Annotated in this window: 53 protein-coding genes (1 of these 53 running past the window's edge); 32 read left to right on the top strand and 21 right to left on the bottom strand. The window is 33.8% G+C overall.

Annotation, left to right across the window (positions count from 1 at the left end; all coding sequences use genetic code 11):
- From CCAND38_RS10095 to fbaA, 7 genes are all read left to right on the top strand, one after another.
- Nucleotides 1–254 (top strand): DUF933 domain-containing protein (locus CCAND38_RS10095; RefSeq protein WP_042345198.1); only part of this gene is annotated, 254 nt, incomplete at its 5' end.
- 265 nt (nucleotides 255–519) lie between these two features.
- Complete coding sequence (locus CCAND38_RS10100; RefSeq protein WP_042345200.1) at nucleotides 520–1614, top strand: Nif3-like dinuclear metal center hexameric protein; 1095 nt, start codon at nucleotides 520–522, stop codon at nucleotides 1612–1614.
- A gap of 6 nt (nucleotides 1615–1620) precedes the next feature.
- Nucleotides 1621–2406, top strand: a complete 786-nt coding sequence (locus CCAND38_RS10105; protein WP_042009469.1) for a zinc ribbon domain-containing protein — start codon at nucleotides 1621–1623, stop codon at nucleotides 2404–2406.
- Between the two features lie 468 nt (nucleotides 2407–2874).
- Nucleotides 2875–4428 carry a flotillin family protein gene (locus CCAND38_RS10110; RefSeq protein ID WP_042345202.1) on the top strand — a complete coding sequence of 518 codons (1554 nt, stop codon included), beginning with the start codon at nucleotides 2875–2877 and terminating at the stop codon, nucleotides 4426–4428.
- 291 nt (nucleotides 4429–4719) lie between these two features.
- Complete coding sequence (locus tag CCAND38_RS10115; RefSeq protein WP_231550029.1) at nucleotides 4720–5820, top strand: tetratricopeptide repeat protein; 1101 nt, start codon at nucleotides 4720–4722, stop codon at nucleotides 5818–5820.
- A gap of 136 nt (nucleotides 5821–5956) precedes the next feature.
- Nucleotides 5957–6952: a C40 family peptidase gene (locus CCAND38_RS10120; RefSeq protein WP_052458236.1), complete on the top strand. Its 996-nt coding sequence runs from the start codon at nucleotides 5957–5959 to the stop codon at nucleotides 6950–6952.
- A gap of 128 nt (nucleotides 6953–7080) precedes the next feature.
- Nucleotides 7081–8148, top strand: coding sequence for a class II fructose-bisphosphate aldolase (fbaA, locus tag CCAND38_RS10125; RefSeq protein WP_042009466.1), 1068 nt, complete (start codon nucleotides 7081–7083; stop codon nucleotides 8146–8148).
- 84 nt (nucleotides 8149–8232) lie between these two features.
- Here fbaA and CCAND38_RS10130 read toward each other — a convergent pair whose 3' ends face one another.
- Nucleotides 8233–9078: a hypothetical protein gene (locus CCAND38_RS10130; RefSeq protein ID WP_042009465.1), complete on the bottom strand. Its 846-nt coding sequence runs from the start codon at nucleotides 9076–9078 to the stop codon at nucleotides 8233–8235.
- Between the two features lie 378 nt (nucleotides 9079–9456).
- Between CCAND38_RS10130 and bshA the strand changes: the two genes are divergently transcribed.
- The 5 genes from bshA (at nucleotide 9457) to CCAND38_RS10160 (ending at nucleotide 13118) form a co-directional block, all read left to right on the top strand.
- Nucleotides 9457–10590, top strand: coding sequence for an N-acetyl-alpha-D-glucosaminyl L-malate synthase BshA (gene bshA, locus CCAND38_RS10135; protein WP_042009464.1), 1134 nt, complete (start codon nucleotides 9457–9459; stop codon nucleotides 10588–10590).
- A gap of 66 nt (nucleotides 10591–10656) precedes the next feature.
- Nucleotides 10657–10917 carry a YkoF family thiamine-binding protein gene (locus tag CCAND38_RS10140; protein ID WP_042345204.1) on the top strand — a complete coding sequence of 87 codons (261 nt, stop codon included), beginning with the start codon at nucleotides 10657–10659 and terminating at the stop codon, nucleotides 10915–10917.
- Nucleotides 10901–11593: a nicotinamide riboside transporter PnuC gene (gene pnuC / locus CCAND38_RS10145; RefSeq protein WP_042345205.1), complete on the top strand. Its 693-nt coding sequence runs from the start codon at nucleotides 10901–10903 to the stop codon at nucleotides 11591–11593. Before CCAND38_RS10140 ends, pnuC begins: the two co-directional genes overlap by 17 nt.
- The gene (locus CCAND38_RS10150) at nucleotides 11539–12099 is read left to right on the top strand and encodes an AAA family ATPase (protein ID WP_042009460.1); all 561 of its coding nucleotides are present in this window, start codon (nucleotides 11539–11541) and stop codon (nucleotides 12097–12099) included. Before pnuC ends, CCAND38_RS10150 begins: the two co-directional genes overlap by 55 nt.
- Nucleotides 12100–12248: 149 nt before the next feature.
- Nucleotides 12249–13118: a DUF6929 family protein gene (locus tag CCAND38_RS10160; protein ID WP_042345209.1), complete on the top strand. Its 870-nt coding sequence runs from the start codon at nucleotides 12249–12251 to the stop codon at nucleotides 13116–13118.
- 42 nt (nucleotides 13119–13160) lie between these two features.
- Here the strand turns inward: CCAND38_RS10160 and CCAND38_RS10165 are convergent, their stop codons facing one another.
- Complete coding sequence (locus tag CCAND38_RS10165; RefSeq protein WP_042345337.1) at nucleotides 13161–14189, bottom strand: glycosyltransferase family 9 protein; 1029 nt, start codon at nucleotides 14187–14189, stop codon at nucleotides 13161–13163.
- 187 nt (nucleotides 14190–14376) lie between these two features.
- On the opposite strand from CCAND38_RS10165, the gene CCAND38_RS10170 reads away from it, so the two are divergent.
- The 6 genes from CCAND38_RS10170 (at nucleotide 14377) to CCAND38_RS10195 (ending at nucleotide 19407) form a co-directional block, all read left to right on the top strand.
- Nucleotides 14377–15642 (top strand): M64 family metallopeptidase, encoded by a 1266-nt coding sequence (locus tag CCAND38_RS10170; protein ID WP_042345211.1) that lies wholly within the window; start codon nucleotides 14377–14379, stop codon nucleotides 15640–15642.
- A gap of 176 nt (nucleotides 15643–15818) precedes the next feature.
- Nucleotides 15819–16079 (top strand): TRL-like family protein, encoded by a 261-nt coding sequence (locus tag CCAND38_RS11560; RefSeq protein WP_231550033.1) that lies wholly within the window; start codon nucleotides 15819–15821, stop codon nucleotides 16077–16079.
- A gap of 79 nt (nucleotides 16080–16158) precedes the next feature.
- On the top strand, nucleotides 16159–16644 hold the full coding sequence (locus CCAND38_RS10180; RefSeq protein ID WP_042345215.1) for a hypothetical protein: 486 nt from the start codon (nucleotides 16159–16161) through the stop codon (nucleotides 16642–16644).
- Between the two features lie 4 nt (nucleotides 16645–16648).
- The gene (locus CCAND38_RS10185) at nucleotides 16649–17173 is read left to right on the top strand and encodes a hypothetical protein (RefSeq protein ID WP_042345216.1); all 525 of its coding nucleotides are present in this window, start codon (nucleotides 16649–16651) and stop codon (nucleotides 17171–17173) included.
- A gap of 241 nt (nucleotides 17174–17414) precedes the next feature.
- Nucleotides 17415–19037: an ABC-F family ATP-binding cassette domain-containing protein gene (locus CCAND38_RS10190; protein ID WP_013997117.1), complete on the top strand. Its 1623-nt coding sequence runs from the start codon at nucleotides 17415–17417 to the stop codon at nucleotides 19035–19037.
- A 130-nt stretch (nucleotides 19038–19167) separates the two neighbouring features.
- Nucleotides 19168–19407 carry a hypothetical protein gene (locus CCAND38_RS10195; RefSeq protein ID WP_042345219.1) on the top strand — a complete coding sequence of 80 codons (240 nt, stop codon included), beginning with the start codon at nucleotides 19168–19170 and terminating at the stop codon, nucleotides 19405–19407.
- 18 nt (nucleotides 19408–19425) lie between these two features.
- Here CCAND38_RS10195 and CCAND38_RS10200 read toward each other — a convergent pair whose 3' ends face one another.
- From CCAND38_RS10200 to CCAND38_RS10210, 3 genes are all read right to left on the bottom strand, one after another.
- Nucleotides 19426–20508: an anhydro-N-acetylmuramic acid kinase gene (locus CCAND38_RS10200; RefSeq protein ID WP_042345221.1), complete on the bottom strand. Its 1083-nt coding sequence runs from the start codon at nucleotides 20506–20508 to the stop codon at nucleotides 19426–19428.
- An 83-nt stretch (nucleotides 20509–20591) separates the two neighbouring features.
- Nucleotides 20592–21575 carry a DUF8428 domain-containing protein gene (locus CCAND38_RS10205; protein ID WP_042006618.1) on the bottom strand — a complete coding sequence of 328 codons (984 nt, stop codon included), beginning with the start codon at nucleotides 21573–21575 and terminating at the stop codon, nucleotides 20592–20594.
- Nucleotides 21576–21670: 95 nt separating this feature from the next.
- Nucleotides 21671–22399 carry a TrmH family RNA methyltransferase gene (locus tag CCAND38_RS10210; RefSeq protein ID WP_042345223.1) on the bottom strand — a complete coding sequence of 243 codons (729 nt, stop codon included), beginning with the start codon at nucleotides 22397–22399 and terminating at the stop codon, nucleotides 21671–21673.
- Between the two features lie 37 nt (nucleotides 22400–22436).
- On the opposite strand from CCAND38_RS10210, the gene tamL reads away from it, so the two are divergent.
- The gene (gene tamL / locus CCAND38_RS10215; RefSeq protein WP_042345225.1) at nucleotides 22437–25004 is read left to right on the top strand and encodes a translocation and assembly module lipoprotein TamL; all 2568 of its coding nucleotides are present in this window, start codon (nucleotides 22437–22439) and stop codon (nucleotides 25002–25004) included.
- Nucleotides 25005–25018: 14 nt separating this feature from the next.
- Here the strand turns inward: tamL and CCAND38_RS10220 are convergent, their stop codons facing one another.
- The 3 genes from CCAND38_RS10220 to mscL all read right to left on the bottom strand — a co-directional run bounded on the left by CCAND38_RS10220 (nucleotide 25019) and on the right by mscL (nucleotide 27605).
- Nucleotides 25019–25753, bottom strand: a complete 735-nt coding sequence (locus CCAND38_RS10220; protein ID WP_042345228.1) for a hypothetical protein — start codon at nucleotides 25751–25753, stop codon at nucleotides 25019–25021.
- Nucleotides 25717–27027, bottom strand: a complete 1311-nt coding sequence (locus CCAND38_RS10225) for a methylmalonyl-CoA mutase family protein (RefSeq protein WP_042345230.1) — start codon at nucleotides 27025–27027, stop codon at nucleotides 25717–25719. The genes CCAND38_RS10220 and CCAND38_RS10225 overlap by 37 nt, the downstream gene beginning before the upstream one ends.
- 194 nt (nucleotides 27028–27221) lie before the next feature.
- Nucleotides 27222–27605 carry a large conductance mechanosensitive channel protein MscL gene (gene mscL / locus CCAND38_RS10230; protein ID WP_042345339.1) on the bottom strand — a complete coding sequence of 128 codons (384 nt, stop codon included), beginning with the start codon at nucleotides 27603–27605 and terminating at the stop codon, nucleotides 27222–27224.
- A 278-nt stretch (nucleotides 27606–27883) separates the two neighbouring features.
- Between mscL and alr the strand changes: the two genes are divergently transcribed.
- Nucleotides 27884–29005, top strand: a complete 1122-nt coding sequence (gene alr / locus CCAND38_RS10235) for an alanine racemase (protein ID WP_042345232.1) — start codon at nucleotides 27884–27886, stop codon at nucleotides 29003–29005.
- Nucleotides 29006–29108: 103 nt separating this feature from the next.
- On the opposite strand, the gene gmk is transcribed toward alr, so the two are convergent.
- Together gmk and CCAND38_RS10245 are read right to left on the bottom strand one after the other, a co-directional pair.
- On the bottom strand, nucleotides 29109–29678 hold the full coding sequence (gmk, locus tag CCAND38_RS10240; protein ID WP_042345234.1) for a guanylate kinase: 570 nt from the start codon (nucleotides 29676–29678) through the stop codon (nucleotides 29109–29111).
- Nucleotides 29679–29686: 8 nt separating this feature from the next.
- Nucleotides 29687–30541 (bottom strand): YicC/YloC family endoribonuclease, encoded by an 855-nt coding sequence (locus CCAND38_RS10245; RefSeq protein WP_042006605.1) that lies wholly within the window; start codon nucleotides 30539–30541, stop codon nucleotides 29687–29689.
- A gap of 371 nt (nucleotides 30542–30912) precedes the next feature.
- On the opposite strand from CCAND38_RS10245, the gene glyA reads away from it, so the two are divergent.
- From glyA to CCAND38_RS10260, 3 genes are all read left to right on the top strand, one after another.
- On the top strand, nucleotides 30913–32187 hold the full coding sequence (gene glyA, locus CCAND38_RS10250; RefSeq protein WP_042345236.1) for a serine hydroxymethyltransferase: 1275 nt from the start codon (nucleotides 30913–30915) through the stop codon (nucleotides 32185–32187).
- A 158-nt stretch (nucleotides 32188–32345) separates the two neighbouring features.
- Complete coding sequence (locus CCAND38_RS10255) at nucleotides 32346–35744, top strand: T9SS type B sorting domain-containing protein (RefSeq protein ID WP_156129801.1); 3399 nt, start codon at nucleotides 32346–32348, stop codon at nucleotides 35742–35744.
- Nucleotides 35745–35999: 255 nt separating this feature from the next.
- Nucleotides 36000–37550, top strand: coding sequence for a DUF4301 family protein (locus tag CCAND38_RS10260; protein WP_042006601.1), 1551 nt, complete (start codon nucleotides 36000–36002; stop codon nucleotides 37548–37550).
- A 69-nt stretch (nucleotides 37551–37619) separates the two neighbouring features.
- Here CCAND38_RS10260 and CCAND38_RS10265 read toward each other — a convergent pair whose 3' ends face one another.
- From CCAND38_RS10265 to CCAND38_RS10280, 4 genes are all read right to left on the bottom strand, one after another.
- Complete coding sequence (locus CCAND38_RS10265; RefSeq protein WP_231550030.1) at nucleotides 37620–38627, bottom strand: PTS sugar transporter subunit IIC; 1008 nt, start codon at nucleotides 38625–38627, stop codon at nucleotides 37620–37622.
- A 140-nt stretch (nucleotides 38628–38767) separates the two neighbouring features.
- Nucleotides 38768–39673 (bottom strand): tRNA (adenosine(37)-N6)-dimethylallyltransferase MiaA, encoded by a 906-nt coding sequence (miaA, locus tag CCAND38_RS10270; RefSeq protein WP_042345240.1) that lies wholly within the window; start codon nucleotides 39671–39673, stop codon nucleotides 38768–38770.
- Nucleotides 39666–40535 carry an ion transporter gene (locus CCAND38_RS10275; protein WP_042006594.1) on the bottom strand — a complete coding sequence of 290 codons (870 nt, stop codon included), beginning with the start codon at nucleotides 40533–40535 and terminating at the stop codon, nucleotides 39666–39668. The genes miaA and CCAND38_RS10275 overlap by 8 nt, the downstream gene beginning before the upstream one ends.
- Before the next feature lie 36 nt (nucleotides 40536–40571).
- Nucleotides 40572–41246: an alpha/beta hydrolase gene (locus CCAND38_RS10280; protein WP_042006644.1), complete on the bottom strand. Its 675-nt coding sequence runs from the start codon at nucleotides 41244–41246 to the stop codon at nucleotides 40572–40574.
- Nucleotides 41247–41653: 407 nt separating this feature from the next.
- On the opposite strand from CCAND38_RS10280, the gene lpxD reads away from it, so the two are divergent.
- The 9 genes from lpxD to CCAND38_RS10325 all read left to right on the top strand — a co-directional run bounded on the left by lpxD (nucleotide 41654) and on the right by CCAND38_RS10325 (nucleotide 50981).
- Complete coding sequence (gene lpxD / locus CCAND38_RS10285) at nucleotides 41654–42673, top strand: UDP-3-O-(3-hydroxymyristoyl)glucosamine N-acyltransferase (protein ID WP_042006592.1); 1020 nt, start codon at nucleotides 41654–41656, stop codon at nucleotides 42671–42673.
- A gap of 14 nt (nucleotides 42674–42687) precedes the next feature.
- Entirely contained in the window at nucleotides 42688–44082 is a 1395-nt protein-coding gene (locus CCAND38_RS10290) for a bifunctional UDP-3-O-[3-hydroxymyristoyl] N-acetylglucosamine deacetylase/3-hydroxyacyl-ACP dehydratase (protein ID WP_042006591.1), read from the top strand.
- 10 nt (nucleotides 44083–44092) lie between these two features.
- Nucleotides 44093–44884 (top strand): acyl-ACP--UDP-N-acetylglucosamine O-acyltransferase, encoded by a 792-nt coding sequence (gene lpxA, locus CCAND38_RS10295; RefSeq protein WP_042006642.1) that lies wholly within the window; start codon nucleotides 44093–44095, stop codon nucleotides 44882–44884.
- A gap of 38 nt (nucleotides 44885–44922) precedes the next feature.
- Nucleotides 44923–45489: an elongation factor P gene (gene efp / locus CCAND38_RS10300; protein WP_042006589.1), complete on the top strand. Its 567-nt coding sequence runs from the start codon at nucleotides 44923–44925 to the stop codon at nucleotides 45487–45489.
- Nucleotides 45490–45668: 179 nt separating this feature from the next.
- Nucleotides 45669–46418 carry a triose-phosphate isomerase gene (gene tpiA / locus CCAND38_RS10305; RefSeq protein ID WP_042345242.1) on the top strand — a complete coding sequence of 250 codons (750 nt, stop codon included), beginning with the start codon at nucleotides 45669–45671 and terminating at the stop codon, nucleotides 46416–46418.
- 198 nt (nucleotides 46419–46616) lie between these two features.
- Entirely contained in the window at nucleotides 46617–47645 is a 1029-nt protein-coding gene (gene hemE / locus CCAND38_RS10310; protein WP_042345244.1) for a uroporphyrinogen decarboxylase, read from the top strand.
- Between the two features lie 157 nt (nucleotides 47646–47802).
- Nucleotides 47803–48195: a hypothetical protein gene (locus tag CCAND38_RS10315; RefSeq protein WP_042345246.1), complete on the top strand. Its 393-nt coding sequence runs from the start codon at nucleotides 47803–47805 to the stop codon at nucleotides 48193–48195.
- 86 nt (nucleotides 48196–48281) lie between these two features.
- Nucleotides 48282–49445 carry a class I SAM-dependent methyltransferase gene (locus CCAND38_RS10320; RefSeq protein WP_042345248.1) on the top strand — a complete coding sequence of 388 codons (1164 nt, stop codon included), beginning with the start codon at nucleotides 48282–48284 and terminating at the stop codon, nucleotides 49443–49445.
- Nucleotides 49446–49637: 192 nt separating this feature from the next.
- A complete protein-coding gene (locus tag CCAND38_RS10325; protein WP_042345250.1) occupies nucleotides 49638–50981 on the top strand; it encodes a TlpA family protein disulfide reductase in 1344 nt (447 codons plus the stop codon).
- A 119-nt stretch (nucleotides 50982–51100) separates the two neighbouring features.
- On the opposite strand, the gene CCAND38_RS10330 is transcribed toward CCAND38_RS10325, so the two are convergent.
- From CCAND38_RS10330 to CCAND38_RS10360, 7 genes are all read right to left on the bottom strand, one after another.
- A complete protein-coding gene (locus CCAND38_RS10330; RefSeq protein ID WP_042345251.1) occupies nucleotides 51101–51760 on the bottom strand; it encodes a YggS family pyridoxal phosphate-dependent enzyme in 660 nt (219 codons plus the stop codon).
- 2 nt (nucleotides 51761–51762) lie between these two features.
- On the bottom strand, nucleotides 51763–52725 hold the full coding sequence (locus CCAND38_RS10335; RefSeq protein ID WP_042006576.1) for a Gfo/Idh/MocA family protein: 963 nt from the start codon (nucleotides 52723–52725) through the stop codon (nucleotides 51763–51765).
- Nucleotides 52726–52817: 92 nt separating this feature from the next.
- Nucleotides 52818–54089 carry a DUF2851 family protein gene (locus tag CCAND38_RS10340; protein WP_042345253.1) on the bottom strand — a complete coding sequence of 424 codons (1272 nt, stop codon included), beginning with the start codon at nucleotides 54087–54089 and terminating at the stop codon, nucleotides 52818–52820.
- Between the two features lie 184 nt (nucleotides 54090–54273).
- On the bottom strand, nucleotides 54274–55059 hold the full coding sequence (locus CCAND38_RS10345) for a diadenylate cyclase (protein WP_042006574.1): 786 nt from the start codon (nucleotides 55057–55059) through the stop codon (nucleotides 54274–54276).
- Nucleotides 55060–55110: 51 nt separating this feature from the next.
- Nucleotides 55111–55704 (bottom strand): hypothetical protein, encoded by a 594-nt coding sequence (locus CCAND38_RS11415; RefSeq protein WP_052458238.1) that lies wholly within the window; start codon nucleotides 55702–55704, stop codon nucleotides 55111–55113.
- On the bottom strand, nucleotides 55697–56524 hold the full coding sequence (gene folP, locus CCAND38_RS10355; RefSeq protein ID WP_042345256.1) for a dihydropteroate synthase: 828 nt from the start codon (nucleotides 56522–56524) through the stop codon (nucleotides 55697–55699). Before folP ends, CCAND38_RS11415 begins: the two co-directional genes overlap by 8 nt.
- Nucleotides 56525–57186: 662 nt before the next feature.
- Nucleotides 57187–57671, bottom strand: partial view of an alpha-ketoacid dehydrogenase subunit alpha/beta gene (locus tag CCAND38_RS10360; RefSeq protein WP_042345258.1) — the 3' portion only. Its footprint extends 1924 nt past the window's final position; only the last 485 of its 2409 coding nucleotides appear in the window; the start codon falls outside the window, past its right edge — the gene reads right to left on this strand; the stop codon is at nucleotides 57187–57189.

Below are 57671 nucleotides of genomic sequence, written 5' to 3' on the forward strand. Positions count from 1 at the left end.
AAACCTATTTCACGGCAGGAGTGAAAGAAGTAAGAGCCTGGACTATCCATAAAGGGGATACTGCTCCACAGGCAGCGGGTGTGATTCACTCTGATTTTGAACGCGGATTTATTCGTGCTGAAGTAATTGCCTACGATGATTTTATACATTATGGAAGCGAAAGTAAGGTCAAAGAAGCAGGAAAAATGCGTGTAGAAGGGAAGGAATACATCGTTAAAGATGGAGACATAATGCATTTCCGTTTCAACGTATAGTTACTCATACTAAGGTGTTTGACTTCTGATAGTACAGAACTTCTCCTAAGTTTCTATGTGACAATTTGTAAATTTATGAAAGACATTGTTTCTCACCTTTAAAACTTCACCTTTATACATTGTGTGAAATTTTTAAACATGTCTAAAAACTGTCCGAAAAGTCAGATTTTATCAGTCTTTTATAACATAATAAAAATAAGTTGGTAAAATCTGATTTATATTCAGTATTAATTTTTTGGACAGTCCTATTATCTATATAAAAATTATGAAAGTAAAGCATATCATCCAACGGTTGGAACAGTTAGCCCCTCTTGACTATGCCGAAAATTTTGACAATGTCGGATTATTGGTAGGGGATGCTGAAATGAATGTTACAGGGGTTTTGATAACATTAGATACTACCGAAGAGGTTGTTGATGAAGCTATTAGCAGAGAATGTAACTTTATAGTTAGCTTTCATCCAATCATTTTTAATGGGCTAAAAAGTTTGACAGGAAAAACGTATGTTGAACGTGTGGTCATCAAAGCTATTCAACATAATATTGCTATTTATAGTATGCATACAGCTTTGGATAATACTCTTTTTGGAGTAAATGAAGCTATTTGTGAAGCTTTAGGACTACGAAACACTCGTATATTGATTCCACAGAAGCATACAATACGTAAATTAATAACATATGTTCCTAAAAATCAATCCGATATCGTGCGAGAAGCTTTATTTGACGCAGGTGCTGGAAATATTGGAAATTATAGCAATTGTAGTTTCAATTTAGAAGGAAAAGGTACGTTTCAAGGCAATGATTTCTCAAACCCGACTGTTGGAGAGCGAAATATACTACACAAAGAAGATGAAACCCAAATTGGGGTTATCTTCCCAAAACATCTACAAAGCAAGGTGCTAAATGCTTTGCGTGAAAGCCATCCGTACGAGGAAATTGCCTATGAAGTATATGTATTGGAAAATGCTCATCAACATATTGGATTGGGAGTTGTTGGCGAGTTTTCAAAACCGATGACCGAAAACGATTTTCTTTACCACTTAAAAGATAAAATGCAAACAAGTTGTGTACGCTATAGCGAACTAACGGGCAAAATGATTCAAAAAGTAGCCGTTTTAGGAGGTAGCGGAGCGTTTGCCATCGATGCTGCAAAAGCTGCAAAAGTTGATGCTTTTGTAAGTGCCGATTTCAAATATCACGATTTCTTCAAAGCAGAAAAACAACTATTACTGGCCGATATAGGACATTTTGAAAGTGAACAATACACAAAATTACTTTTATTTGATTATCTTACAAAAAAAATTCCTAACTTTGCCATTATTTTATCCAAGATAAACACAAATCCCATCAAGTATTACTAAATAGATATGACAAAAAAAGCCGAGATTACAGTAGAAGAAAAACTAAGAATGTTGTATGATTTACAACTAATCGACTCACAAATTGATGAGTTACAGAACGTTCGTGGACAACTTCCGTTAGAAGTTTCTGATTTAGAAGACGAAGTGGAGGGTCTCAAAAGTCGCTTAGTAAAATTCAAAGAAGAGTTAGAGCAATTACAATCGGGCATTACCCAAAAGAAAAATGTAATTGAAGAGGCTAAAATTTTGATAAAAAAATATGTTGCTCAACAGAAAAACGTACGCAACAACCGTGAATACAACTCAATCACAAAAGAAATTGAATATCAAGAATTAGAAATTCAATTAGCCGAAAAACGCATCAAAGAGTTCAAGGCTCAAGTGGATTTGAAAAAAGAAAGTATCAAACAAATCGAGAACAAAAAATCAGAACGAGAAACTCACCTAAAACATAAAAAAGAAGAATTAAATTCCATTTTAGCTGAAACAGAGAAAGAAGAGGCTATTCTACGTGAAAAAGCAGTTGAATTTGCGGAACAAATTGAAGAACGTCTACTAAAAGCGTACCAACGCATTAGAGGTAGCGTTGTAAACCGCTTGGCTGTAGTTCCTGTGGAGCGTGGAGCCTCGGGAGGTTCATTTTTTACGATTCCTCCACAGGTACAGGTTGAGATAGCTACTCGTAAAAAAATCATCACCGATGAACACAGCGGACGAATTTTAGTAGATGCAGCTCTCGCTGAAGAGGAAAAAGAAAAAATGAATGCTCTATTCGAAAGTATTAAACAATAAATAATTGATTTTCCAAAAGTTATCTCACATTCAAAACATTTTTCGCTATAGAATAACTGATAATAAATAGTTTATGAGGTAAGGGCTTGAAAATAGCCCTTACTAACCAAATTAAAAGAAGGCTTAGAAGAATCGGACCCATGAAGATTTTTCAATTTAAAATATCAAAAGTATTTGATTTTCGGCTTTCAACTTTTCGTTTTCGCAATAAAATATGAGATTATGTAAGGATGTGATATTTTTTGATGTCACTCAAAATTTGATAATCTCTTTTTTAGAGATTTTTATTTATGGCGAATTTCTTAAAGCTAAAAGGAGATACTGAAAAATAATATTTTAAAATTTATAGTAAAGAATTCTCCCACAGCTGAAATCGATAATAAATATTGAATTTGCTATAATAAAGTAATGATAATACAAAAATGGAAGTCATAAAATCGTAATAATGAACAATAAAACTATACCATTATGGAAACATTAACTCCCATTACGCTGATTGTAATTTTTGCAATCGTCATTTTCGTGACAATTTCGTCATTAGTGGCACGTTACAAACGTTGTCCGTCTGATAAAATTCTCGTGATTTATGGAAAAACAGGAGGTAGTTCAGCCAAGTGTATCCACGGAGGAGGAGCTTTCGTTTGGCCTGTAATTCAAGACTTTGCGTATTTAGACTTACGTCCACTTTCCATCGAAGCGAATTTAACGAACGCTCTTTCACGTCAGAATATTCGCGTGGATGTACCTTGTCGTTTTACGATTGCAATCTCAACTGAAACCGAAAATATGAATGCTGCTGCGGAACGTTTGTTAGGATTGTTGCCTGAGCAAATTCAAGAGTTAGCAAAAGATATTTTATTTGGTCAGTTGCGTTTGGTAATTGCTACCATGACTATCGAAGAAATCAATTCAGACCGTGATAAATTCTTAGATAATATTTCTAAAAATATTGATAGTGAGCTTAAAAAGATAGGTTTGAAGCTCATAAACGTAAACGTTACGGACATCAAAGATGAGTCGGGATATATTGAAGCATTAGGGAAAGAAGCTGCTGCAAAAGCCATCAACGAGGCAAAAATTAGTGTTGCTGAACAAGAAAAAATAGGGGAAACAGGAAAAGCAATCGCTGATCGAGAAAAAGACACTCAAATTGCTGAAACCCACAGAGATAGAGACGTAAGAATCGCTATCACCCAAAAAGATAAAGAAATCAGCATTGCAGAGGCCAAAAAAGATGAATCAATTGGTATTGCCGAGGCTGAAAAGTTTGAATCAATAGGTAGAGCTGAAGCTCAAAGAGATAGTCGTATTAAAATTTCAGAAGCAAATGCAGTAGCCATAAAAGGGGAAAATGAAGCTAAAATAGCCATTGCAAACTCAGAAGCGTTGCGACGTGAAAAAGAAGCTGAATCGTTACGTATTGCAATTACTGCAGAGAAAGTGCAACAAGCAAAAGCCTTAGAGGAAGCATATGTAGCAGAACAAAAAGCAGAGTTAGCCCGTTCGGAAAGAGAACGCTCAACGCAAATTGCAAATATCATCGTTCCAACGGAAATTGCTAAACAACAAGCTATTATAGAAGCTCAAGCTGAAGCTGAACGCATTCGTGAGAAAGCCAAAGGGGAAGCCGATGCGATTTATGCTAAAATGGAAGCCGAAGCTAAAGGTTTGTTCGAAATTTTAACCAAACAAGCTGAAGGATATAGAGATGTGGTTGGAGCTGCTGGTGGTGATCCTACAAAAGCTTTCCAATTGCTATTAATTGAAAAACTTCCTGAATTGGTTAAAACACAAGTGGAAGCGGTTAAAAATATCAAAATTGATAAAATTACCGTTTGGGATTCAGGTAATAACGAAAATGGAACTAATTCAACCGCTAATTTCGTATCAGGGATGATGAAAACTGTTCCTCCTTTAAATGACTTGTTTAATATGGCAGGGTTGAATCTACCTACTTATTTGAAAGGTGAAAATCCTGAAGATGCAAAACAAATCGGAGGTAACGAAACGAAAGAAAAATAATAATCCGGAATTTTAAATTCTTAGTAAACACGAGGTGCTTAGAAAGTTAGAGCAAAAATCCAACTTTTTAAGCACCTCTTTTTGAATTTAATGTTAGTAAATCACAAGATGTATTATTATTAACTCTTGGTTGTATATTCTCGTTGTAAACTTCTGTTAATAAATAATTCTCTAAAAAATTGACTATTCAGACTAACTTTCTTACCTTTACCCATAAAATTTAAAATAAAGCAGTATTTTATGCATCATTTCTCAGAAGAAGAAAACTATTCTGTATCAAAATTCGAGTCAATGTTGAAAAAAAATCATATTTCTTTCTTTGATGTTGATGAATTTGAAGAAATTGTAGAATATTATTTAGAATTAGGTAAGATGACTAAGGCAAAACATGCTTTGCAAATTGGTCGAAATCAACACCCGTCAGCAAGTTCGTTAAAACTCTTTGAGATTGAAGTAATGATTTTTGAAGATAATTTGCAACAAGCATCGCATTTACTTGCCGAACTCGAAGCAGTAGAACCTTATAATTCAGAGGTTTATGTGCAGAAAGCGAATCTTTATTCCAAACTTAATGACCATGAAAAAGCTATTGAACTCTTGAAATTCGCCTTGCCTCTGACAGATGATTTGGTGGATATTTATGCTTTAATAGCTATGGAATACTTATTCATTGAAAATTATGAAAAGGCCAAAAAATACTTTAGAAAATGTTTAATGGAGGATATTGAAGATTATATGTCATTGCAGCAACTGCTATTCTGCTATGATATCTTGGAAGAAAATGATGAAGCAATTTCTTTTTTAAATGCCTACTTAGACAGAAATCCATATTGTGAAGTAGCTTGGCATTATCTTGGAAAGCAACATCTTATCAAAGAAAATTTTACGGAAGCCTTAAATTGCTTCAATTTTGCTATCGCAAGTGATGACACTTTTACAGGAGCATATTTCGAAAAAGCTAAGGTATTGGAAAAAATACAAAACTATACCCAAGCTATTGAAAATTACAAAATTACACTTACCTTGGATGATGCTTCGCCTTTGACATATTTGCACATAGGTCGTTGCTATGAAAAGATGAATGATTGTTCAATGGCAGAACGCTATTATCTGAAAGCTGTTCACGAAGATCCTCAATTGAGTAAGGCATGGGTTACGTTATCAGATTTTTACTATAAACAGAAAAATTATGAAAAGGCTCTAAAATATATCAACAAAGCGCTACTGATTGAGGATGATAATTTTCATTATTGGAGGCGTATGGGTGAAATATGCGTAATTTTAAATGACTCAAAATCATCGGAATATGCTTTTAAACAAGCAATTCATTACGGAGATAATTCAATGAGTACGTTTGCTCATCTGACGAATTTATTACAGTCAAAAAAGTAAAAAATAACTACGAAGAGACTATATAAAACATTAAATTTTCTATACTATGTCCTTTTTAGGGAATACGATGCCTATCTATATTTTGAAAATGTAGGTTTTAACCAGTAATTTTGACAATTATCCGAAACAACTGAAAATGAATAAACAAATAATACTATTCTGCATGATATGTGCTATAAAATTTAGTTTTCTTACGGCACAAAATTCTTCAAAAAACTGCGAACCTATTGAAGGGAAAACATGGGGTGTAGTCTATAATTCTGTAGGGAAAATACATGCTGAAAGTAATCATCGTAGCGAAATAGTTACTGAAGTGCTATTAGGAATGCCAGTAATGGTGTTGAATAGAGATAAAGGTTGGCGAAAAATCAAAACCTCTGAGGGGTATGTAGGTTGGATTTCAGAATCTATTGTTGAAATGACGCACACGGAACTAAAAGAATATAATCAAAAGAGGAAAGTTATCGTTACCAGTCTCTACACCCATTCTTATAAAGAAAATTCATTGAAATCGGCTATTATTTCAGATTTAGTGATGGGAAATATATTAGAAGTGAAAGGTCGTAAAGGAAATTTTTTCAAAGTAATATATCCTGATGGAAGAGAAGCATACATCAAAAAGAATGATGCTGTGCATTTTGATAAATGGCTGAATAATATAAAGTTAACAGAACAAAGCATTGCGTCATTAGCTCAACAAATGGCGGGTATTCCGTATGTTTGGGGAGGTACTTCTTCCAAAGGATTGGACTGTAGTGGATTTACCAAATTGATTTACTTTATGCATGGGGTAATCCTTTTACGAGATTCATCACAACAAGTAAAAACAGGAAAATTGGTCGATGAAAAGGGTGATTTTTCTAAACTTCAAGTGGGTGATTTGGTATTTTTCGGAACAAAAGCCGATGAGTCACAACCTCAAGAGCGTGTAACTCACGTAGGAATATATCTCGGAAACGGTAGATTCATACATGCTTCGGATTATGTCAAAATAGCAAGTTTTTACCCACATGACCCTTTGTACGACGCTTTTAATACCAACCGATACTTGCGTACAAAACGCATACTAGGCTCTATAAATTCCTTTGGTATTGAATACGTTAGAGAAAATGAATTTTACACAAAAAATTAGACATGTTTATTTTTATAAATCTGCTTAAAAAGGAAAATAGAATTTGTGTTTGATTATATAATCAAAAATTCATATCTTTGTTACGATTTTTGAAAACAGTACTATAATATTAATTTTTTATATAACAGATGGCACATAACATTAAACCAGGCGTAATCGTTGGAAAACAAGTACAAGAAGTTTTTCAATATGCCAAAGAAAAAGGATTTGCTTTACCAGCTGTCAATGTGGTAAACTCAAGTACAATTAACGCTGTAATGGAAACAGCAAAGGAAATGAATGCACCTGTAATCATCCAGTTTTCGAATGGAGGAGCTATTTTTATGGCAGGAAAAAGTTTGTCAAATGAAAACCAAAAAGCAGCCATTGCTGGTGCAGTTGCAGGAGCAAAACATATTCACCAATTAGCGGAAATTTACGGAGTTAGCGTTATTCTTCACACGGACCATTGTGCTAAAAAATTACTCCCTTGGATTGATGGGTTGTTGGATGCTTCTGAAAAGCACTTTGCAGAAACGGGTAAACCTTTATTCAGTTCGCATATGATTGATCTTTCGGAAGAGCCTCTGAATGAAAATATCGAAATTTGCAAAAAATACCTTGAAAGAATGAGTAAGATGGGTATGACATTGGAAATTGAATTAGGAATTACAGGTGGTGAAGAGGACGGTGTGGATAACTCGGATGTAGAATCTTCAAAACTTTATACGCAACCTGAAGAGGTAGCTTTTGCCTACGAAGAGTTATTGAAAGTAAGCCCACAGTTTACCATAGCAGCTGCTTTCGGAAATGTTCATGGAGTTTACAAACCAGGAAACGTAAAATTGACACCAAAAATTTTGAAAAACTCTCAAGAATACATCTCTAAAAATTATAATGTTCCTCACAACACAGTTGATTTCGTTTTCCACGGAGGTTCTGGTTCATCAGTAGAGGAAATTCGTGAGGCAATTTCTTACGGAGTAATTAAAATGAATATTGACACTGACTTGCAATATGCTTTTACAGAAGGAGTTAGAGACTACGTTTTAGCTAAAAAAGATTATCTAATGAGCCAAATTGGAAATCCAGAAGGTGAGGAAGTACCTAATAAAAAATATTACGATCCACGCGTATGGCTTAGAGAAGGCGAAAAAACGTTTGTAGCTCGTTTGAAAAAAGCGTTTGAGGATTTGAATAACGTAAACACCTTGTAATTTTCTGCTATAATAATTGAAGTTGTCCGAAAGTAGAGTCTTTATGATTCTTATTTTTCGGACAACTTTTTTCTTTTCGGGAAACTACAATCTGAATATTCCTCCAAAAGCAATGATTGTTTCAAAGAAATAAAAGGTCTGATTAGCTTTATCGGCTATATCATAAGTTGTTCGAATATCGTACATGTTGATGTATCCTCCTTTTAACTCTCCAATAATCATAAAATGTTTAAAAAATACTAAATGTAATCCTGCTTTAGCACTTACTCCAACCCCTGCAATATGGAATTGATCATAACGCTCCTTGTTCATCAATTTGGTATTGGAACGAGGGTACAATGCTCCTATGCCAATTCCTTCGGTCAGATTTGCTTGAAAAAAATCAGTGTTGCGAATACCAAACCAACGTGAAATATCATCAACACGAGAGGCTTCAATTGTTACATAATTCAGTCCGTCTGTATGTTCAAATGTAAGAAAATCCTCTGTAAGTTGTTTATCAACATTGTTATAAACGCCGTCATGAATTGTACCTGAGTTTCTAATGTACCCATTCATTTTTACAGTTTGATCTTGTTTCATAACATACTTCATGTGGTCAACCCCTGCTGAAATGGCATAATTATTATTTATAAAGTACCCAATACGAGCATTGGTTTGAGGAATGGTCATCCGAAGTGGATTGATATAATCAATGTGCCAACCTTTTGGACGGTCAATGGCAGCTACATCCTTAATTGTGAAATCATAATTTTCTCCTTTAAATTGAATATCAGATTTGGAATAATAACCGCGATTTCCTCCCCAAAAAATAAAAAATTTCCCTTTGTTATTTGCTGTGTATAAATCAGGGGAAGGATTTTGAGTTTGAGCCGTCCCTAAGAAGAAAGTCATTCCTCCTAAAATAAAACAAAAAATATTCTTTTTCATTGCTTAAAACTATATTAAATTGAGCGACAAAAATATCCCTTTTTTGTGTAACAAAAAAACTCATGCTCTTTTTTTCACAGCAGGATTTTTCTATAAATCTCTATCTACAGAACAACTGAATACTTCTAAGGTTGAAATTCATTTGGTTACCGAAATTTAGAATATTTTATGAAATTTAGAAATTATCAAAACATAAACTCTCGAAAGAAAGACAAGACTTCTAAACTTACATTTAATTTTTTAAATTACACCTGAAGAAACTAATAAGAAACCTAGATACTTTGCTTTTAGCCATACGGAAAAATAAAATACTAGGAAAAATTTCTGCTATATCGACATTTTTTTCTACTTTTACGCTTTGGAATAAAAACATTCAAAATGAATATAGCAATCGTATGTTACCCAACCTTTGGAGGGAGTGGGGTAGTAGCTACTGAATTGGGATTAGTATTGGCTCGTAAAGGACATCAAGTGCATTTTATAACGTACAGTTCTCCTGTGCGTTTGGATTTTTTAGAGGCAAATATTCACTTTCACGAAGTGCATGTGGAGGAGTATCCGTTGTTTCTTTATCAACCGTACGAATTAGCATTGTCAAGCAAAATGGCTTATGTAATTAAAAATTATGATATAGATATTCTACATGTACATTATGCTATTCCGCATGCTTACGCAGGATATATGGCAAAGCAGATGCTTAAAAAAGAAGGTATTGATATTCCGATGGTCACCACGCTTCATGGTACAGACATTACCTTAGTAGGAAATCATCCAAACTATAAACACGCTGTTACATTTAGTATTAATGCTTCGGATGTAGTAACTTCAGTTTCAGAAAGTTTGAAGCAAGATACATTACGACTTTTTGAGATAGAAAAAGATATAGTTGTGATTCCGAATTTTATTAGTGTAGAAAAAGAAACTAATATTATCCCGTGTAAACGCTCTATTATGGCAAAAAAAGAAGAGCGTATCATCACGCATATTAGCAACTTTCGCCCTGTGAAACGTATTTCGGACGTGGTAAATGTTTTCTATCGCATCCAGCGAAAAATACCAGCCAAACTTATCATGGTGGGAGACGGCCCTGAAAAGGAACATGCGGAGTATCAATGTAAACAACTCGGAATTAAAGACAAAGTACTTTTTTTAGGAAATACACTTGACATAGACCGTATTTTATGTATGTCCGATTTATTTTTACTTCCTTCAGAATCAGAGAGTTTTGGACTTTCAGCATTAGAAGCAATGGTATCGGGCGTACCTGTAATTTCCTCCAATGCAGGTGGGCTACATGAGGTGAATGAAAACGGTTTTTCAGGATTCTTAAGTCCAATTGGTGATGTCGATGATATGAGTAAGAACGCTATTTATATTTTGGAAGATGAAGAACGCTTACAACGCTTTAAACAACAAGCTAAGATATCAGCCTCTCGTTTCGATGAACGAAAAATTATACCTATCTATGAAGAATTATACGAGAAAACTATACGAAGCCGAGAGTCTCAGTAAGTGAAAAAATATTTAACAATCAGAAAGATTTATAATATAACAAAGTCATAAACAGAAGAGAAAAAAATGAAAATATCAGTAGAACTAACATTCAGTCCACTACAGAACGATTTTGAACAACCAATAATTCATTTTATCAAGAAACTACGAGCTTCAGGATTAACAATACTTGAAAATCCGCTAAGTACACAAGTTTATGGAGACTATGATCAGGTGATGAGGGTACTTATGATAGAAATTAAAGAAGCGATGGAACTCGTAGATATAGGACTGATGTATATGAAAATAGTTAAGACTGACAGACATGACTATGAACCTCATTTTTGATTGGTTTTTTTCTCAGTATAAAGGTATTGATACCCATTTGATTGTATTAGAGATTATTGGGGTAATTTTTGGATTTCTCAGCGTGTGGTTTGCCAAAAGAGGAAATATTTGGGTATATCCTACTGGGATTATTAGCACATTGATATTCACGTACTTACTTGCTGTTTTTACTCTATGGGGAGATATGCTTATCAATTTTTACTATACCATAATGAGTATTTACGGATGGATACTGTGGACAAAAAGCAGTAAAGATCACATTCATGTGGATGTTTCTAAAACTACTCGGTATGATGTACTTGTTTGTTCTCTGTTAGCTCTATTCAGTTTCGTACTAGTCACAACGGTGTATTACCTAAAACCCTATATCCAAAATGGATTTTCAACAAAAAATATTGTCATGGGTTTTCAGTATTTTAGTTGGGTAGAGTGCGTAGATATTTTTACTACGGCGATATTTTTAGTAGGAATGTGGCTCATGGCGAAACGCAAGTTAGAAAACTGGATTTTTTGGATAATTGGCGATGTAATTTCTGTTCCTGTTTACGCATATAAAGGGCTGTTTTTCACTTCGTTTCAGTATTTATTATTCACAGTAATAGCTATTTTTGGATACATTGAATGGAAAAAAAACTTAAACAAACAGCAACGAACATCTGTCGAGTTACATTCGTAGGGCCTGAATCAACGGGGAAAACAACTATCAGTCAGGCTTTAGCTCAAAAGTACCAAACGGAATGGGTACCTGAGTTTATGCGTACATATTTACAACAAAAATGGGACGAAAAACGAGAAGTTTGTGATTGGGAGGATTTACTTCCTATTGCAAAAGGACAGATGGTTATGGAAAATGAATTAATCAAAAAAGCAAACGAATTTATTTTTTGTGATACTAACTTGTTTGAGTTGATGACCTATTCCTATATTTATTACGGAAAATGTGATCCTTTAATTGAGAAGTATGCCATTGATAATCAATATGATTTCATTTTTCTAACCTATATTGATGTTCCTTGGTTGCCCGATGATTTACGTGACAAACCCAACGAAAGGGAATATATGTTTCAGCAATTCAAACAAATGCTCAACCAACATAAAAAATCGTATATACTTTTAGAAGGAAACCACGAGCAACGGATGAAAAAAGTAATTGATACTATCGATAACTATTCTTGTTTGTAATTTCCGAAAGCATTACTTCTTGTAAGCTGAATCTAGGAATAGAACCTAAGAGCCTTAAATTGATTTGTTTTACATTAATAAATAGAATTATGCGAATTGTTTTGAGTTTATTTCTTTTTTTTATAAACTGTACATTTACACCTAAAAACATGAATATTTCCATAGAAAACATCCAAACAATAGTTGACTTCCCGAGTGGTTCGGGAGTAGCATATATAAATAATAAAATATATGCCATAGGTGACGACTCTCCCTACTTATACGTTATTAATTCTGATTTTAAGTTAGATAAAAAGATTCTTTTATATGAAGAAGATCAAAAAAACTTCAAAGGAAATCGTATTAAAAAGAAAAGAAAAATGGATTTCGAAACTTTAGAAGTAATTTCGGAGAAGGAATTAGTAATTTTTGGTTCGGGATCCAAGTCTCCTCAGCGTGATATGTTTTTTCGAGTGCTTTTAGATAAAAATATCATCGTCGAAAAATACTCAATTTCAGATTTTTATGACCTTATTAGAAATAGTGATTTACTGAAAAATGAAGAACTTAACATCGAAGCTACAGCCTTTGCTAATGGTTTTTTGTACCTGTTTAACAGAAGTAATAATGTTATCATTAAAGTCTTTTATCAGGATTTTTTAGAGAGTTTAAGAACTCAAGAAAAACCAAATCCGAGTTACGTACGAGTACCTTTGCCTTCCATTGAAGGGGTAGAAGCAGGTTTTTCGGGAGCTACTATTTTGAGAGACCAAACATTCGTTTTCACAGCTTCAGTAGAAGCTACGGATGATGCTTACAATGATGGGGAAATCATGGGAAGTCTTATCGGATTGTTAGATTTTTCTGACTTTGAAAAACCTAAAGTGCTGAAATTTAAAAACATATCTAACTTAGAAAAAAACTTGAAAGTAGAGTCCGTTGCGGTCATTTCGACTTCAGCAAAGGATTCTAAATTGGTGCTTATTACAGATGACGATCAAGGGAATACAGAACTGATAAAAGTAAAAATATCAGAGTAAGCAAATGAATATAACCATATTTATCAGTCCAATATATAGCCTTTATTCCTCAAGAATCTCTTTTACTTTTCTCAAAATATCTTCAATTTGTATGGTCGCGATGGCGTTTTCATAGCCTTTCGGATATTTATTCCCATAGATGGATGTTGGGAGAAGTGGATAGAGTTTTCTATCTGCTAAAAGGGCATTTTCAACTGGTTGTTGATACGGATAAAATCCTGCATAAGGGTGAGTTACACCCCAAAGTGTAATGGTGGGTACACCGTACATAGCCGACAGGTGTGCATTGCCACTATCCATTGCAACCATCACATCAAGTCGGGAGATTAGTTGTAATTCTTCTGAAAAATTATATTTTCCAACTGTATTTTCTACATTTTTTAGTTCGATAAGCTCATTTATTTTTTCTTTTTCATGATTTCCCCCACCAAAAACATATATTTTACCATTTGGATAGCCTTGTGATAACTCAAAAATCACTTTTTTCATTCTTTCAAATGGATATTGCTTTCCTAAATGAGCCGCAAAAGGTGCTATTCCTATTCTTTTTCCATTAGAAAGTATATTTTTTACAGAATTTGACAATTTAGGTTGAGGAGCAAAATATTTTTTCTCTAACGAAATGGGCATGCCTAAGGCTGCAAATACGTCTGCATAACGTTCATAAGAAGGTTTTAACTGTTTAAAAATTTTGTTTTTACTTCGTATTAAGTTTTTCTTCTCTTTTCTACCCTTTTTAATCTGTTCAAAAGGAGTTCCAGATAGGCAGAAGAATAATTTTAATATATTGGTTCTTAATACATTATGTATGTCTGCAACAACGTTAATCCCTTGCTTTTTTAAATCCTTGTACAGGCGAAACAGACCAACAACACCTTTATGCTTTCCTTTCAGATCAGGAGTAAATATCTTACAATTAGGTATATGTGAAAATATCGGAGCAAAAAGAGGACGTGTAACCACAGTAAGTTCTACCTGTGGATATTGCTCTGCAAAGGCAGTAAGCACAGGAACACTAATGGCAACATCACCCATAGCAGACATTCGAATTACAGCGATATGTTTCGTCATATTTTTGATTTTTTTGAAATTAATTAGTACATTTGACACGGTGTTTTCTTTAAAAAAGAGTCTGTTTAAAAATCTTTTTTCTGCGAACTATCAGCTCCTCTTGAGAGAGGAGTGGCACGACGCATTAAAAAATCTCGACATGCTCTTTTCTAAAGATAGAGGTACAAATATATTAAAGTTTTATTAGATGAGACGTTTTTTATTTATTTTCGGATTTTTATTTTTTGTGCAATCCTATTCACAATCCAAAAGTGTATTTGACTTTAGTAAAAGTCTTCGTATTGATTTTCAATTAATTGGTGATGCAGAAAACTTAGATGTAATCGTCACGCAACTCAAACAAGAACCTTTTTGGGGAGGCTCAAAAAAGAATCTAATATTCCCAAATTATGGAACATTTCGATTACAATTAATTGATATTGATACTAAAAAAGTAGTTTTTTCAAAAGGGTTTAACTCTCTTTTTAGTGAATGGTTACACGTAGAAGCTGCAAAAACGGAAAAAAAAATATTCTCACATGCTATTCAAGTTCCTTTTCCTGTAAAAAACTTAAAATTACATATTGATAAGCGAAATTCTGAAGGGAATTTCGATAAAATTCTTGAAAAAACCATAAAACGTACCGATTATTTCATCAAAAAAGAGAAAGTAGCAACCCACCCTGTGATAGAAATCCTCAAAAACGGTGAGCCATCTAAAAAGGTTGATTTGGTGATATTGGCAGAGGGATATACAGCCAATGAAATGCAAAAATTCTATACTGATGCAAAACGCATGACCGATTATATGTTTACTATCCCGCCATTTGATGTTCTCAAAAAAGATTTTAATGTTTATGCGATAGGAGTTCCTTCGCAAGAATCAGGAACAGACATTCCTGGGAAACATATTTTTAAAAAAACGGCTTTCGATGCATCGTTTTATACATTTGATATGGAACGATATTTAACAACCAATAATATGACAGCTATAGCTGATGCGGCTTCACTTGTACCCTATGATCAGATATACATTTTGGTAAATACAAAAACCTACGGAGGAGGTGGATTTTACAATCACTTGAATTTAGCTACGTCCGATCATGATTTGTCTGATAAAGTATTTGTTCACGAGTTTGGACACGGATTAGTAGGCTTAGCGGATGAATATTATACTTCTACAGCGTTTGATTCCTACTATAATCTCAATGTAGAGCCGTGGGAGGAAAACATTACTTCAATGATTAATTTTGATAAGAAATGGAAGGATATGGTTCACGAAAAAACACCTGTTCCTACACCTCGAACAGCTGAATATAGAGATGTTATAGGCGTTTTTGAGGGAGGTGGTTATGTTTCGAAAGGAATTTTTAGTCCAGTACAAGATTGCCGAATGAAATCAAACGTACCTAAAGGATTTTGTCCAGTTTGTGAACGAGCCATTCGTAGGGTAGTGAAATTTTACACTAACTAATAATCCTATTCTTTGTTAAGTTATTACCTTAAATTTGTTAATTTTTTTTGAAGTTTCTGATTTGTTTTTATATATTTGCCCCCACGTAGAGCTGAAAACTAAAAACAGGGAGGAACTGAAAATCCAAAAGAGTAAGATTCACTATTAAAATTTTAATAATTATACTTAAAAAATTTATCGCAGCTTCAGTACTTGCATTAGCTTTAACAAGTTGTTCTTTAACATTACCAGTAAACGCTACAAGTAATTCAGTAGGTAGTAAAACAGGAACATCTACAGCTACTGGATATTTGGGAGCACTTTTCTTCGATGCTGACGCAAGTATTAAAACAGCGGCTAAAAATGCAGGTATCACAAAGATTTCAACTGTTGATATCAAGCATAAAAGTTTTTTAGGACTTATAGTTACTGTTGAAACAATCGTTACAGGAGAGTAATCGCCGAAGAAAAATCACTAAAACTATCTGAAAGATTTCAGGTAGTTTTTTATTTTTATTAATCAAAGTTATTTAAGAAATGAAAAAGATTTTCGTAGGTTTATTTTTAATATTTATTGGTTGTAAATCAACTAATAAATCATCTATCGATCTCTTTGGAATAGCTCAATATTCGTTGGAATTCAATCAACGCATCGTTAAAAATGTTCCTGATAACGAAATACATAGACAAGTGCTTTCAACATATTTTAAAGAGGAACAATTACCTATTTTCCGAACTATTGAATCTGGTACAAATAAAATATATTTAACTATTCCTACGGGAATTGTTTTTGATGAAAAAAAACTTATTGATACTCCGGAAAATTGTGAAATTCTGCAAACTCAAGAAACGACAGACGTAAAATACATTGCTTACAGATGTGACAAAACCTACACAGCTATTTATTTGAGAAAACTCCAAAATAATACTTTTTGTATTATCGTGTCGGGACAAGAAGAAGAGTCTTTTCGAAAAGAAGCCGAGAAAAATAACATTGATAAAAAAATACTCATAAACCAATAAAGCTATGCAAAGAAAAAAAATCATTCTTGCCATTTTTTCTGTAATTCTGATGGTTAGCTGTTCCTCTTTGGGTAAAGGAGGGAAAAATTTGTACGCATCTTTCTTTGCTGAACAAGGAATTTTATACTTTATAAAACCCATTGAATTAACAGGAAACGAAGAAAAAGCCTTCATGGATTTTACATTCAAAAGTAAACAAACTTTAGAGGGAAATACTCGAGTAAATATTAGCTTTCATACTGATAAACCTATACACAAAATCATTAATTGTCAAATAGTTGTAAATGGAAATAATTTTTCTTTGACAAATAAAGAATTTATGTTTATCGAAAAAAAGAAAGACAAATTTGAATCACGTTTTTCGTTTGAACTAGAAACTCCACATCTGAAAGAAATTTTCACAAATAATGCTTGGACATTAAACATTACCGAAGAAAACAACACGACTCATAGTTTTCGTACGACTTCTTTGAGTCAAAAGAAAATAAACTTGTTAAGAGATAATTTATTTACTATTTTTACACAATAAATTCCTCTTTAATAATATACATTTTGTGTTTTAAGAAAAAAATAAAAATATAAGCTGTGAATATATTTTGAATTTAGGATATGAAAGATATATTGGTAGGTTATTTTTTATAAATTCTAATTAATTTTTTGCAGGAAGCACCATATCTCAACGATGGAAAAACACGAAATTTTATATCATTTTTCAAGTAAAGATTCAATTTTTAGTAATATCTTTGCACCCGATTTAATTTTTAAAGACAATGCTAACAGTTTCAAATTTATCGGTTCAGTTTGGGAAAAGAGTTTTGTTCGATGAGGTAAATGTAACCTTTACACAGGGCAATTGCTACGGAATTATCGGAGCAAACGGAGCAGGAAAATCCACTTTTTTAAAAATCCTTTCTGGAAAAATAGAGCCTACCAGTGGGCGTGTTATCCTTGAACCTGGCAAACGAATGTCCGTTTTGGAGCAAGACCACTATGCTTATGATGAATTTACGGTTTTGGAAACCGTTATTATGGGGAACAAAGTGCTTTCTGCCATAAAAAAAGAAATGGACGAGCTTTATGCCGATTATTCCGATGAAAATGCCGACCGAATTGGCGAACTACAACTACAATTCGATGAAATGAACGGCTGGAATGCCGAAAGCGATGCTGCTGCCTTGCTTTCCAACTTAGGAATTTCTGAAGATATGCACTATACTTTGATGGGCGAAATGGACGGAAAGTTAAAGGTTCGTGTACTTTTGGCTCAGGCTCTTTTCGGAAATCCTGACGTGCTTATTATGGACGAGCCTACCAACGACCTCGATTTTGAAACTATCGGTTGGCTGGAAAACTTTTTGGCAAATTACGATAACACGGTAATTGTCGTTTCGCACGACCGACACTTCTTGGATGCGGTGTGTACCCACATTTCTGACATCGATTTCGGAAAGATTAACCACTATTCCGGAAACTATACTTTCTGGTACGAAAGTAGCCAATTAGCTGCCCGTCAACGTGCACAACAAAACAAAAAGGCAGAGGAAAAAGCCAAAGAGTTGCAAGAATTTATCGCTCGTTTTAGTGCCAACGTGGCAAAATCAAAACAGGCAACTTCTCGTAAAAAGATGTTGGAAAAGTTGAATATTGAAGAAATCCGACCTTCATCACGTCGTTATCCTGCTATTATTTTTGATAAAGAACGAGAAGCAGGAGACCAAATTTTGCACGTGGAAAACCTTTCAGCTTCTATTGATGGTGAAATTTTGTTCCAAAAAGTGGATATTAACTTGGCAAAAGACGATAAAGTGGCTGTCATTTCAAAAGATTCACGAGCTACAACGGCTTTTTATCAAATTCTGAATGAAAAACAACAACCCGATAGTGGAAAATTCCAATGGGGAGTAACCACATCGCAATCGTATCTTCCTGTGGACAATTCGGAATATTTCAATAACGATTATTCGCTGGTGGATTGGCTTCGTCAGTGGGCAAAAACGGAAGAGGAACGCGAGGAAGTCTATATACGTGGATTTTTGGGCAAAATGTTGTTCAGCGGTGAGGAAGCCTTGAAAAAATCATCGGTGTTATCGGGAGGAGAAAAGGTACGTTGTATGCTTAGCCGTATGATGATGCTTCGTGCTAACGTACTGATGCTTAATGAACCAACGAACCATTTGGATTTGGAGAGTATCACGGCTTTCAACAATTCGTTGAAGAATTTTAAAGGGAATGTTTTGTTTACCACACACGACCACGAATTTGCTCAAACCGTTGCAAACCGAATTATTGAGCTTACCCCCAACGGAGTTATCGACCGTTATATGACTTTTGACGAGTATATGGATGATAAAAATATTCAAGAGCTTCGTAAAACGATGTACGAAAGAAAATAAATGCTTTCAGAAACTAAAAAAGAATTACAATAAACAACTCCGAATGCATATTTTGTGTTCGGAGTTGTTTTATTTTATTTTGAGAATATAAAATAAAATAATATCTTTGTGATGACATAAAATCAACGTTATGGCAAACAAAAAATTATTAAATTCATTTCCGTTTATTTTGTTGATATTTTACTATTTTTTCATCTATAAAAGCCAAATAGCTTGGGAATATAAAATGAGTGCGCTTGGAGCCATGATCCTTGTAAGTTTTTGGATATATTTGAAAAAAGGGAAAAATATTAAATATAGTAAAAATATATTACCTTTAGCATTAGGGGCTTCTGGTGTGGTTATGATTATATTCTATTTGATGGGATAAGGCTTTACGGATTAAATTTTATTTCTTATTTGGAAAGTAGAAAACGCCTCCACAGGAATCATCTGTAGCTCCTGTTACTGAACGGAGAATGTTAATTTCATGCCGTTTTCTTAGAACTCCCAAAAAGCCAAAAATCAAAGCTTCTTTATAGTCGATAATAGCACGTTCAGGAATCACAATTAGAACAGATTTGTTCATATAGTCACGCATGGTTTCTATCAAAAAGGTGTTTAGAGCACCTCCTCCTGTAACTAATAAACGTTGATTATCAGTGTTTTTTGAATAAGAGGTTACCTCTTGGCATATAGAATATGCGATATGATGAACCGAGGTACATAGTAGATTTTCAATACTATCATCAGAACTGTCTATTACAGGACGTATTTTAGCTTGAAACCATTCGTAACCTGTTGATTTTGGATAAGTTAATTTGTAATATTCTAGCGAATTTAATTGTTCAAAAATTACGTTATTTACGGTTCCATGACGAGCTATTTCTCCGTTTTTATCATATGGTTTGCCAATCTTTTGCGAAATATAATTCAATAACATATTTCCAATCCCAATGTCGTAAGCAATACGTAGACCATTATCTTCGAATGAAATATTTGAAATACCACCCAAATTTAAGCAAAAATCGTATTCCCCGAATAAATATCTGTCCCCAATAGGTACCAACGGGGCTCCTTGCCCACCTAGAGCCAAATCTCCGGAACGAAAATCATTGACCACAGGTAAACCAGAAATATTACTCAGATATTGTCCACAACCAATTTGACAAGAAATACCTCGCTGTGGTTGATGATGAACCGTATGTCCATGACTCGCGATAAAATCTACGATTAATTGCTCATCATCTATGAACTGTTTGACTTGTTCGCCAAGCCATTGCCCGTAGGAATGGTGTAAAGCTAATAAATCAATTGCAGATAGCTTTACAGCCTCTTTTAATTCATTTTTTTGTTTATCTTCATATACTACATGCTTGGTTTTAAGTATTTTAAAACGCCACTGTCCGTTGTACGAAAATTGACAATAAGCAATATCTAATCCATCTAACGAAGTGCCAGACATCAGTCCGATGACATTATAGATTTCCATAAATTACAGTTCTTACAAAAAAGGCTACTCCCTTAAGAAATAGCCTTTTTCAAATATTAATTTTAAATTTTATAAGTAATATGTTATTTCAATATGAACTCTGTTTCTCCAACAGCACTTAATTTGTCGTCAAAAACAACCACTCGGTACTTACCCTTATCAAAATCATTTTTAGGAGCTGATAAGAAATCACAAACATCAATATTTCTATTATCATAGATAAACTTGGTTGCAAGGCTATAATTAACGGTAGTTTGTTCATTGGACTCGGTACTGTTTTTTCCCAAAGTAACTCCGTCAGGAGAAATCACTTGAACGTAAAATGTTCTGCCACCACTTTTTGCTATTTTATTAGCTACGACTGTGAAACATATTTTGATTCTGTCAGTGGCTCTTGCACGAGCTGTCTGAACCAACTTACCACTTGAACGCACTTTAACTCCTTCAGTAGTTAATTTGCTGATTTGCAAATCTTCACCACTTTCAACAACTTCTTTGAGTTTTGTATTTTGCTGGACAAGTGAATCTAAATAAGAAGATACATTTTGCAAGGCTACAGAAATACTGTCACGTTGTTGCTTCATTAAAGCATTAGAACGACGTAGTGAATCGTTGATAGATAGCAAACGCTCCCGCTCTTTTTTCAAAGTAATTACTTGGTTTTTATACTTTACTAATGAAGATATAGAAACTTTCATTTTTTGTAAAGAATCAATATAAAGCGTAATTTTGTCACGAGCATCTACCAAATCTTGATTTACCGCTTTATTGTCCTCCACCGCTTTATCATAACTTGTTTTGAGAACACTTAATTCTTTGATAATCTGTTCTTTTTGTTGATTAAGTTCTGCTTCATTTCTCTTTTTTTCCTCATTCAAGTTATAAGAAAAATAACCTAAACCACCAGCCAAAACCACTAAAATTCCAATAATAACTTTTGAGACAATTCCACTTGATTTTTTAGGTTCTTCGCCTTCATCTCCATAAAAAGATTCTGTTTTATTTGGCATTTCTGTTGAATTTGGATCTACAAAAATAGGAGGCGTATTGTCTGTTTGATTTGCCATAATTTTTTTCTTTTTTTGTTTATACTGCAAATGTAATTATTATTTTTGATTCAATCATAATCGAAATAGGAGATATTTTTAAATTTTACAAAAAATTAAGAATTTCGTTTCAATTCACTTAATAAAATAGCGGTAGCGGTAGCTACGTTAAGACTTTCTGCTTGTTGTAAATTGCCAAATTTTGGAATTGTTAAAATTTGATGAGCAATTTCCAGATTCAATTTAGAAATTCCATTAGCTTCGTTTCCTAAAACCAAAATTCCCTCTTTTGGAAATGAGGTTTGGTATATATTTTCACCATCCATGGCAGTTGCTAAAATTGGTAATTTACTGTTTTTTAAAAAAATATGTAAATCTTCGTAGTGTATATTTACTCGTCCTAATGACCCCATGGAGGATTGTACTACTTTAGGATTGTAGCAATCAACCGTTTGGTAGCTACATACCAAATGCTGCACTCCAAACCAATCACACAGACGGATAATGGTACCTAAATTTCCAGGGTCGCGAATATCGTCAGTAGCGACGATAATACCTTCATCAACAATAGGTTGGGGGAGTGGTATTTTGAAGATAGCTACTCCTTCGTCTGGGTTTTTAAAACTACTCATCTTTTCTAAGACATCTTTGGTAGTCAGTATGGTTTTTGATTTTGGCAATAATTCTGAGAAATAATCGGTAGCAAAAATGGATTCCACTTGAAAGTTTTGCGTCAAAAACTCTAGGATGCTTTTCCGACCTTCAACAACAAACATTTGGTGTTTTGAACGATATTTTTTTTGTTGTAAACTCTGAATTAGTTTAATTTGATTTTTAGTTACCATAAAAAAAATGTATTTTTGACCCTAAAAAAGATATTTCGTGAGATTAATTACTTTAAAAATAGCATCTATTTTTTGCATAACAATTTTATTATCAGCTTGTAACGCTACAAAGAGAGTACCTGACAATGCCTATTTACTGGATAAAACTAAAGTTTTAGTCAATGATGTAAAGACTGAAGATGCAAAGATAGACAATTTTATATTACAAAAACCAAATGGGAGTTTGTTAGGGATGCCTTTGGGATTGTATATCTATAACCTAGCCAAAGAAAACCCTGAACAAGATTTTGTAGATTGGCTGGAAGAGCATCCCAGAACACATAAAACCTTGGATAGATTACTATCACAAAAGCAAGTGGGACGCTTACAAAAATCTTTTTTTGTATCGGGAATTCACAATCAATTGAAAAAAATTGGTGAAGCTCCTGTGATTTTAGATAACTCAAAAACAAAATCAACCGTAAACTATCTGAAGGCTTATTATAGAAGTATCGGTTATTTCAATGCCACTGTACGAGATAGTGTATTTTTAAAGGATACGAAACGAAAAAAACAACTCGCAGATGTTTCTTATATTATAAAAACAGGTGAGCAGTATTTTATTGATGATTTGAAAACCTCAATTAGTTCTTCTCAAGTTGATTCGGTGTATCACTTACATCGGCATGAGAGTCTGCTGAGATCACAAAAACCATATTTATTAGCAGATTTTAATGCAGAACGTAGCCGTTTAACGAATTTGTTTCGCAATAATGGTTTCTATACTTTTCAACAGAGTTCTATTAATTTTGAAATCACACGAGATACCATAGCTACTAATAACGACCAAAAAATGGATGTGGTTACCGTCATTGACGATTTGATTGAGCGTGATGGCGATGAAGTAACAGTGAAACCCTATCGAGTACATCGTTTCAATAAAATTCGTATTTTCACCGATTATGAAATGGGAAGTGATAAATCAGAATTAGATTCTATTGATTATAAGAATGTAACAGTATTTTACAAGAATAAACTACGTTACAGACCTCGTATTTTAGAGATGGCAACAGCCTTTAAAAAAGGAGCTATTTATTCGGATGAAAATAGAAGCCTTACTTACAAGCAAATCAATAACTTACGTATATTCAAATATCCGAATATTGACTTAAAATATGCTGAAAATGATTCTTTACAAACTAAATTGGACGCTAATATCTATCTCTTGCCGATGGACAAATTTTCATTGCGACTTACTAATGAATTAAAACGCTCTGAAATTGAACAATTTGGTATTTCATTAGGAACCTCAGTTTCTGCACGAAATCTGTTCAGAAGAAGTGAGGTATTAGAATTGAATTTACAAGGAACTATTGCTTCTCAATTCGATAGAGACCAAGGAGAACCATGGTTTAATATGTCGGAATTAGGAGCCGATGTTCGTCTTATCTTTCCAGAAATTGTGTTTTTGTTTAATACCACGAACATCATACCTTACTCAATGACACCACAGACGATGTTTCAGTTTGGTGTTAGTAAGCAAAAAAATATTGGATTAGACAAACAAACTCTTTCGGGAGCTCTTCGCTATACTTGGAATCCGAAAAAAAATCGCGTTATACTTGATTTGTTCAATTTGCAATATATACATAATTTGAACGTGGACAACTTTTTCAATGTCTATCGTTCCACTTACAGCCGATTGAACGAAATATCTAAAAAATATTCAGTAGATAGCTCATTATTAGATAACAATGGTGATTTAACAATTCCAGAAGGAACCAATCAATTTATGGGGTTAGCTCTTTGGGGAGGAATTCCAAACATTACGGAAACTGATTTGCGTTCTACTATCAGTGTGTTAGAAAGAGCTAATCGACTCACATATGATGACTTTATCCTATCAACAAGTTACACTTTTATACTGAATAATAATTTTCAGTTTAATCAAGAAGATTTTTACCAATTTCGAGTGAAATTAGAGTCGGCGGGTAGTTTTTTAAGTTTGTTATCAAATGCCTATAAAGTAGTTGATTCAAATAACAAGAGTACAAAATTCTTAGATGTAGAGTTTGCTCAGTACGTAAAAATGGAATTGGACTATATTAAGCATTTTCCTTTAGGAAGAGGTAACTATCTAGCTTTCAGAAGTTTCTTTGGTTTAGCAGTTCCGTATGGCAATTCAAAAAATATTCCTTTCACCCAAAGTTATTTTGCAGGAGGTTCAAGTGACAATCGTGGTTGGAGAGCATATAGCTTAGGCCCAGGACAAAGCGGTTCCTTATTGGACTTTAACGAAGCTAATATGAAATTAACCCTCAATTTAGAGTATCGATTTCCAATTTCAGGAGCTTTTAAAGGGGCTCTGTTCGCCGATGCAGGTAATATCTGGAACGTGCTTGATAACACCTCATTTGAACAAAATAAATTCAAGGATATTTCTTCTCTAAAAGATGTTGGAGTGAGTTCAGGAGTTGGACTTCGTTACGATTTCGGATTTTTTGTTTTCCGTTTGGATTTAGGGAACAAAATTTACAATCCTGCAAAAGCAATGTCACAGCGTTGGTTTACGGATGTAAGTTTCAAAAATATTATATTCAACATAGGTATCAACTATCCGTTCTAATGCTTAGTTTACTCTCAAAATTGAATCGACTCATCATTGTTCCAAAAAGGGTCTATTGTTTTTGAAATCATTGAGTTTTCAATCAGAAACGTATTGTAACTCGTGTTAAATTGATTATTTTTTGCGTTATAAATAATATAATCACAGTGAGCAGATAAGGAATAGATTTGCTCTGTTACACTGTTTACATAACAAACTATAGGTAAATAAAAGTTTAAATTATTTTCACTAACGAAAAGATGACTTAAAGCTCGTATTTGTCTTATTTTCTCAATTACTTTCATACTTGTTTGACTAAAATTGAAGAAAAAACGTACTTTATCAAGTAATTTTTTATCTAAATTGTTTAAAAAATTCAAATTATTTAATTCATAATTCTTTCCTATGCAAACCACATAGAGGTATTGTATATCTTTCTGATGATACATAATAGATTCAAAATCAGACTTTTTATAGATAAAAAGTGATTTCTTTTTCACATCAGTAGCTTTGATTAATTCGGAAATATCATAAAACAAAAACATGATTTCTTGTTTAAATATTTCATCAATTTCATAACTACCCCAGAACATAATTGGTTCGTATACAGGATTTTGCCGAATATTGCCCACAGTACGATACCCTCGCACGTACGGAGGGAAACCTGGCATAATTTCTGTCTTTGAGAGAGTGGGGGAGTAGCCTTTTAGTGAAATAGTATCAAATCTGGTGGCTACTTGCTTAGGTGTTTCTTTTCTAGATGTTCCCATAAACGTTTGGGTATTAATGGTTCAACAGAAGTTTTGGTATTGTTTCGTTTTAAAAAAGGATATGTTTCCCATAGCTCTTTTTGAGCAATATCTTTAAAATCAATATTATTTGAGATAACTAAAGCATCAAATTGCTCTTGTTCTTCTAAGGCTTTTTCGCGAATACTTTTTTGTAAGCTACCATTTTTGAACACTTCCAATAATCCTCCATTTTTTTCAATATTTTGTAATAATAATAATGATTTTTTAGCAAATTGATACGATAAAGATTGAAAACAGTCACTTTTATTTATGATAGAAGCTTTATTTCCTAAAGAATCAGAAGCCGTCATGATACTTTTAAACTCTTGCTGGTATTCCTTTTTTTTATGGTATATGATAGGATATTTCGGAAATAAAAAATCAGCTCCTCCCAAAATAGCACTTTCGTGTGCCATTTTAATGTATTGTTCATTGTAATTCGAAGTTGATAAAGAAAGTTCCCTATCAGATGGCTCTACCATAAACATACACTCTATTTTAAACGGAAATACATCAAAAATACTCATCGCTATTTGATGAAAAGCCCTCAGTTTAGCTATTTCTAACAGAAAATGACTTCCAACAGCTATTTTAAAGTAGATTGTTAATCTATTGATGTTCAGTGTTTTTTCTATATGTTTGCTGTATTCCAAAGTATGAGAAATTCCATAAGCAATCTGTTGTATTATGGAAGCTCCTGCATTTTGGTAGAGTGTTGTATCCACGAATAAAACAGGCTTTTTAATATTGAATGTTTTTGCAAAGCACTCAAAATCATCATATTGACTTCTAAACCACATGCCTTTTTCTATATAGCGATGAATGTAGTCGTTACAGACGGCTATATCCAATTTACATTCCTCAATGCACTTTTTCAGTTTATTGATGACTTCATCTGTAATATGCTTATTATTAATGAAATACCTATTCTCTTTGGGTAAAGTGTTTAGTAAATCAGCTATGTCGATATGAGGATGTATTGATAAAAAGAAATTTGAAAAATGATGTTTTTTAAAGAAATTAATTTTTTTAACTACAGGAATGACACTAAAACATTCGACTGGAATCATAATTTCAGTTTTTTTATCATTTATGTCATAATAAAGGTGATTATTTTCAGAAGTGTAGATAGGTAATATATCCACCTCTTGAAGCGTTTTAAACACTAAAGTTTTATTGTAGTCAGCTCCTTCTAACTCAAACTGAACCTGTTGCTTCCATTGTTTGAAGGAGGTCTCATGAAAGTTATTCATTTCATTTTATTTTTGCAAATATACAAAAAAGTACCATATTTTCGGACAGCTCCTTGACACTTACAGTATATCACAAGTAGGGCTATCTACATAAAAAAACTGCTTGAAAAATATTATATTCAAGCAGTTTTATACTAATTTTTAAATCTATTAATTGAAATACACCATAGCACGAACATGCTATACAGACTTTTTTATTTTTTTAATAAATCTCTGATTTCAGCAAGTAATTCCTCTTGTGTTGGACCAGCTGGTGCAGCAGGAGCTTCAGGTTCAACTGTTTTTTCTTTTTTCATTTTGTTAATACCTTTGATCAACATAAACAAAACAAAAGCAATACACAAAAAGTTAATCACAGCTGCTAAGAACTTACCATAGGCAACCCCGTTCCATACTAATCCCTCCAAGTTTTTAGCTCCAGTGGCTTCTAGTGCAGGAGTCAATAACAGAGGAGTAATAACATCAGATACCAATGAAGTTACAATAGCTCCGAAAGCACCCCCGATAATAACACCGATTGCTAAATCAACTACATTGCCCTTTACAGCAAATTCTTTAAATTCTTTTAAAAATCCCATAATCTTTTGATTTTTTGTTATTAAAATAGTATATTTTTCACGTGCAAAAGTAGTCAAATTTATATCACAAAAAAGTGATGTACTTCTTTTTAATAAAACTTTAACCCTTTGTAATTCTTATGTTATTTTAAAAAACAAAACAAACACTTGATAAGTACACTTTGAAAATAGAATTAAATAATTATCATTCAATACTTTAAAAAAAACATAAGAAATTAAATAATAAAGTATTTGCACAAAAAATGGAAATGTATTTCTTTTGCAGTAAATACATAAAAATGACATATAACACATCTCAAATAGGTTCGACTCATCTGATAATTCGATTAGATAATTTGGAGCATAATGTTCGTTTTCTAAGAAGTAAACTGAATGAAAACACTTTGTTTATGGCTGTTGTTAAAGCGTTTTCTTATGGAAATAATCACTGTGAAATTGCTTCCTTTTTACAAAAGAAAAATTTAGTTGATTACTTTGCGGTTGCTTGTGTTAGCGAAGGTGTGGAATTACGTGAAGCAGGAATAAGAAAACCTATTTTGGTGCTTCATCCTCAAATATCAGATTTTGAAGAAATTATAAAGTATGAATTAGAACCTACGCTGTACTCAAAACGAATTTTATCTCATTTTATTGAGTTTGTTGAAAATAAAGGAAAAACAGCATATCCCGTACATTTGAAATGTAATTCTGGCATGAATCGTTTGGGCTTTTTGTTGGATCAAATAACGGATGTATGTCAAATTTTGGGTAGGCAAAAGACAATTTTCGTAAAGACAGCATTTTCTCATTTATTCGCTTCGGAAGATAAAAATGCTTCTGAATTTATGGAAAAGCAAATAAGTTTATTTATTGAATTTCAAAATGTTATAAAAAAACACTTCTCTCATAAAATACTTTTCCACACTTGTAATACTTCCGGAATATTAAATTATCCACATGCTCATTTTGATATGGTTCGAAGTGGTATTGGAATGTATGGTTTTGCTAATGATAGTGAATATCAGTCCGATTTTCGTCCGATAACCATTCTAAAGAGTTTTATCTCACAAATCAATGAAATTCCTGTGGGAGGATATGTTGGTTATAATTTTGGTTTTCAAGCAGATAAAGTCACACGTTCAGCAACTATTGCCGTAGGACACGCCGATGGATTGAATCGAATCTATGGAAAAGGGATTGGTTTTGTGTACATCAAAGGCAAAAAAGCTCCTATTTTGGGGAATGTTTGTATGGATATGCTAATGGTTGATGTCACTGATATCGACTGTCAGGAAGGCGAAGAAGTTACTGTCTTTGATGAAAAATATACTGCCGAAATATTGGCAGAAAATGCACAGACGATTTCGTACGAACTGATTACCTCTCTTTCGCGACGCATTAAACGCATATATGTAGAATAACAATATTTTTGTTTTTAAACGCACATATAATCTAACAAAAAAGGCTTTGTAAAAGCAAATACATTCGTTCAATGATAGAGTTTTTATCAACGAAAAAACTCAATCATTGCTTATTTATAAAATTAACAATCACATTTTCAGCATCTTGTAGAGCTTTCTCTAATATGTCATTCTCAATAATTACATCAAATTTTGGAGCAGCTTCCAATTCAATAGCTGCCTTACCTAATCGCATTTTAATCTTTTCTTCAGTTTCTGTTTGTCTTGCTCGAAGACGTTTTTCCAGTTCTTTAATACTCGGCGGTTTCACAAAAATAGCTAAACTTTGCTCCGGAAACTGTTCTTTGATTCGCAATCCTCCAACAACATCAATATCAAAAACAACTGTTTTGCCTAACCCCCACAATCGTTCTACTTCTGATTTTAGAGTACCATAAAAATTCCCTGCATAAACCTCCTCCCATTCTAGAAAATCATTATTCTCAATGCGTTTTCTGAACTCTTCCACCGAAAGGAAGTAATATTCTTTACCATGTTGTTCTTCTCCTCGTGGAGCTCTTGAAGTAGCTGATATTGAGAAAGCTAAGTTGAGAGATTCCTTCCCCAGTAAATGACGAACAATGGTACTTTTTCCACTTCCCGAAGGTGCTGAAAATATAATTAATTTATTCATTACCAATACTATAATACGTTTAATACTTGTTCTTTGATTTTTTCCAATTCATCTTTCATCTGCACCACTATTTGTTGCATTGGAGAAAAATTAGCCTTCGATCCCAAAGTGTTGATTTCTCGACCAATTTCTTGTGCTATAAAACTCAATTTTCGTCCATTTGATTCAGAAGAGTTTAGCGTTTCTATAAAATAATCCAAGTGGTTTTTAAGACGTATTTTTTCTTCAGTAATATCGAATTTTTCTAAATAAAAAATTAATTCCTGTTCAAATCGATTTTCGTCTACATTTTGGACTTCAGCCACCGCTTTTTCTAACCGTTCACGCACTAAAATTAACCGCTCAGGATCTAACTTCTCCACTTCTTGAAGTAGCGATTGAATATTATGGATTCGCAATATAAAATCCGCTTCTAAAACTTTACCTTCCTCTATTCTGAATTTCTGTAAGTCATCTATCGCTGTATGTAATAAATTGACAATCAATTGAAAATCATCTTCCGAAATACTCTCAGAAGTCGTTTGTAAAGCATCAGGCATACGAACCGCCATTTTCAATAATTCCACAGGATCGCCATCTACGATATTTTTCATCTGTTCCATGTACGCCTTCACTGCATTTTCATTGATTTTCACTGAGGTTTGCATACTGGTATTTTCCATAGAGATGTTAAAATCAACTTTGCCTCTTTGCAGTTGCTCGGCGATTATTTTACGAAACTCCAACTCCTTCTCACGATAAGCTAATGGAATGCGAGTACTGATATCTATACTCTTGCTATTGAGTGATTTAATTTCTATGTTGATATGTTTATCAGCAAGAGAAATGGTACTTTTGCCGAAGCCTGTCATTGATTGTATCATTCAGATAATTAATTTAAGTTTAATTTTTAGTTCTTATTAGCACACACATGTGAAAACGCAGTTACAAACCGATTTGTTTTAAATATTGGGTAAAGTAAGCAAATTTTTCGTCCTATACTTCCTTCATTTAGGGGATGAAAATAATCTGTATGGGCTTTATAACGCATTTAAAAACAGCTAACAAAGGTATTATTTTATAAATAGATATAAAAATTTTCTTTCAAAATATTTTTTAAGGTATAGATATTAACATTATATTTATTTATAAATCAAACAGATAGATACATATGTTAAAAACTTTTTTGAGCAGATGATTCCTTTATATTTTTAAAATACGTACATTTGGGAAAAAATTAAAAACAACAGGAAATATGCAACGTGATAACGAAATTTTTGACCTTATTGATGATGAGGAAGCAAGACAAATCCATGGGATTGAGCTAATTGCCTCTGAAAATTTTGTCAGTGATCAAGTATTAGAAGCTGCTGGATCCATTTTGACGAATAAATATGCAGAAGGCTACCCAGGACGTAGATACTACGGTGGTTGTGAGGTGGTTGATGAAATTGAGCAAATAGCCATTGATCGTGCAAAGACTCTTTTCGGAGCTGAATATGCTAATGTTCAACCACATAGTGGTTCACAAGCTAATACTGCGGTATATGCAGCTTGCTTAAAACCAGGAGATAAAATTTTAGGATTCGACCTTTCACATGGCGGACATCTAACACACGGATCACCCGTGAACTTTTCAGGAAAATTGTACACACCTGTGTTCTATGGAGTGGAAAAAGAAACGGGGCTTCTAAACTATGACAAAATTCTTGAAATTGCAGAAAAAGAGCGTCCACGACTCATCATTGCTGGTGCATCCGCCTACTCTCGAGACATTGATTTCAAAAAATTTCGTGAAATCGCCGATAAAGTAGGTGCTATTCTCTTTGCAGATATTTCGCATCCTGCAGGATTGATTGCCAAAGGATTACTAAACGACCCGATACCACACTGCCATATTGTAACAACAACTACGCATAAGACCTTGCGTGGGCCTCGTGGGGGACTTATCCTAATGGGAAAAGATTTTGAGAATCCGTTCGGATTGAAAACTCCAAAAGGAGAGATAAGAATGATGTCATCGTTGATTGATAGTGCTGTTTTCCCTGGAAACCAAGGAGGACCACTGGAACATATAATCGCTGCTAAGGCGGTTGCTTTTGGCGAAGCATTGAGCGATGAATTTCTACATTATGCTATCCAAGTTCAGAAAAACGCGAAAAAATTAGCTTCTATTTTGATTGAAAAAGGGTATGATATTATCTCTAAGGGAACTGATAACCACATGATGCTCATCGATTTAAGAAATAAAAACATCAGTGGTAAAGAAGCGGAAGAGGCTCTTGGAAAAGCCGACATCACAGTGAATAAAAATATGGTACCTTTTGATACACGTTCTCCTTTTGTTACCAGTGGTATTCGTGTGGGAGTAGCAGCAATCACCACTCGTGGATTGAAAGAAGCCGATATGGAAACAATCGCTGGTTTCATTGATGAAGCAATTACAAATCACACTAACGATGAGGCTTTGGAAGCTATCGCCGAACGCGTTTATGATTTTATGGAAGAAAGACCATTGTTCGCGTACTAAAAAAATATTGTTTAAATTACTCTTGGAAACACCTTTCACTTTTTTCGTGAGGGTGTTTTTTAGTTTATGTAAAACATCTAACTTTATATTTAGATAATTTAATATTTTTTATACCTTTGTACTTAACTTCAAAACATTTAATACAGTAAAATAACAAAATGACAATTAAGAGAGGCATACTACTGTTATTATTAACAATAAATTCAGCGATTTTTGCTCAAGAAATAATTCCTTTTAAGTTGCGTAAACAAGAAAACTTAAGAGGAGGGCTTCGCATGATTGGGAATAATGTGGTTAATAATCAACCTTCAAATATGGCGTATCATGGAGATGAAACTAATGATAGATTACGAATGTCATATATTGATGTGGATAACGACGCTACAACTTTCAGTTCGAGTGCCGCTTCTTTGAATTTGTCCAGCACTTGTTCTAGGGTGAAATACGCGGGACTTTATTGGGGAGGAATGTATGATACGAAAGATAGCACAAAAAATAACATAAAAATCAAAATTCCTTCAAAAGAAACATACATTGATTTAGAGGCTGATACTTATATCTACGACAGTTTTACGGCTACACAAACCATCGCCTACAATCCTTATGTATGCTACAAAGACATTACTCACATTTTAACAGATGAAAATCCGATAGGGGAGTACGTAGTAGCAAACGTCAGAGCTACGGAAACTTTGCTGACAGAAAAATTTGGAGGTACTTCGGCAGGATGGCTTTTGGTAATCATCTACGAAGATCCTTCACAAACTACTAAAAATATCTCAACTTTTGATGGATACGCAAGTATAGAAACCAACAACAACATACCTATGGAGATGACCTTCACCTTTTCTGGATTTAAAACCTTACCTGCTCCGTTACCCGTAAAAGCTCGTTTTGGAATAGCTGCTTTGGAAGGCGATAAACAGATCAAGGGTGATAGACTCTCAATCTTACGACCCAATGGCTCTTACATGGGATTGTCCAATGATGTTAATCCTACAAATAATTTTTTTAATAGTTCAATAAGCTATGAAAATAGTTATATGAACGACCGTCGCCCTGCTTCAACTAATAGTTTGGGTTGGGATATTGACCTTTTTTCTATTGAAAATTCAAATAATTCAGTGATTGGTAACAACCAAACTTCCGCAAATTTCAAGGCTTCGACCACAGGAGATAAATTTGACGTATTTTTCAGTGCTTTCGAGGTAGAAGTTATCGAACCGAAGATGAATTTGCTTAAAACCGTGGAAGACGTTTCCCAAAATGTGCTAAACAAACAAATAATTCCCTTAGGAACAACCGTTTACTATGGATTGGAGTTTCAAAATGTAGGAAATGACGATGCTATTGACTATTCTATTACGGATATATTGCCCAAAAATGTAACCTTTGATACGACCATTCCTGTAGAGATTCCTGTGGGAGTCACTTATTCTTTAACCACAACAACTAACGGAGAAACTCAACTCATATTCACCGTTCCTAACGCTTTAGTTACCGAAGGAAGTGCTAAACAGAAGATACGTTTTGCTGTGAAATTGAGCAATGATTGTAATGATTTTTCTACGATTTGTTCAGAAACTGTCGTTAATAAAGCCTATTCCATTTATAAAGGAATGAAAAATAGCGAAATCATTAACGATTTAGGAAGTTATTCAGAAATAAATCCATGCAATATCGGTGTGCCTGAAGAAACTATTTTTTATGTTGACATAAGCGGATGTACTCCTATGCAACAAACAGAATTATTCTGTGGTGAAAATAAAACACTAACTGCTGAGAGTGGTTACGATTCATATGTATGGACAAATGGTAGTGGACAAGTGGTTAGCAATTCACAAAAACTAATCATTGCACAAGGCGGACAATACACCGTCGCTAAAACTAAAAAGGGATGTCTCCCTCGTAAGGAAATATATGATATGAATACTACTATTCGACAGGAATACAACCCTATTGTTCCATATACCACTACTAACTTTAAGTGCGAAGCCTCTAAGATATCTTTTCCGCAAGTATTTATTTGTGGGGCGACGGCATCCATTACTTTTGATTTAAACACCGTTTCGAATGTAACAAGTATCGAATGGCAAAAACACACAGGAGAAACTTTAAAAATCACTGAAAATTGTCCACCAACAGACTCAAATTGGCAACAAATACATATTGGAAAAAGCATAGCCATTGAGGAAGAGGGTATTTATAAAGTACTTCTAACTTTCACAAACGGATGTACCGCTCCCTACTTTTTTAGAGTGCATACCTCTCCCATAAATCCTACAGTTAGTACTGAAAATATTTCCTGTAATCCAGGAAAAATCAATGTATTAGGAATTTCAGGTAATTACGAATTTGCTGTAGCCTTATCGGGAACTAATCCTACAAATTATCAAGAAAATCCATCATTCGAGATTACCAAAAACGGAAATTATACTGTATATATCCGTAAAAAAGAACGATTAGCATCCGACTGTACAATCGAAATTCCAAATGTAATAATAAAGGATGTAAACCTCAATTTGGAATCGGAAAAGGTTACAAATGAAACCTGCTTTGAGCAGAATGATGCATCGTTCTCATTCCAAATTAAAGGAGGAACAGCCTCTTACACGATAATTTTAACTAATCAAAACACAGGAAACACTGAAAATAGGTCTGTCATGACCGAAGGTGTCATAACATTTGATCATTTAGCCCCTGCAAACTATTTGTTGAGCGTCACAGATGCTCTTTCGTGTGTCGTAACCCGTAGTTTTACAGTAACAGCTGCTGCAAATTTAGACTTTATTGTCTCACAAGAACAAGCCTGTGAAGATAATGAAAGTATTTCTTATTTAATATTAGATTTCGTTTCGACAAATTTAGACGTAAATAAACTCAGTTACAGCCTTGGGGAAAGCATTGCCACACAAACGTTTGATAAGCTTTCAAAAAACAGAGCATATATCCACCAAAAAAATCTATCGAATGAAACAAATCAACAAATTACGATACATTACGATGGATGTTCGATAGTTAAAAATATTGATTTTGAAAAAGTTACGAGTTTAAATATTACACAAGTACAACCTACAAAATTACTTTCGGCAATTGAGTTTAATGTGAATGGAGGTAGTGGTAATCATACCATATATTACAACGGAGTTCCTTCCGATGAATATATTTACTATTTCAAATCCACAGATATTGGATATACGGATGCTAACGGGAATAGTATAAAAAAAGTAAGTGTACGAATAGAGGACGATTTGGGATGTTATTTCGAATCGCAATTTGAGGCTTTATTCGTAGACATAGAACTTCCGAACTATTTTACCCCCGACGGAGATGGAGTGAACGACACTTGGGGAGTTCGCAATGCAAGTGGATATCCTAAACTTAGGTTAGACATAATTGATCGACACGGACGAACATTGAAAATTCTGCGTAGAAATGAAACTTGGGATGGTACTTACAAAGGAAAAAAAATGCCTTCAGGAGATTATTGGTATATCCTGAGACTCAATTGGTTTGGAACAGAGCTATATCGAGGTAATTTAACACTTTATCGCTAATTGTAAGAATTCAACTTTAGAAAGTAAAATCCATGGAAGTACTATAACTACGGTTGTATTTACAACAAATTACATATAATCTGACGTATTTTTTGTCATTGCCCAAAGAGTAAATTCTCAAAAAAAAATCAAGCAGATTCTGAATATTTTTAAATATTTTTTGTAACTTTGTAGGAGGTTATTTTTATTCTTCTGTCAGAAAGAAGAAAAATAAAATAATTCGTTTACAAAAAATAATATTAAAAAATTAAAAATATGACCAAGCTTACCCAAAAAGATCAACAGCTATTAACTCAAAAGGGAATTACGGAGGAGATGCTTCACAAACAGATAGCACTTTTTAAAGAGGGTGTCCCTCCAATTGAATTAGAATCTGCAGCCACTATCGGTAATGGAATTATCTCTTTTTCGAAGGAAGAAACCGCTAAATATGCCGCTATTTACCAAAAAAAGAAAAAAGGTATTTCAATTTTAAAATTTGTTCCCGCATCAGGAGCTGCTACACGAATGTTTAAATCACTTTTTGCATTTAAAGATAATTTTGATCCTGAAAAAGAATCTTTTAAAGCCTACATCAAAAGAAAAGGTGATAAAGAAATGGAAGTTTTCTTCAATGGATTGGAAAAATTTGCATTTTATCCCATTCTGATGGATTATATTGCAAAAAATATCCCAGAATTTCATTCCCAAAACGAAGATAATCAAAAACATATTTTAGTTTCAACCTTACTTGGAGAAAACGGATTGAACTATGGTAATCTTCCAAAAGGATTACTTCCTTTTCATAAACATTCTGAAAAAATAGCTACCGCCTTTGAGGAGCATTTTCGGGAATCTGTGATGTATGCTTCAGGTGAGGAATTAGCTCATCTTCACTTTACAATTACCGAACAGCATACCGATGCTTTCAATAAAGAACTGAGCGACATCAAACCCAATTTAGAAGAACGCTATAATATCAAATTTGATGTCAATTTTTCTTACCAAAAACCAAGTACAGACACGGTTTCTGTAACGGAAAGCAATGAATATTTCAGAGATGAAAATGGAAACCTATTATTCCGTCCATCAGGGCATGGAGCATTACTAGACAACCTCAATGAGGTAGATGCTGATGTTATTTTCATTAAAAATATTGACAATGTGGTAGTTAAAAAATACACAGACGAAACGGTTTTCTACAAAGAGGCTTTGGCAGGAAAACTTCGGGAAGTGCAGTCCGATGTCTTTCATATTCTAAAACGTATTGAAAATAACAAAGTTAAGAAGAAAGAAGTAACTAAAATTCTAAATTTCTTAAAGGAAATAAATATCTATGTGCCTGATTATCTGTATAAATTTAAGCGTCATTACGCTTTAGAATTTATAGAAGAGCAACTCAACCGACCGATTCGTGTATGTGGAATGGTAAAAAACGAAGGTGAGCCAGGAGGTGGCCCTTTCTGGGTTAGAAATTCGGATGGAAATTTAAGTTTACAAATTATTGAATCAGCTCAAGTTGACTTGAATAATCCGCAACAGAAAGAAATTTTCCAACAAGCTACGCATTTTAATCCAGTAGATTTGGTTTGTGGCACAAAAAACTTTAAAGGAGAAAAGTTCGACTTACATCAGTTCGTGGACCCCAAACAAGCTTTTATTACAAACAAAACCTATATGGGGAAACCACTAAAAGCACTTGAACGCCCTGGATTATGGAATGGTTCGATGGCAAATTGGATTACTATTTTTGTTGAAGTACCACTTATCACATTTAACCCTGTGAAAACAGTCAACGATTTACTTAAGAAAACGCATCAGGCATAAAAAACGAACATTCTTAATAGAAAAGAGAGATTTTTGGATATTTATTATTAACCCAAAAGTCTCTTTTTCCTATCTTAACAATAAATCTCCCTCTTTGATCCATCCTTTTTTACGAAACCAAAAACTTAATGACCAGCATATTAAAGCAGGAAATAGGAAATGCAGTAACACTACAGCTAAAATTACTTGCCAACCACTTCCCATTGCATCAAAAGTGCCAATTTGTCCTACCAACCCACTTGTACCCATCCCTGCACCTGAGGGTACGTTTTGCATACCAAAAACAAGTATAGCAACAGGGCCTAAAATAGCACTTGTTATGATGGGAGGAAGCCATATTTTCCAATTTCGAATAATATTAGGCATCTGTAACATACTCGTTCCCAATCCTATACTCAATAATCCACCCATTCGATTTTCTTTATAGCCCATCACGGCGAATCCTACCATTTGAGCACAACATCCTACAGTAGCAGCCCCTGCAGCTAAGCCACTGAGAGATAAAGAAATAGCTACCGCTGCACTCGAAATCGGTAAGGTTAAAATTACTCCCATAACCACCGAAATTATAACTCCCATTATTACAGGATGTAAAGCTACTGACCATGTGATGAACTCTGCTATTTTATTCATTACCAACTGTATGGGTTCTCCAATAAGTTGTGATATTCCCAACCCTATACATATCGTAGTGAGGGGCGTAACTATAATATCAATTTTAGTTGTTTTATCAACTAATTTTCCGAATTCTACTGCAAAAAGTACAGCTACAAAACATCCCATAGGGCCACCTAACGAAGCAGCTGACAATCCGACCACAGCAGTAGCTCCAACAACTAAAATTGAAGCCGATAACCTATGAGCTACGCAAACACCAATAGCAGCTCCCATTGCTGATTGTGCTTGATTTCCTGCACCGACTAACCAATCAAAACCTGTCCAAGTTCCTATATTTTTGAGAATTAAACCAATAATTAACGATCCAAAAAGCCCTAATGCCATAGCATTAAGAGCATCAATACCATAGCGCTTCAAGCTGATTTCTATATTTTTTTCTTTTAAAAATTTTGCTATCATATTGTACATCGGCTCTTTATTCTATTTAAACTCAAATATGAAATAACTTGACGATTTTAGTTTTCACATTTCTATCTGAAAAACAGTAAAATAACGTTTAAATTTAAAAATTTCAGCAATTTTGAAAATACATTGTTGAATTAATAGTTAAGTAAATATTCAAAAACATCTCTTATATCTACCTTATAATCAAACCATTGTATATTTGTATTTTTCCGAAACCATGTGTATTGTCGTTTAGCAAATCGACGGGTATTTTTTTTAATCTCTTCAACTGCAAAATCAAAAGAGCATTTACAATCAAAAAAATCGAACAACTCACGATAGCCTACAGTTTGCAAAGCGTTTAGATGCTTGTACGGATATAAATCCTGAGCTTCACATAGCAGTCCTTGTTCAAGCATTAATTCCACGCGTTGGTTAATACGATCATAAACAATATCTCTGTCGGCAGTCAACCCTATTTCGATGACTGAAAAATTACGTTTTATTTCCGTTTGTTTCAAAAATGAAGAGTATGGTTTTCCACTTGCCAAGCAAACTTCTAGAGAACGTATCATTCGTTGTGGATTCTGAATATCCATTTTCTGATATTGCTGAAAGTCTAATTTTTTAAGGAGTTCTTGCAAGTAGCCAATTCCTTGCTGTGCATAATTCTGATTGAGTTCCTCACGAATGGCCGATGAAACTTCCGGAAAATCGTCTAGCCCTTGTGTAACAGCATTGACATACAAGCCACTACCACCAACCATGATCACAATATTTTGCTTTTCAAATAATTGATTGAGTAGTTCAATAGCATCACGCTCAAAATCACCTACAGAATAAGGCTCGTGGATACTCTTATGTTGGATGAAATGGTGCGGAGCTTGTTCCAACTCAAATGAATTAGGAACGGCCGTCCCGATAGACATCTCTTTGAAGAATTGTCGAGAATCACACGAAATGATTTCAGTGTTAAAATGTTTAGCCAAGGCAATTGCTAAACGTGTTTTTCCAATGGCTGTAGGCCCTACAACTGTGATAAGTTTCTTTTCTTTAAACATCGGCATTTTTCAACGAAGTTCCACATTGGCAACAGAATTTCGCCTGTCTCTGATGATTTGTGTGTCCACAAGATTGGCATTTTTTTTGAACTTGATCGGTTTTCTGTTCAGAAATAGTAGCTCTGAATTTAGTCCTAGTACGTGAAAACTCAGCCGTTACAATCCCTGTTGGAACAGCAATGACACCATACCCCAAAATCATTACAAACGAAGCTATCATTTGTCCCAGAATTGTGGTAGGAGCAATGTCGCCATACCCTACCGTAGTTAAAGTTACAATACACCAATAAATACTTTTAGGGATACTTGTAAAACCACTTTCCTCACTTTCAATAACATACATTACTGAACCCAATAACACACAAATTACTAATACGAAATAAATAAACACAATAATCTTATTCCTACTAGTACGCAAAGCCATTTTTAACTCATTTCCCTGATTGGTAAAGCTGACCAGATCCAAAATACGGAACACCCGTAACAAACGTAATGCTCTTACCACCGAAAGTGCTTTTGAGCCTGGAATAAAAAACGACAAGTACATTGGAAGAATAGAAATCAAATCAATGATCCCATAAAAACTAAAAATATATTGCAAAGGCTTTTTATTGGAAATGATTCGTAAAATATACTCCAAAGTAAAAAAAACGGTGATTACCCATTCCAAAAATACTAAAACTCCATGTGCTTGATGGTCAATATCTTTCACACTTTCCAACATCACCATGATCACACTCAAAAAAATGAGAATGAGCAGTACTATATCAAAAAGCTTCCCCAAAGGGGTATTTGTTCCGTAGATAATTACGTAAGCTTTTTGCTTTAAAATGTCGTATTTAGATTTAAAAACACCTCGCATCTTTTGTTTTAATATGTTATTTGTAAGTTAATTCCGTTAATTATCAGCAGCACTTCGCTTTTTCAACCATTCTCGGAATGAATAGAAATTTTGTGGAGCCACACCATGTCCCACAGGAAATTCTTCATACACAAAATCAGCTTTGATTTTCTTTAAAAATTCAGGGATTTTTCTCGCCCAATCAATTGGAATTACCTGATCACTAGTTCCATGCGATACGTAGAAATTTATTGGAAAATGCTTTTGTTTTTTATAACTTTCTTTGAGAATATCCATGTTCAAATACCCGCTCAATGCAATAACATTGCGTATTTTTCGGGGATAAGAAATTGCAATAGCCATACTCAAAATACTCCCTTGGCTAAATCCGATTAAAGTTACATTTTTCGCATCCAATTTATGTAATTTACATGCCTCTTCAATGAAATGCATTATTAAATCACGTGATTTTATCGCTTCTTCGTTATCAGCATGTGGGGTATTTTCAATATCAAAATAAAGCGAAAACCAAGCATAGCCAAACGTAGATAGCTCATAAGGTGCTCGAATAGAAATGATTGCATATTCTTCAGGCAATTCATCTGCAAAAGAGAATAGATCTTTTTCATTGCTTCCGTATCCGTGTAGCATAAAAATCACAGGCGAACGTCTTGCTTTTTTCAAAGGCTCTCGCATCACATATTCCAACGGAAGTTGGTTTTCCATCTTCATCATATTATCCTTTTATTTTTATTATTTTAAGTTAGTATTTATCTTTTCGGTTGTCCACTGAGGAAAAAACTAAACACAAAGGTAAGGAAAAAATATATAGTAAAAAATATTTTTGAATAGATATTCAGAAAAAAATATACATTTAGAACAAAAGAAGTCGTAATTTTGAATACATGACTACGCCTCATAACAAAGAAGAAAATTTTTTAGAACCATACTATAAAGCCTATTAGTTTTATTTTCACTCGGGAAGAAAACTTGTAAATAAGTTTCTTTAAAACGCTGTTTTTTTAAATAATTTTTATACTTTTGTTGCGAAAACCGTGTGTTTTAAAGAGGAAGAATCCTAATTCTTCGGTTCTTTTTCTTTGTATAAAATTAATAGTCAATTAATTATATAAATAAAGGTGAAATTTACAGCTTTACAAATAGCCAATATACTGAACGGGGAGGTTGAAGGAAATCCGAATGTTGAAGTTTATAAACTTGCAAAAATTGAAGAAGGCGAGGAGGGGAGTATCACTTTTTTGGCAAATCCAAAATACAAACACCACATATATACTACCAAAGCATCTATTGCTATAGTTAATAAATCGTTTTACCCAGATAGTCCACTTGAAGTGACGCTGGTGAAAGTAGAGGATGCCTATTCCGCTTTTTCAAAATTATTGGAATATTACAACCAAATTAAACTTAACAAAGTGGGCATTGAAAATCCTTCATTCATTTCATCATCAGCAATTTTGGGAGAAAATATTTATGTAGGTGCGTTTGTTTATATTGGGGAAAATGTACAAATTGGAAACAATGTAAAAATATATCCTAACACCTATATTGGTGATAATGTAACTATTGATGATAATACCACTATTTTTGCTGGTTGTAAAATCTACTCAGAAACAGTTATTGGAAAGCATTGCACTCTACACGCCGGAGTGGTTTTGGGTGCTGATGGATTCGGATTTGCCCCTGTTCAAGAAGGATTCTACAACAAAGTACCACAGATAGGTAATGTTATCATTAAAGACTATGTTGATATTGGTGCAGGAGCAACAGTTGATAGAGCTACTTTAGGATCTACTGTTATTGGAAAAGGAGTAAAAATAGATAATTTAGTGCAAATCGCTCATAATGTTGAGATTGGAAAGAACACAGTCATAGCCGCGCAAACAGGGGTAGCAGGGTCAACCAAGATAGGGGAGAGTTGCATGATTGGCGGACAAGTGGGCATTGCTGGGCATTTGACTATAGGAAATCACGTAAAAATTCAAGCTCAAACAGGAATTGGTCGTAATGTTAAGGATGAGGAAACCTTACAAGGAACCCCCGCGTTGAGCTATGCGGAGTACAATAAAGCGTACGTGGTTTTCCGAAAACTCCCCGATATTTTAAAAAAAATAGAACAACTAGAAAGTAAAATTAAATAAGACATAAAGAAAGTATGGTAAACCAAAATACTTTATCTAAGGAAGTTTTTTTAGAAGGAGTTGGATTGCATACAGGGCAAAACGTAAAAATGACGTTAAAACCTGCTCCTATTGATAATGGATTTACGTTTGTTCGTGTTGATTTGGAAGGAAATCCTGTCATTGAAGCCGATGTAAATTACGTAACCAATACCGAAAGAGGTACTGTTTTAGAGAAAAAAGGTGTACGCATTCAAACCTGTGAACACGTTTTAGCAGCCTTAGTAGGGATGGATTTGGATAATGTTATCATTGAGCTAAACGCTTCTGAACCCCCTATTATGGACGGTTCGTCTCGTCTTTTTGTGGAAGCCATTGAAAAAGCGGGTATTGAAGCTCAAGATGCTCCTCGCCAGGAATATGTTGTCAAAGAAGTTATTTCATACGTAAATGAAGAAACAGGAAGTGAAATAACCTTAATTCCTGCCGATGAATATCAGGTTACAACCATGGTTGATTTCGGTACAAAAATTTTGGGAACCCAGAACGCTTATTTGTATCGATTGTCTGAATTTAAAGATACTATCGCTAATGCACGTACTTTCAGTTTCTTGCACGAATTGGAGATGCTTATTGATCACGGGCTTATCAAAGGTGGTGATTTGAACAATGCCATTGTGTATGTAGACAAAGAGATTTCAGAAGAGACCATCGAAAAGTTGAAAAAGGTTTTTAATAGAGAGGACATTTCTGTGACTCCAAATGGAATCTTGAACAATTTAACCTTGCACTATTCCAATGAAGCAGCACGTCACAAACTATTAGATGTTATTGGTGATTTAGCTTTGGTTGGGACACGCATCCGAGGAAAAGTTATAGCTACTAAGCCAGGACACTTTACGAACACACAGTTTGCAAAGAAAATGTCCAAAATTATCAAAAATGAACGTAGAAACAATGTTCCTACAATTGATATCAACCAACCTCCTTTACTGAATATCAATGATATATCAAAATTATTACCACATCGTCCTCCGTTTTTATTGGTCGATAAAATTTATGAACTTTCAGATAAGCACGTAGTTGGTTTGAAAAATGTAACAATGAATGAACCTTTTTTTGTAGGGCATTTCCCTGGAGCTCCTGTCATGCCAGGAGTATTGCAAATTGAGGCAATGGCTCAAGCTGGAGGGGTCTTAATTCTGAGTACTGTGCCAGATCCTGAAAATTACTTAACTTATTTTATGAAAATTGACAATGTGAAGTTCAAAATACAAGTAATGCCAGGAGATACCTTAATTTTCAAGTTGGAATTGCTTACCCCAATCCGAAGAGGTATTTGTCATATGCAAGGATATGCTTATGTAAATGGAAAATTAGCGACCGAAGCAGAGCTGATGGCTCAAATTGTTAAAGTTAAAGAATCTTAATCTCAAAGCGATGAATCAACCCTTAGCATACGTACATCCAGGGGCAAAAATAGCTCAAAATGTTGTTATAGAACCTTTTACGACTATTCATAATAACGTAGAAATTGGTGAAGGTACTTGGATAGGTTCAAATGTAACCATTATGGAAGGAGCTCGTATCGGAAAAAACTGTTCGATCTTTCCTGGTGCTGTAATTTCGGCTATCCCACAAGATAAAAAATTTCAGAATGAAGAAACTGTAGCCATCATCGGTGATGGGACTACCATCCGCGAATGTGTGACTATCAATCGAGGAACTTCTGATAAAATGAAAACAGTGGTAGGTGAAAATTGTTGGATTATGGCATACAGCCATATTGCTCATGACTGTTTTGTAGGAAATCATTGCATTTTTTCAAATAACACAACATTGGCTGGACACACTACTGTTGGCGATTTTGTGGTTTTGGCAGGTATGGTAGCTGTTCAACAATTTGCAAACATCGGTAATCATGCTTTTGTAACAGGAGGGTCGTTAGTTCGAAAGGATGTACCTCCATACGTGAAGGCAGCTCGTGAACCGTTGTCCTATGTTGGTATTAATTCAGTAGGGCTACACAGACGAGGATTTACCGCTGAAAAAATACGTGAAATCCAAAATATTTACCGAATTATCTTCCAAAAAAAATACAACATCGGACAAGCCTTATCCATCGTGGAAGCTGAAATGGAGGCTACTCCTGAACGAGATGAAATTTTAGATTTTATCCGAAATTCATCACGAGGGATTATGAAAGGATACATGGGAGTATCAACACTTTAAAAAATATTAAAAATTTATAGAAACAAGAACTAAAATAAATGGCAACAACAGCAGACATCAAAAAAGGATTGTGCATTCGTTTCAATCATGACATTTACAAAATCATTGAATTTTTACATGTTAAACCTGGAAAAGGACCAGCTTTTGTTCGTACGAAATTGAAAAGCGTTACTACGGGAAAAATTTTGGATAACACCTTTTCAGCAGGACACAAAATTGAAGATGTACGTGTTGAGACACGTTCATTCCAATATCTGTATGAGGAGGGAGATAATTTTGTGTTTATGAACACCGAAGATTACAACCAAGTACATATTCGAAAAGACATGTTAGAAAGCCCTGATTTGTTGAAAGAAGGTGAAATTGTAATGATTATTTTTAATGCTGAGGATGAATCTCCATTGTCAGTAGAAATGCCTGCAAACGTAATTCTTACAGTGACTCATGTAGAACCGGGTGTAAAAGGAAATACAGCAACAAACGCGACAAAACCAGCTACAGTTGAAACAGGAGCTATCGTAAACGTACCTCTTTTTATTAATGAGGGTGACCGTATTAAGGTAGAGACCGAAAAAGGTACGTATGTTGAACGTATGAAAGATTAAATACCTAAAATCGTCTATAAGATAAAGCTATCCAAAAAGGGTAGCTTTTTTATTTCTCTTCAAATATATCAATTCATTCCCGCTTCAAAATAAATTTCGGGATGTCTTGATGTATTTCATAAAAAATTGTATTTTTGTGGCTAATTTTACATTAGTTATTTATCGTAAAAATACAAGATATGAGAAAAAAAATTGTAGCAGGAAATTGGAAAATGAACAATGACCTGAAAAAATCAACAGAATTAATCGCTGATTTATTAAAAAAATTACCTAAAACAGAAGCAGAAGTGATGGTAGCTCCTACTTTTGTGAATTTAATTCCCGCAACTGAAGCAGCAAAAGGAACTGCTGTTGAAGTGATTGCTCAAAATATGCATTTTGCTGAAAACGGAGCTTACACAGGTGAAATTTCAGCTGAAATGTTAAAAAGCATAGGCGTAAAAACTGTAATTTTAGGACATTCGGAGCGTCGTGCTTATTTTAACGAAACTGACGAGTCATTGGCTAAAAAGGCAGACACAGCCTTGAAACACAATATTCGAATGGTATTTTGTATCGGAGAAGAATTAGCGGACAGAAAAGCAAATAATCATTTTAAAGTAGTTGAAAATCAGATTAAAAATGGATTATTCCATTTGTCTGCCGATGCGTGGAAAAATATCGTTTTAGCCTACGAACCTGTTTGGGCAATCGGAACGGGTGAAACCGCTTCACCTGAACAAGCTCAGGAAATGCACGCATTTATTCGTAAGACACTCGCTGATAAATACGGAAAAGAAGTAGCCGACGGCGTTTCAATTCTTTACGGAGGTAGCGTAAAACCTGATAATGCCAAAGAAATTTTTGCAAAAGCAGACGTTGATGGCGGACTTATTGGAGGAGCGTCACTCAAAGCCGATGATTTTATTGCAATTATTAACGGAATTTAATTTTTTGAGGGAGAAGCAATTAGGTAATAGGCAATAGTTTTAAGTTAACAAGACCAAGATACAAGTGCTAAGTTTTCAAATACTTGGATTTTGGGATTTGAAATCTTAATATTTTGGAAAGCCTATTGCCTATTGCCTATTGCCTATTGCCTATTGCCTATTGCCTATTGCCTATTGCCTATTGCCTATTGCCTAAATATGTTACAAAACGATTTATTTTTAAGAGCCTTGAATGGCGAAACTGTGGAGCGTCCACCGGTTTGGATGATGCGTCAAGCGGGTAGATATTTGCCAGAATTTAGGGCTTTACGCGATAAATATGATTTCTTCACGCGTTGTCGAGTTCCTGAATTAGCTGCGGAAATCACAGTGCAACCTATTGATATTGTAGGAACTGATGCTGCTATTTTATTTTCAGATATTTTGGTTGTTCCACAAGCGATGAATATTGAAGTGGAGATGAAATCGGGGGTAGGACCTTGGCTTCCTAATCCGATTCGTTCTGCCAAAGATGTTGAAAATGTGATAGTTCCTGATATTCACGAAACTTTAGGATACGTGATGGAGGGCATCAAACTTACCAAACAAATGCTTGACAATCGTGTACCTCTCATTGGGTTTGCAGGGTCTCCTTGGACGATTTTCTGTTATGCCGTAGAAGGGAAAGGTTCACGTGACTTCAACATTGCCAAGGAGTTATGTTTTACAGATTCACAAACAGCACACAAATTGTTGCAAAAAATTACGGATACGACCATTTTGTATCTGAAAGAAAAAGTGAAAGCAGGGGTTGATGCGGTACAAATTTTCGATAGTTGGGGAGGTGTACTTTCTCCTGTTGATTATCAGGAATTTTCTTGGAAATATATCAACCAGATTGTAGAAGCGTTAGCACCACTTACTAAAGTGATTGTTTTTGGAAAAGGCTGTTGGTTTGCCCTTGCTGAAATGGCAAAATCGAAAGCTTCTGCCCTTGGTGTGGATTGGACGTGTACTCCGAAAATAGCTCGAGAACTTACGGGAGGTAAAATCACGTTGCAAGGAAATTTTGACCCTTCACGATTACTCTCTCCGCCTTCGGAAATCAAAAGAATGGTACATCAAATGATTGACGCTTTTGGAAAAGATAGGTACATCGTAAATCTAGGACACGGAATTCTGCCAAACATTCCTGTTGAAAACGCAAAAGCTTTTGTGGAGGCGGTAAAATCTTACAGAGAAAAATAGAGCAAGTTTTTCTGGGATTATGAAAAACTTAGGTAAGATATTACTTAAGAAACTTTTTTTGTAAAACATTGTTTTTCAATGTAATAATAAGATTTACAATGAAAGTACTTTTTTTGTAAATCTTGTTTTATATATATCTATTTATAAAAGTCATAAGATGAATTTAGAAAGCCCAAAAGTAGTGGTTTCCAAAAACCCTCAAGAACTGTTTACGATGTTGGAAGATCTTCGTAACTTTAAAAAATTAATGCCTGAATCTATCAGTAAATTTGAAGTTATTGATGAAAATTCATTTGTTTTTACTTTGAAAGGAATGCCTGAAATTGCTTTGCAGAAAAAAAGCAAAACACCTTATACACAAATTGTTATGGGAGCTGTAGGAGATAAAATACCTTTTACGCTGATTACTAACATTGTTCAAATAGCTGAAAATCAAAGTGAAGTTCAATTACTATTTGAAGGAAGTTTTAATCCAATGATGGCAATGATGGTCAAAAATCCGATTTCAAAATTTATTGAAACATTAGCTACTAAAATGCAGGAACTCTGATTAGAAACAATAGTATTTGACAGTATTATTAACCTAAAAATAGAACATTCCTAAATCGGATAAAGTTTGTGTATAATTTGTTATATATGAATATTTTAGATCCTAAAGTTCAAAATTTCATTCTTACTAATCAGGATATAAATATCTCAGAACTACTACTGAAAAAGCCTATCTTTGAATCTGTTACCAATAAAGAGTTAGCTCAGCAAATAGTGGGACGAAACGTGGCTTCGCGAAAATTTACTTTTTTGCTCCATGAGAATATTATTTTTCCTCCACATCTGAATTTGGAACAAGCTTCATCGCAACAAACAGCTGAATTTAAATCCTTGAATCTTAGAGGAAAACGATTTTTAGACCTCACCTGTGGGCTGGGAATTGATGCCTTTTTCCTATCAAAAAGATTTGAAGAAGTGCATTTGGTAGAACAAAATCCAGAACTTCTGTCCTTGGTTAAACACAATTGGCAAATATTAGGTAGGAATGCAAATTTTCATCTGCAAAATGCAACTGATTTTCTGGCTAAAAACCAACAAAAATATGATGTTATTTATATTGATCCCGCTCGTCGAGATATTCATAACAAGAAGAAATTTTTGCTGGAAGATCTTTCTCCCAATCTTTTGGAGTTGCAACCACAGTTGTGGAATATTTCCGATAAAATATTAGTAAAGCTCTCCCCGTTGATTGACTTGACCTATTTGATACAAACACTTCCTTTCGTGGAGCAAATAGATATTATTGCAGTAAAAAACGAAGTTAAAGAAATTTTTATCACACAAAATAGGTATAAGATAGAAGCAAAAACAGAGTGTAGATGTATAAACTTAGGCAATGAAGATCCCATTTTTACATTTTTCTTCGATGAAAAGGATGAAAAAAATGTTGCTTTCTCAAAAGTGAAGAATTTTATCTATATTCCGAATAATGCTTTGCTCAAATCGGGAGCTTTTAGTCATATAGCTGTTCATTTTGGACTAGAAAAGCTACACCCAAATACACATCTATATACATCTGATATAAAAACACCTAATTTTCCAGGTCGTAGGCTTAAATCAGAAGTAATTTCTGCAAAAAATATCGAAAAAGGAGCTAAATATAATATTATCTCCAAAAATTATCCTCTTTCAGTGGAAGAAATCAAGAAAAAATACAAAATTAAAGAAGGAGGTAATCGTTATTTAATTTTTACAGAATCTGTAGCAGGAAAAGAAATAATTTTAGGGAGATTAGAGGAAGATAACTATTGATAAGCTATAATCTCATAATGCAATAACCGTTGTTGTATATCAACTTTTTATTTCTTCTATGGTGATGAGTTTCTTAATGCTTATTTTTCTAATACGGATTCGGAGTAAAATTTCTTAGGAAAGAAATAAGATACATCGGAAAAATATTGTATCTTGCACCGATTTTTTAATATTAATTGTAACATACAGAAAATGAAAAAGTTATTTATTGTATCATTCGCTACTCTCGGATTTGTGGCGTGTGGAAAGAAGGCTGACCATGTAATTCTCTCAGGAAAAATAGATGGCTATATGGGAATGCCAGTAGAACTTATCGGTGGAACAGAACGTCATACGTTGAATGTAAAATCTGATGGAACGTTTGCCGATACTTTAACAATCAGTACGAACTACTACAATTTGTTGGTTCAACAAACGGCTATGGTTCCTTTGTATTTGCAAAAAGGAGACGAATTAGGGATTAATATCAGTCTTGAAAAAGTAACTTTCTCAGGAAAAGACACCATCATACAAGTCTTTTTACGTGAGAAAAACAAAAAAATAAATGAAACTCGACAAAATTTAGAAACAATCTTGAGTGAGGAGCTGGATGGATTCAAAACGACAGTTGCTGATATCAAAAAACAAAATGATGAATTTTTAGGAAACTATAAAGGACTTCCAAAAGAATTTGTTAAGTTGGAAGAGAAATCAAACCATTATTTTGACTTGCAATTGAAAGCATTGTACCCACGTGTTAAGTCTCAATTCAGTGGAAGACAAATTGAGATGCCTGCTGAGTTTAAAGCTGAATTAGATAAAGTAGATTACACCAACGAAACTGATTTTGAGTTGTTTGAAACATACAAAGCATTGGTTATGGAAAATTTCTTCGGGAAATACATGAACCAAGAGCCTGATTGGAAAGCTATGGCTGAAGAAATTCAAGCTGTGAAACCGGCTAAAATTAGAAGTGTGTTTGCTGAACAATTGGTTTTTGCGCTGAATCCACAAAATGGTTCTGAAACTAATGAATTCATTTACAAGGTTATAAAAGATAATGTTACCAAAGAAGATTATTTGAAACATGCTGAGCAACTTTATGCCGAATTGGAAAAATTGAAAAGTTTAAAAGCAGGAGTTATTTCTCCAAAATTTGAATACGAAAATTTTAAAGGAGGAAAGACTTCATTGGATGATTTGAAGGGGAAATTAGTCTATATCGATATTTGGGCAACTTGGTGTAAGCCTTGTCTCAATGAAATTCCTGCATTACAAGCTCTTGAGAAAGAATTTCATGGGAAAGATATTGCTTTTGTGAGCATTTCTATTGACCAAGATAAAGATAAATGGTTGGGATATATGAAAGAAAACAAATTACAAGGTATCCAATTGTATGCTGAAATGACAACAGAGGGGCAAAATTTTATACAAGATTATTCCGTTTCGTCTATCCCAAGATTCATTCTATTAGATAAAGAAGGTAAAATAATATCTGCAGACGCACCGAGACCATCATCTCCTGAAATTAAAGAATTATTGGTTAAAAACTTATAATCCAATATCATACAAAATAATAAAAACTGTCTAGAGAAGTGAAAATTTTCTGTAGACAGTTTTTTATATATCAATCTATTTTGTAACTTCTGAAGTAGTATTTTCTGAGTAAAAGTTTTCTATCGAGATCCAAAAATTTTGCTCCCCACACGAATCATGGTGCTCCCACACTCAATGGCTATTGGATAGTCATCACTCATCCCCATGGATAAAATTTCAACATTCAAAAGAGGATGTTGTTTGTTTTTTAGTACGTCAAAAACAGATTTAAGTGATTGAAATTCAGAAGCTATTTGTTTTTTATCTTCTGTAAAGGTAGCCATTCCCATGATACCTTTTATACGTATATTTTGTAATTTATCAAATGTAGGATTTTCCAAAAGGTTAAAAATTTCCTGGGGATCAAATCCAAACTTACTTTCCTCCTGAGCTATGTGAATTTGTAACAGACAATCAATAATTCTATTGTGTTTAAGTGCTTGTTTGTTAATTTCTTCGAGCAGTTTTAAGCTATCAACACCATGAATCAGGCTCACATAAGGTGCCATATATTTTACTTTGTTGCGTTGTACATGCCCGATAAAATGCCATTGTACATCTTTTGGCATAAGAGCCTCTTTTTGGGTCATTTCTTGAATTTTACTTTCCCCAAAAATACGCTGCCCAGCATCGTAGGCTATTTGCAAATCTTCAATTGGTTTGAATTTAGAGACCGCAACTAGCGTAACCCATTCAGGGATTGATTGTTGTAGTCCTTTCAGATTCTCAGCAATATTCATATCTACAATTTTTCGATGATTTGTTTGGCTATTCGCAAAGCCTCCGTACCTTGTTCTAGGGTTACAACAGGTGTAGTATTATTATTTATAGCATCGGCAAATACTTCCAATTCGTTTAGAATAGCATTATTTCCCTTAATTTCAGGGACTTCAAAATATATTTGTTTCTTTTCACCCTCTGCATTTTGCAAAATCATATCGAAATCACCTGCTATTTCGGGAGCGTCTTTCATTTTGACTACTTCGACCTTTTTCTCTAAAAAATCAACTGATATATAGGCGTCTTTCTGGAAAAATCGTGATTTTCGCATATTTTTCATTGAAATACGACTTGCCGTAAGATTTGCAACACAACCATTTTCAAATTCAATACGAGCGTTGGCTATGTCTGGTGATTGACTGATAACTAAAGCTCCACTTGCAGAAATATGTTTTACTTTTGATTGTACAATGCTTAGAATTACATCAATGTCATGAATCATTAAATCCAACACAACGGGAACATCTGTACCACGAGGGTTAAATTCAGCTAAACGATGTGCTTCAATAAACATTGGATTGTTAATGCTGTTTTTCACTGCTAAAAAAGCAGGATTGAACCGTTCTACATGCCCGACTTGACCTTTAACATTATGTTTTTTTGCCAAAGCGATAATGTGTTCCGCTTCTTCAACCGTGTTAGCTATTGGTTTTTCTATAAACAGGTGCTTACCCCTCGTAATGATTCGCTCAGCACATTCAAAATGATTCAAAGTAGGGGTAACCACATCGACCATATCACAAGATTCAATCAGCGAATCAATACTATCAAAACAGTGATAACCAAACTCTTGACTCACCTTTTGAGCGTTTTCTTTATCAGGGTCATAAAACCCCATTAATTCATATTTCTCAGATTGATTCAACAATCGTAGATGTATTTTTCCTAAATGTCCAGCTCCTAAAACTCCTGCTTTTAGTTTCATTTATTATGTTTTAAAGCTACAAAGATATAAAAAATATTAGTAAAATATTTATTGAAAATCATTAATTTTATAACAGAAGAATCGTAGATTCTCTATTTTTCTTCTTTTAATAAAGATATCCCTACTGCACAATTCAAGCATTTTTTCTCTTTGCAGTATTGGTTATATTGTTGTAATAAAATTTGAGTATCAAATGCTGAAGTTGGATATGCTCCTATATTTTCAAAATGGTCAATAATCGTATTTTTTTCAGGTTTCATTTGCCGTAGACTTTCCATAAGTTCTTCGGAAATGTCTTTACCTAAATATTTGAAGTATATATATTTAACAGGCAATATGACGTTTATCCAAATCAGTTCAATCAACGAATTGCTGATTTTCTTTTTTATTTTTTTAGACGTTTTTCCAAAGGTATAGTGCGTTTCCCAGAAAGGCGATGTTTCGACAGTAAGTACAGTTTTGAGCTGTTGTATGTCTTTAGTTTCTATTATTTTTGAGAATAATCCTTCGTTTTTTTCATATACTTGTCCCAATTGCGAAAGCCTAATGGTTGGAAAACCTTGTGGTCGGAGTTTGGAAAATTCAAGATGCAAATTATTGTTTTTCAGATTATATTTTCGTTTTAGGTAGTCATAATTAGCCAATAGTGTTTGGAAATATGTACCTTCAGTAGGTTTTGAAAGTAATTGACCTTGTCCAAAAAGTAGAGCTTCTACATACAGCGGGTTATTTTTCTCTTTCCGAATAATGGAAAAGTCAATTGTTTTCCCAATATTTAGGAAATTTTCTCCATTAACAGTCCCTCCAAAACTTTTTAGGAGCATTAAGAACAATACCTTCTCCCAATCTGAATGTGATTCTGTCAATAATTTATCAATTAAAAAGGATTTTTGCTCTAATCTTTCAACAAAAAGACGCTCATTCCATGAAAAAAAGATATATTCTTGTACTTTTTTATAGTTTTTATCACAATTTATGAATGTATGAGATTTAGAAAATAAGATTTCGTATCGTTTTACGATATTTTGATCAATAACGTGTCGAAGTTCTAAAGTAGGAATAGGACGTTGATTGCAATCAAAAACTTCCACATCATGTTCCCAAACCACATGTAGAATAACGTTTTGATAAGCAGGATCTTGCTCATGTCGATGGGCATACCAATAGGATGATTTTACGTGTAACTCCACATTTCCTGCCCATAGTTGTTCATCAATTTGTAATTGAGCATTAAAAAAATCAGCCCCTGAAAGTCTGTTTGGTGTTCCAAAAGAATGTATAACAAGATTTTGACCAGAAGTGAGCGTAGAAACTTGAGGAACTATTTTATGTTTCCAAAGGTACTGCAAAAAATCTTCTTTCATAGAGCAATCTTAATTAACAAAATCCAAGTAATTCCTAACCTAAATTATGGATCAATAAAAACATGAATTTAAGTTATTTTAAATCAGTAGATTATTTTAAATATTTAAAGTAACAGGAGTAGAGATTCAATCCTCAGAGGTTAGTTATCAAAAATTCAAAGTATCAAATCTGAAAATTTTGATTTTATCCCAAGTCCTTATTAATCAAAAGGAAGAGTTCTTCATCATTTTTATATTTGATAAAATCTCCTCCTTTTACGTACGAAATACGTCCTGTTTCTTCTGAAACGATTAATGCTGAAGCATCCGTTTTTTCCGAAATAGACACAGCCGCTCGGTGTCGTAATCCGAAATGTTTAGGCAATTTATTTTCTCCTGCTACAGGCAGAATGACACGGGTTGCTACTATAAAATTTCCCTTTATGATGATAGCACCATCATGTAAAGGACTGTTTTTAAAGAAGATACTTTCAATTATGGGTTGCGAAAATTCGATATTCATTTTATCGCCCGTCTCTCGAACGAATTCTAATGACATGTTCCGTTCCAGTACAATTAACGCTCCAGTATTGTTAGCCCCTAATTTTCGGCATACGGCAATCAATCCTTTCACATCCAATGCGGATTCTTTTTTTGTCAGACGCAAAAAGCCAAAAAACTTTTGAAATTTGTTTCGTGCTGTAATATTTGTTGAACCTATGGTAAGTAAGAATTTTCGTATTTCTTGCTGAAAAACAACAATTAGAGCAAAAACCCCCACACCAATGAATTGACCTAAAATACTACTGAGCAATTGCATCTGTAAGGCTTCCGTTATTTTCCAAATTAAATAGATGATGACAATTCCCAAAAAAATATTAATTGCCACTGTACCACGAATAAGCCGATACACATAGTAAAGTAACATCGCAACTAAAAGAATATCAATAGCATCGGCTATTGAAAAATCTAAAATCTCAAATAATTTCATATCCTTTTTACTTTCTGATTAGGTTTTTAGTAGAACCTTTTTTACCTTTCTTTATTTGACTTTATCAATATCAAGAATGGTTATTGTCTTAAAAAAAAGACCTACTTCTTGTATCTTCTGTAAAAATACAACAAAATCTTGAAACGATATACTCCCATCCATGGAAATTGTTTCACTTGGATTAGCTTTTAGTGTTTCTATAAGGTGTTTTATGTTTTTTAAATCACTTATTTCTAATACTTTATCTTGATTTTGTATTTCAGTAATTACCTCAAATTGGGTAGTAGTAAACTCTAAAAATTTATACTTATGATCATGCATATCGGCTATAGTGAAATAGTTTTTTGCATCAGGATTACTGTGAAAACTCATCGTAGCCCGTTTTTTCTGCATTGTTAACATTGTTTTTCCTACTTCAGACAGAGGTAATCGCTTATCAATGTTAAATACCCAATGGGTTGTTGAAATCATGTTCTTTCTGTTCAAGTCGGCTAATCCAGAATTTTCATTAAAAAAGATATAGATGGGTGAATAATCCGTAACCTCGGTAGGAAGTTGAGCCTGTGAAAGTTGGGGTAACTGTACGCTACGTTCGTTACACGACCAAAGTAAAAGAGCAAGTATTAAAATAATTAATCTATTCATTTTCAGATGTTTTATTAAATATATTTACACATTCTACCGCTTCCTTAACATCGTGAACTCTCAAAATAGAAGCTCCTTTCATCAGTGCTATTGTATTAACTACCGTGGTTGCATTCAAAGCCTTAGAAGAATCGACTCCCAAAAGATTATATAGCATTGATTTTCTTGAAAATCCTACCAGAATAGGTAAGTCCAACGATTGGAATAATTCCATTTTTTGTAAAACTTCGTAGTTTTGATCTAAGGTTTTTGAAAAACCGAAACCAGGATCAATGATGCAATCATTGATACCCCACAGCTGTGCTTTAGCTTTTATTTTGGAAAAATAATGAATCATTTCAGTGACAATATTTTCATAATCAGTAAATTGATTCATAGTTTGTGGAGTACCTCGCAAATGCATTGCAATGTATGGAACTTGGAATTCAGCCACAACATCCCACATCTTTTCATCCAACTGTCCTGCTGAAATGTCATTCACCATTGCCGCACCTTCAAGCAAACATTGTCGTGCGATTTCACTACGAAATGTGTCCACGGAAATCGGCAAATTTGGAAACTCTTTGACTAGACTACGAATGATTGGAACAACGCGTTGTGATTCAGTAATTTCTAAAACTTCATCCGCATTTGGACGTGAGCTATATCCACCAACATCCAAAAAGTCAGCACCATCTACCAACATTTGCGTAGCTTTTTTCAACACCTCTGTTTCTGTAATCCGACTGTTTTCATAGAATGAATCGGGTGTAGCATTCAAAATTCCCATCACTTTCGGACGTTCTAATGAAACTAAAATTCCTTTGCAATTGATTGTCATTTGTATATGTTTTCTTTTATAAATACTTTCATAACCGTCCGAAACTTTCTAAATAAAAGTTTTACTTGAGAATACTGTATATTAAAAAAATCCCGAATTTTATCAATTATAGTACCATCCAAACGAAGCAAAGGTACAAATAAACCAGTAATCGGACAAATTTTAGACCTGATTCCTCGGCAGTTCCGTATAAAAATCATTCAAATTGATTAAGGTTTTTGGAAGAATTTTGCTCTTTGAGCCAGCCCAAAGAAAAAAGAGAAAAACGATCCCAAAAAATTGTACTTACTAATGGAATTTAAGTGACATTTCTTTTTAAACATTGAAGGTATCTCGACTTATTTGAAAAAAATAATCATTAAAAAGTAAATATAATGATTCTTTCGTTAAAAATCCATAAAAAGAAGATTTAACTTAATGATTTTCATATTTTTGGTACTTTGAGATAGTAATTTAAGCAAAATAAAAAGTCAATACGAGTTCATTTTATATAATTTTATCTGATTATTGTTGTTTTGTAATATTTTTTTCTTTTTCATATTTTTGTACTATAATTTATATTATGTAAAATAGGATTTTTAAAATTAAGAAAAATCTCCTAAATTCTACCTTATGATAAACCTTGGAGATTTTAATAACGTTATTTTGAATTTCCTACTGAACTAAAGAATTTTTGGAAATTTTGCAGGATTTGACTCTCTCATGATTTCATAAATTTTTTCGAAGATGTCTTCTGCATTCGGTTTTGAAAAATAATCTCCATCACTAGCATAAGCAGGTCGATGATCTTTTGAGCAAAGAGTTTGAGGTGCAGAATCCAAATACTGATACGCATTTTGCTCTTCTAATATTTTTTGCATGATGTATGCCGAAGCTCCGCCTGGAACGTCTTCATCAATAATTAGCAAACGATTCGTTTTAGCTATGCTTTTTACAATATCATGATTCAAATCAAACGGCAATAAAGACTGAATATCAATAACTTCCGCGTCAATTCCAAATTCAGACAACTCTTCAGCAACCTGACAGACGATTCGTAATGTTGAACCATAGGAAACTATCGTAATGTCTTTTCCTTCACGTACCGTTTCTACTACTCCTACAGGAGTTTTAAATTCTGTTAAGTTACTCGGTAACTGCTCTTTAA

The sequence above is a fragment of the Capnocytophaga canis genome, assembly GCF_000827555.1.
GTDB lineage: Bacteria > Bacteroidota > Bacteroidia > Flavobacteriales > Flavobacteriaceae > Capnocytophaga > Capnocytophaga canis.

Excerpts from the sequence above, each read along its gene's own strand:
- CCAND38_RS10100 (WP_042345200.1), top strand. The coding sequence starts at position 520 with ATGAAAGTAAAGCATATCATCCAACGGTTGGAACAGTTAGCCCCTCTT.
- CCAND38_RS10105 (WP_042009469.1), top strand. The coding sequence starts at position 1,621 with ATGACAAAAAAAGCCGAGATTACAGTAGAAGAAAAACTAAGAATGTTG.
- CCAND38_RS10110 (WP_042345202.1), top strand. The coding sequence starts at position 2,875 with ATGGAAACATTAACTCCCATTACGCTGATTGTAATTTTTGCAATCGTC.
- CCAND38_RS10115 (WP_231550029.1), top strand. The coding sequence starts at position 4,720 with ATGTTGAAAAAAAATCATATTTCTTTCTTTGATGTTGATGAATTTGAA.
- CCAND38_RS10120 (WP_052458236.1), top strand. The coding sequence starts at position 5,957 with ATGAATAAACAAATAATACTATTCTGCATGATATGTGCTATAAAATTT.
- fbaA (WP_042009466.1), top strand. The coding sequence starts at position 7,081 with ATGGCACATAACATTAAACCAGGCGTAATCGTTGGAAAACAAGTACAA.
- CCAND38_RS10130 (WP_042009465.1), bottom strand. The coding sequence starts at position 9,078 with ATGAAAAAGAATATTTTTTGTTTTATTTTAGGAGGAATGACTTTCTTC.
- bshA (WP_042009464.1), top strand. The coding sequence starts at position 9,457 with ATGAATATAGCAATCGTATGTTACCCAACCTTTGGAGGGAGTGGGGTA.
- CCAND38_RS10140 (WP_042345204.1), top strand. The coding sequence starts at position 10,657 with ATGAAAATATCAGTAGAACTAACATTCAGTCCACTACAGAACGATTTT.
- pnuC (WP_042345205.1), top strand. The coding sequence starts at position 10,901 with ATGAACCTCATTTTTGATTGGTTTTTTTCTCAGTATAAAGGTATTGAT.
- CCAND38_RS10150 (WP_042009460.1), top strand. The coding sequence starts at position 11,539 with ATGGAAAAAAAACTTAAACAAACAGCAACGAACATCTGTCGAGTTACA.
- CCAND38_RS10160 (WP_042345209.1), top strand. The coding sequence starts at position 12,249 with ATGAATATTTCCATAGAAAACATCCAAACAATAGTTGACTTCCCGAGT.
- CCAND38_RS10165 (WP_042345337.1), bottom strand. The coding sequence starts at position 14,189 with ATGACGAAACATATCGCTGTAATTCGAATGTCTGCTATGGGTGATGTT.
- CCAND38_RS10170 (WP_042345211.1), top strand. The coding sequence starts at position 14,377 with ATGAGACGTTTTTTATTTATTTTCGGATTTTTATTTTTTGTGCAATCC.
- CCAND38_RS10180 (WP_042345215.1), top strand. The coding sequence starts at position 16,159 with ATGAAAAAGATTTTCGTAGGTTTATTTTTAATATTTATTGGTTGTAAA.
- CCAND38_RS10185 (WP_042345216.1), top strand. The coding sequence starts at position 16,649 with ATGCAAAGAAAAAAAATCATTCTTGCCATTTTTTCTGTAATTCTGATG.
- CCAND38_RS10190 (WP_013997117.1), top strand. The coding sequence starts at position 17,415 with ATGCTAACAGTTTCAAATTTATCGGTTCAGTTTGGGAAAAGAGTTTTG.
- CCAND38_RS10195 (WP_042345219.1), top strand. The coding sequence starts at position 19,168 with ATGGCAAACAAAAAATTATTAAATTCATTTCCGTTTATTTTGTTGATA.
- CCAND38_RS10200 (WP_042345221.1), bottom strand. The coding sequence starts at position 20,508 with ATGGAAATCTATAATGTCATCGGACTGATGTCTGGCACTTCGTTAGAT.
- CCAND38_RS10205 (WP_042006618.1), bottom strand. The coding sequence starts at position 21,575 with ATGGCAAATCAAACAGACAATACGCCTCCTATTTTTGTAGATCCAAAT.
- CCAND38_RS10210 (WP_042345223.1), bottom strand. The coding sequence starts at position 22,399 with ATGGTAACTAAAAATCAAATTAAACTAATTCAGAGTTTACAACAAAAA.
- CCAND38_RS10220 (WP_042345228.1), bottom strand. The coding sequence starts at position 25,753 with ATGGGAACATCTAGAAAAGAAACACCTAAGCAAGTAGCCACCAGATTT.
- CCAND38_RS10225 (WP_042345230.1), bottom strand. The coding sequence starts at position 27,027 with ATGAATAACTTTCATGAGACCTCCTTCAAACAATGGAAGCAACAGGTT.
- mscL (WP_042345339.1), bottom strand. The coding sequence starts at position 27,605 with ATGGGATTTTTAAAAGAATTTAAAGAATTTGCTGTAAAGGGCAATGTA.
- alr (WP_042345232.1), top strand. The coding sequence starts at position 27,884 with ATGACATATAACACATCTCAAATAGGTTCGACTCATCTGATAATTCGA.
- gmk (WP_042345234.1), bottom strand. The coding sequence starts at position 29,678 with ATGAATAAATTAATTATATTTTCAGCACCTTCGGGAAGTGGAAAAAGT.
- CCAND38_RS10245 (WP_042006605.1), bottom strand. The coding sequence starts at position 30,541 with ATGATACAATCAATGACAGGCTTCGGCAAAAGTACCATTTCTCTTGCT.
- glyA (WP_042345236.1), top strand. The coding sequence starts at position 30,913 with ATGCAACGTGATAACGAAATTTTTGACCTTATTGATGATGAGGAAGCA.
- CCAND38_RS10255 (WP_156129801.1), top strand. The coding sequence starts at position 32,346 with ATGACAATTAAGAGAGGCATACTACTGTTATTATTAACAATAAATTCA.
- CCAND38_RS10260 (WP_042006601.1), top strand. The coding sequence starts at position 36,000 with ATGACCAAGCTTACCCAAAAAGATCAACAGCTATTAACTCAAAAGGGA.
- CCAND38_RS10265 (WP_231550030.1), bottom strand. The coding sequence starts at position 38,627 with ATGATAGCAAAATTTTTAAAAGAAAAAAATATAGAAATCAGCTTGAAG.
- miaA (WP_042345240.1), bottom strand. The coding sequence starts at position 39,673 with ATGTTTAAAGAAAAGAAACTTATCACAGTTGTAGGGCCTACAGCCATT.
- CCAND38_RS10275 (WP_042006594.1), bottom strand. The coding sequence starts at position 40,535 with ATGCGAGGTGTTTTTAAATCTAAATACGACATTTTAAAGCAAAAAGCT.
- CCAND38_RS10280 (WP_042006644.1), bottom strand. The coding sequence starts at position 41,246 with ATGAAGATGGAAAACCAACTTCCGTTGGAATATGTGATGCGAGAGCCT.
- CCAND38_RS10290 (WP_042006591.1), top strand. The coding sequence starts at position 42,688 with ATGGTAAACCAAAATACTTTATCTAAGGAAGTTTTTTTAGAAGGAGTT.
- lpxA (WP_042006642.1), top strand. The coding sequence starts at position 44,093 with ATGAATCAACCCTTAGCATACGTACATCCAGGGGCAAAAATAGCTCAA.
- efp (WP_042006589.1), top strand. The coding sequence starts at position 44,923 with ATGGCAACAACAGCAGACATCAAAAAAGGATTGTGCATTCGTTTCAAT.
- tpiA (WP_042345242.1), top strand. The coding sequence starts at position 45,669 with ATGAGAAAAAAAATTGTAGCAGGAAATTGGAAAATGAACAATGACCTG.
- hemE (WP_042345244.1), top strand. The coding sequence starts at position 46,617 with ATGTTACAAAACGATTTATTTTTAAGAGCCTTGAATGGCGAAACTGTG.
- CCAND38_RS10315 (WP_042345246.1), top strand. The coding sequence starts at position 47,803 with ATGAATTTAGAAAGCCCAAAAGTAGTGGTTTCCAAAAACCCTCAAGAA.
- CCAND38_RS10320 (WP_042345248.1), top strand. The coding sequence starts at position 48,282 with ATGAATATTTTAGATCCTAAAGTTCAAAATTTCATTCTTACTAATCAG.
- CCAND38_RS10325 (WP_042345250.1), top strand. The coding sequence starts at position 49,638 with ATGAAAAAGTTATTTATTGTATCATTCGCTACTCTCGGATTTGTGGCG.
- CCAND38_RS10330 (WP_042345251.1), bottom strand. The coding sequence starts at position 51,760 with ATGAATATTGCTGAGAATCTGAAAGGACTACAACAATCAATCCCTGAA.
- CCAND38_RS10335 (WP_042006576.1), bottom strand. The coding sequence starts at position 52,725 with ATGAAACTAAAAGCAGGAGTTTTAGGAGCTGGACATTTAGGAAAAATA.
- CCAND38_RS10340 (WP_042345253.1), bottom strand. The coding sequence starts at position 54,089 with ATGAAAGAAGATTTTTTGCAGTACCTTTGGAAACATAAAATAGTTCCT.
- CCAND38_RS10345 (WP_042006574.1), bottom strand. The coding sequence starts at position 55,059 with ATGAAATTATTTGAGATTTTAGATTTTTCAATAGCCGATGCTATTGAT.
- CCAND38_RS11415 (WP_052458238.1), bottom strand. The coding sequence starts at position 55,704 with ATGAATAGATTAATTATTTTAATACTTGCTCTTTTACTTTGGTCGTGT.
- folP (WP_042345256.1), bottom strand. The coding sequence starts at position 56,524 with ATGACAATCAATTGCAAAGGAATTTTAGTTTCATTAGAACGTCCGAAA.